This is a genomic window from Armatimonadia bacterium (assembly GCA_039679385.1).
Lineage (GTDB): Bacteria > Armatimonadota > Zipacnadia > Zipacnadales > JABUFB01 > JAJFTQ01.
Map to the genome: position 1 here is coordinate 57,672 of JBDKVB010000068.1, position 57,671 is coordinate 115,342.

Below are 57,671 nucleotides of genomic sequence, written 5' to 3' on the forward strand. Positions count from 1 at the left end.
ACGCTGGGTGAGGGCGTAGGTGGCCTCATGGTCGGCATGGATGCTGTGACACCAGTGGGTGAGAATCACCTTCGGCTGCCGGCGGCGCAAGAGCTGAGCCAGGTGCGTGGCCACCTCATCCTGGACGACCAACTCGCCGTCGCGGAAGGGCAGGAAGTGGACGGTAGCCTGGAGCACTGCCGCAGCCTCAAGGGCCTCCTGACGTTTCTGCTCGCCGTACTCGACGGCGGAGAGCCGGACGCTACCCTTCTCACCGAGGGTGAGGTGGACGAGGTGACAGTCCCAGCCGGCTCGCGCGTGCTTGAGGATGGTGGCTCCAGCGCTGAACTCGACGTCTGCGGCATGGGCACCAAAGGCGACGAGACAGGGTCGCTCGGACATAGGCGCCTCCCGTGGTGAGGATAGCCTGCGCTGAGGAGAGCCGGCTGGGTTGCAGGACGAGCAGAGCTAGGCGAGCGTCACCGTGCCTGCGCCGTGGGCGCTGTCGTAGATGGCCTCGCCGATCTGCAGAGACTTGACGCTGTCCCACAGGTCCGGTCCGCCCTCCACCAGGCCGAGACACCGCTGAGCGAAGTGCTGGATCTCGCCCAGATAGCCGAAGGTGGCGCGGCTGTTGTTCACGCCGGTCCAGGTGGGCTGGAACTCTCGAACGTAGCGCCCGGCCCTGGGGGCGACCTGCGTGAAGTCTTCGCGCTCCTGCCAGGTTAGGTAGAGCATATCGCGGCACTCGACGTAGGTCTCGAGGCCAGTGACATGGAGAACCTCTCTGATGTCGCGGAAGCCGAGCTTGTGCTCAAGGCCGTTGACGTCGAGCTGGCCGACGGCGCCCGAGGCATACTGGAGGTTCACGAGGTAGGCGAACTGGGTCGGCGTGGCCTCATGGTAGATGGCCTGCAGGGAGGCAACGTCGCCACCGAAGAAGCGGATGAGGTCGAAGATGTGGCAGAGCTGGCCGATGAGCATGGAACGCTTGGCGGAGTCGATGCCCCAGATCTGGGGATAGGGCCCCTGGGCGAACTTGCAGCTAACCTTGTGGATCGGGCCGAACTCCGGCCGGCCGAGGATGTCCTTGGCCATGCGGTAGACGTCGGCGAAGCGCTTCATGAAGCCGACCTGGCCCCAGGTACCCTTGGCCTCGGCGAGCTCGGCGAGTTCTCTTGCTTCGACGGAGGTGTTGGCCGAGGGCTTCTCCACGTAGACGGGGATGCTGCGCTCGAGGACGCGCGGCGCCAACTGGTACTGAAGCGGTCCGGGGCCGATGACGAAGACCCCGTCGAGTTCCTCCTTGTCCAGCATCGCGTCGATTTCCGTGTAGACGGCACGAGCCCCGAAGTTGCGGGCATTGCGCTCGGCCTTGGCACGGTCGAGGTCGCAGATGGCGACGAGGTCGATCTCGGGGACCTGGTGCAGGTTCGGGTACAGCGAGGCGGTGGCGAATCCGCCGGCGCCGATGAAGGCCAGCTTGGCTTGACGGGTCTGTGTCATGGCAGTTCCCTCCCGGAAGAATGGCGAAGGTTTCTCGCCATGCCGACAGATACCTTCGTCAAAGTCTGGCGGGCTCGCGAAGGAGGAGACTACCGATCGCTGAGTGCGGAGTCGAAGCGCTATTGTGAGCCGGTCGAGTCGACGTCGGGTATGGGTGGCGGCGTAACGATCCCGAGACGCTCGTAGATGGGCTGCACCGCGCGACGAACCGAACGGACCTGCGTGGCAAAGAACATCGCGCCAAGAATGGAGGCCACACCGCACAGGGTGATGGTGAGTGGCGCTCCGAGGCGCTGGGCCACACCGCCGGCAAGGAGACTACCGAAGGGCGCGGTACCTGCGAAGGCCATCATGTAGAAGCTCATGACGCGACCGCGCTTGTCGTCATCGGCGATGGTCTGGAGCATGGTGTTGCATGAGGACATGTGAGTGATCATGAAGAAGCCGGTGGCGACGAGCATGGCCATTGAGAGCCACAGGGTCTGGGACTGGCCAAAGCAGATGAGACCGACACCGAAGAGCGCCGGGGCGACAGTTATCCAGCGCCACAGACCACGCACGCTGCGGCGTGCGGCCATGCAGAGGGCTCCGAGCAGGGCGCCGGCACCCGCTGCGGCCATGAGGAACCCGAGGGTTTTTGCGTCGCCTTTGAGAATGTCCTTGGCGATGACCGGCATCAGCACCTGGTAGGGCATACCGACCAGACTGATGAGCGCGAGGAGGATGAGGATCCAGCGGATCGGTGCGAAGCCGAACACGTAGGCTGCGCCCTCGCGGAACTGGTGGCGGATCCGGCCGGCTGCGGCCCGTGGCTGGCGAAGGTTGATGCTCATGGCCAGGAGAGCCCAGATCACGGCGATGTAGCTGAGCCCGTTAATCAGGAAGCACATGCCCTCGCCGACCACTGCCACCAGAATGCCCGCTACGGAGGGACCGATCAGGCGTGCGCTGTTGAACATCGCGGAGTTGAGAGCGATGGCGTTTCCGAGGTCTTCCTTGCGCTCGACCATGTGGACGACGAGCGACTGTCGCGCGGGCATGTCAAAGGCGTTCACCGCGCCGAGGAGCATCCCGAGGGCCATCACCTCCCAGACCTGGATCCAGTGCAGGAGGACCAGGATCGCGAGGATCAGAGCCTGCACCATCGACACTGCCTGAGTTATCACGAGCAGGCGCCGCAGGTCCCATCGGTCGACGAAGACGCCGCTGACCGGTCCCAGCAGCAGAGTGGGGAGCTGGCTGACGAAGCCGATGATGCCCAGCCACAGGGCTGAGTGCGTCAGGTCATACACCAGCCAGCTCATTGCGATCCGCTGTATCCAGGTGCCCACCAGGGAGATGCCCTGGCCGAAGAAGTAGAGGCGGTAGTTGCGGTAAGCCAGCGCCCGCAGAACTAAGCGGACGCCTTTGGGTTCCTCGGTTGGTTGGTCTTGCTCAGCCATGGTCTTGCTCGGGTGACAACCTGCTTGAGTGCCCGCCGGGAAGGCGGGCACTCGGGCCTAGCGTCTCAGCGCCTCGATCTGTGCGGCAACACGGGAGCGCTCGGCCGTCAGTACCGCCGGGTCCTCCGTGAAGGTGGTCAGGTTCGTGACCACCTCTGCCGGGACCTCACCGATGGAAGCAGGTTTCCCCTTCTCCTTAAGTAGCTTGCGAAGCAGCAGGTAGTACTCGTAGTCCTCGAGCCCATCGCGGATGTTCTCGAGGCGGACTGTCGCCAGGGGCCCGGTGGGCCCTGCGCACATGATACTACCGTCGCCGTTGTTGATGAGGTAGCTCGCGGGATTCCAGTCTGTGCGCGGGCCACTCGTGATAGGACGATCATTGACCAGCCAACGGTTCACTGCATAGTAGAGGAATCCGCCCGGTCGGTACTTGGCGGTCATGGCACCCATGAGCAATCGTCCCTCAATCGCGGGGTACTCAACGAACCAGTTTGCCCAGGGATGCTGCGGGCCGATGCAGATGTACCACCAGATATCGCGGCCCTTGCTCTGGGCCTCCGCGGTTCGCGCGGCGTTGTTGTCGAACTTGGGTGTGAGAGGAACCCAGATCTGGACAGCGTCGCCGTTGGCACGGTCCAGGCCGAAGGTCTGATCGTAAGCGGTCGTCATGACCGGGATGTCCGGGAACTTCTTGCGGAGCTTTTCGGCCGCCTCGTAGAGAACTCCCAGTTGGTCGGCGGGACGCTCGTCGAAGCAGTAGATGTAGCAGAGCTTGCGGGCCCCGGCGGCGTCGATGGTGGGCAGGTAGGCCTCGACCGCCTTGGTCTGCTCCTCGAACTTCTTCCAGAAGTCCACCGCGTTGAAGGCCGAACCAACCGGCGCCCAGATGTAGCACAGGTTGATGGTGTTCAGGCCCATCGCCATGAGCTCGCGCAGTCGTGCGACGTCCCAGTCCGGCGGAGCCTGGGCGTAGATGCTGCCCGGGTTCAGACGGTACTCGCGCAGCATCCAGTCCTCGTACTTGCGGGTGATGGCCTTGACGTCGACGTTGGTGCTCTTGTAGGTGGGGCCGAGATCGCGGAAGGACAGAGCGGTCCGCAGGCTCGAAGTCTTGGGGATTGCGAAGTCGTAGACTCTAAGCTTGACCGTCATGGTCTGGGAGCGGACGCCCTGAGCCTTGACGGTGAGCTTGCCCTCGTAGGTTCCGGCAGCGGCGTCCTCAGGGACCTTGACGGTGACCCACAGCGGGAGGACCTCGCCGACCGGCACGACGTCGACCTTGTCCATGAAGTCCAGCAGCGGATCCGGCCACCAGCCAAGACTTGTGACCTTGTAGCTGGGCTGCTTGCAGTTGACGTAGCCTACGAGGCGAACCGTCGCCGCGATCTGCTTGCCCTTGTCGCTGCGCAGAGGGGACATCGACCAGGTAACGGAGGTCAGGTCGTCCTTCACTGGCACAAGGATCGTCTGGAAGCTCTCGGCCTCATTGCGCGCTGCGGCCAACTCGAAGTGGTCGGTGTAGGGAGACTCCAGGCGGCGGGACTCCAGGAAGACCTTGCGCATGGAGGTCTCGGCGGCCAGGAGGAAGTCGACGTCCTTACCCTTCATGGCGACGGCCGCCTTCAGACGCCAGAGGAGGGCGTCGGACTGGTCCAGCTCAGTCTCCAGGCGCTGCAGACGTCCGCGGGTGGAGAGGAGTTCCTCCTCGGTGGTCGGTGGGGCGGTGCTCAGGCGGCTGACGAGTTCCTGCAGTTGGTGCTTGAGCGTGGCGGAGTGGCGTGCCTGGCGTCGCAAGTCTACAGGGAGACGATCGGCACCGTCCGCCAGGAGCGCGGTCACCTGGGTGGCGTTGGTCTCTGCGCGCTTCAGGAGGGCCTTCGCAGGCGTCTCGAGGTCGGGGCTCAGGCTGACGTTGTCCAGATAGACAGTGGAGGTTTGAGCCGGTCTGGTGAGATAGAAGTGAATCTCACTGAGCTTCTTCAGCTCGATCGACTGGCCGATGGTCTGCAGGGGCGTCGCACAGGCGGTGAGCACGTGAGGTGCCAGGGCGAAGGTCGCGCTGAAGCGATGGCCCGCGGTGTCCCGCAGCTGGAGGTTCACAGAGGCCGGGACAGCCTGAGGGTTGTAGGCATCGAAGCGGAAGGTGCCATACTTGGTGAGGAAGTCAAAGGTGGCAGCACTCTCGGTGGGGAGCCAGCCGGTCTGACGTGTGGCAACGATGGCGGGCCACTCCTCCTTGCCCGGAGCGTACTTCATGAAGGTCACGGCCGCACTGGCCTGACCGTGGGATGCCCAGGCGGTGTTGAGCGCCAGCGCGGTCTCGGTCCTGACTTGCCAGGTCTTGAGGTCCTCGGGACGCTCGAAGTCAAAGAGCAGCACCGATCCCGCCTGTGGCGTTGCCGGCTGCGCTGACAGCGGCAGGCACAGTCCGAGAAGCAGTACGGTCCAGGTCATACGTCGTAGCATGTCATCTCCATCCTTAGTCCAGGGAATGAAAGACACAAAAGCGAGTGGGTGGCTCCGCGGCCGACGCCTCAGCGATGTACGAGAAGGCGACCGCGGTCACCCGAAGGATAGTTTGTGGTTCGTCCTGCGGCCTCCTGCCTCCTCCATGCAGGTGTTGCCTGGACTGCGCGAGAAGGGGCAGACACAGTTCACCCGACCACGGAGGTGGCCCGTCCCCATGCGTCACTGCTTTGTGCTCTCCGCTCTGGTTCTGGTTATGCTGCCGCTGTTCCCCGCTTGCGCCCAGGATGCCGATGGTGACGGTCTTGATGCCCAGACCGAGGAGGTTCTGGGCACGGACCCCAACTTCGCCGAGACCCTTGACGTGATCGCCACGGACAAGACGAAGGAACAGGGCGACCGAGTGGGCGTCGACAACTACGCTCCCGGTCTGGATGTCACGGCGGTGGCTCTGGGCAACGTGGCGGGGAACCGCTGGCTTTGGCGCATAGACTTCGCCCAGCCTGTGCTGACCTCGAACCTGGGCCTGATCGTGTACCTCCAGGCCGACAACGACGAGAAGACCGGCCGCAAGGACGCCCGGGGGATTGACTACATGCTTGGGTGGCGTGGCGGCAGCGCTTCGGTGCGATGCTTTGCGGCCGACGGTAAGGAGACGCCTCGCACCGCACAGGCAGCAGTCGTCGGCAACCACCTGTATCTGTGCGCCGACCTCGACCTGATGCAAAGCGAGGGCAAGACCCTCGGCTCGGCCTGGGTGCTGGTCGAGACGCTGCGGCCGTACCTGAGGGTGGACAGCGTCGATACTTTCCAATTCACCGCGCAGCGCCAATCTGATCGGCAGAAGGTGAAGAGGGTGCAGGACGCGATGGCCAACGAGAACTTCGCGGTGACTTGGGGCCTGGACCTCATGCGGGCGCTGCCGGAGGACCGGCGGAACGTCCGGCTCCCGATCGACCAGTGTCGCATGCACGGCTTCAAGTTCGACGACATGAACGAGTACCACATGCCCAGTGCTCGAGTCATGGAGGGCGGCCCCTATACGGTGGAGGCAACGGTGCCCGCTGAAGGCCGCTACTACCCAGCCTTCATCGCTTACGACTGCGGCGGGCGTCAAGTCTACACGCTCTCGGTCAACGGGAAGCGTCAGGGCGTCGCCGTGGCCTCGGCGGACAACAACCGGCAGGCCCTCTTCGTGCTGGCCCAGCCGCTCCAACTCGCGAAGGGTGACACGGTGTGCGTCGAGTTGGCCAGTGCTGAAGGCTCACCGCGCATGGAGGACCTGTGGCTACTGGGGACCATGCCGGAGATACGCAAGCTCCCGCGGGAGATCCGGTACCTCAAGGGCGAGTCGGTCGCAGGGATGCTGACCAGTGCTGTCGGGCTGTCCGGAGTGGCAGGCGCACCGACCTGGCAGGGACGGATCACCTTTGTGACCACCTGGCCAGCACAGGCGAAAGTCGAGTATGGGATGACGGAGCAGTACGGGCAGGTTCTCGAGGAGACGCAGCCCGTGAGCAACCACCGGTTCTGGCTCCGGCCACTAGCAGAGCCAAGGGCTCGGGTCTTCTACCGGGTGAGTGCGACGACCCCGGAAGGTGGAGAAGTGGTGGCGAAGGGTGTGCTGGAGCCTCAGACGCCGACGACTGAGCTTCTGGCCAAGGCTCCGGCTCGAGGGCGGGTTCCGCTCACAGTGCGGAACGAGCACCCAGTGGCTGTGAAGGCGTGGCCGGTGACTCAGGGCATCCCCTTCGCTCAGGGCCAGCTTACCGGCGCGGAGTTCTTGCGGCTGGTTGACGGGAGCGGACGCGAAGTGCCGCTGGCTGCGGAGGCCCGAGCGTGGTGGCCTGACGGCTCGGTGAAGTGGGTGCTGCTCGACTTCCAGACGGACCTGCCGGCGCAGGGAGGGGCTGACTTCTCCTTGGAGTACGGGACCTCCGTGCGGCGGAGTGCACCGGCGCGGGCGGTCGCCCTGCGGGATACCGAGGCGGCACTCATGATCGACGCGGGACTGCTGCAGGTTGAGCTGCGCAAGGACGGCGCCGGGTTCCCGGGTCGCGTCTGGCTGGACAAGAACCGTGACGGGCGCTTCACGCCAGAAGAGCTGGTGCTCGACGGCGGCAGGGGCCAGGTGACCATGGCCGACAAGACGGCCACGGTCTCGGCGAATCCGTCCATACAGGTGCTCAGCCGCAATGCCCTGCATGTCGTGGTGCGGGTGAGTAGCAACGCTGAGTTTGCCGAGGACAAGGCGACGCTGAACGGGTCCTACGACTTACATGTGTACCTGAACCAACCCTTCCTGCGGGTGCTGCACACCTGGACGAATACGAACACAGCCAGCGAGTGGACGCAGCTACAGTCCTGGGACCTGGTGAGCCCGGCTGCGGTCGGAACTGGTGCGCAGGTGGCGGCCGGTGGGATGGACGGCGCACTGGCGGTCTCCGCAGGCCCCGTCCTCCTGGATCAGCCCTTCGACAACGCCTTCGCGGTGACCCAGCAGGGACGCGCGGTCACCAGGGGTGAGAAGGCTGAGGGTTGGCTCGACCTGTCAGGGTCTGACGGGGGAGTCACGGTCGCCCTGCGGGACTTCTGGCAGCTCTATCCGAAGCGTCTGACTGCGGGCACCGACGGCGACGGACGGCCGACGATCACCGTGGGTGTGATGCCTCGCTTTGCGCCGGAAACGTACCGAATCTCGAAGGAGGGAGAGCTGGAGGACAAGCTCTTCTACTACCTCAAGGATGACGTGTACCGGCTGCGGCAGGGAGTGGGGAAGAGGGATGAGCTGCTGTACTACCTGCGCGGCGCCGGCGAGAGTCGCGATCAGGCGGTAGCCGTCGCAACGGTCTTTCAGCGGCCGCCTCTGGCAGTTGCGCCGAAGGAGTGGTACTGCGACTCGAAGGCCTTCACCGATGTGCTACCCTCCAGCCCCGAGCTGGGTGGCGTGTACCGGATGTACGAGGACCAGGTCGCCAAAGCTCTGGAGGGGTACCTCAAGAATCGGCGGGACGGCCGCGAGTACGGCATGCTCAACTTCGGCGACTGGTGGGGCGAGCGCGGGCGAAACTGGGGCAACATCGAGTACGACACCCAGCACGGGTTCTACCTGCAGTTCATCCGGAGCGGCGATCCGGACTTCTTCTACGTGGGCGAGGAAGCCTGCCGCCACAACATGGATGTGGATGTGGTGCGATCGCACTCGGACCCCGGACGCGTCGGGTGCGTGTACGCCCACTGCATCGGCCACACAGGCGGGTACTACGACCACTCGATCGGAGGCTTGGCGACGCCCTCGGGCGGGTTCAGTGTGAGCCACACCTGGGTGGAAGGCTACCTCGATGACTACTTCCTGACGGGCGACCTGCGCGGGCTCGAGACGGCGCAGATGGTCGCTGATCATTACGATTCGTACTACACGCGCGTGTATGACTACGACAACGGACGCACCTCGGGCTGGCACCTGATCCTGACGCTGGCGATGTACCGGGCCACGGGCGACCCGTACTACCTGAACGCCGCCCACATCGTGACCCAGCGTGTGAAGGAGCGCGAGATGCCCGAGGGTGGCTGGGCGCGCCAGATGATGCCCGGCCACTGCTACTGCACGCCGCGGCACCGTGGCGAGGCCGCCTTCATGGTCGGGGTCCTGCTGACCGGCCTCAAGGACTACCACAAGATCACGGGCGACCGGGCGACCGGCGACATGATCGTCAGAGGGTCTCGCAACATCATCAAGGAGACGTGGGTGCCGGAGCAGAACGCCATGCGGTACACCTCGTGTCCACAGACCAGCCCCTCGGCAGGGCTGTCGACGCTGATCACAGAGGGCATCCTGTACGGTTACGGTCTGTCGGACGATCCGCAGTTGGGCGAGGTCGCTCTCGGCGGCACGCTTCAGGGGCTGCTGTCGATGGGCGGGATGGGGAAGAGCTTCAGCCAACAGATTCGCGTGAGCCCGCATTTCCTGCATCAACTGTGGCAACTGCGACTCACGGAGACGGCCGTGGAGATTCCCGCAGCGCCGGCGAAGGTGACTGCGCTCATCAGCAACCGCGACGGGAAGGGATTCGAGCTTCTCCTGCGTCCGTGGGGTAGGGACGGACACTGCAAGGCCCGAGTTCTGGGGCCTGAGGGTGTGCCGGTGGCTGAGGCTGAGGCCGACGCAGCCAGCCCGGCGACGACGGTGAAGCTGCCGACGGCTCTGCCGGCCGGAGTGTACACCCTGGAGCTTGCAGGCAGCGGCACCTGGGGCCTTGACACGTACCTGACACCGGTGGTGCTGAAGGCGGACGGACCGCTATCACTGCCGCGACGCCCCCTTGCGGCGACCTACTTTGTGTCCCGCGCGGGTGAAGGCACAGGTCCGCTCGACGCCTCCGCGAAGCCGGCTGGGGATTTGTACGTCGCGCCGCTGGAGCATGCGCGGAACCTGCTGGCCCTGGACAGCCGCCTTACGGACGGCAAGGCGCTCTCACTGACGGCGCCCTACGCGCCGCTGGTCGCACTGTGGTCGCAGTTCTGGTTCAGTCCGGAGGAGCCGGTGGCGCGTCCCGCAGTGCAAGGACTCGTGCCGGGTGGCGGGAACAAGATGCAACTCGATGCCACTGCCAGCACCGCTGCGCGTCCTCTGAGAGCGCTGTGGTCGGTGGACGGGGAGAAGGTCGGCGAAGGGATGACCCTCTCGCTGACAACCCCGACGGAGGGTGACCACCTGGCGAAGCTGGAAGTGCGGGATGAGCGCGGGCTGTCTGCGACGGCGACGCTGCCGATTCGGGTTCCGCCCAAGTGGGTGCTCGACCTTGCGCCGGAGGACGTCGTGATCGTTGAGGCGGAGAGCTTCAGCGGCCAGACCGGCGGCCAGGTCGAGATCACCCAGCGCGTGGGCGGTGTGGGGAAGATCATCACAAAGTGGGAGGCCGTGTTGGGCCACGCCTTGACCTGGGAGGTGCAGGTGCCACAGGAGGGCACGTACGCCGTGGCCCTGAGGTACAGCTCGGGGAGCCAGAACACGGTGCGGGAGCTGAAGATCGACGGGAAGCACCCCGACCCAATCTTCGCGCGGATCGCCCTGCCCCACACTGGAGGGTACTCGACGGACCAGAGCAACTGGCGGTACCTGCGGGTTGAAGGCGCAGACGGCAAACCGGCCCCGGTCAGGCTGACACGGGGCCGGCATCAACTGTCTATGACGAACCTAACAGGCGGTTGCGCGCTGGATCAGATCCTGCTGGTGCGCCTCCAGTAGTCGCGATCACTCGGCCGCGCCGCGCTCTATGACGTACACCCGCTCGCCATGCATGAAGGCACCACTGGCCTCTGTGGGGACTTCCTCGCCGGTGATGACATCATAGGCTCGTTCGCCCTCCGCCAGTTGCACGGAGTAGTCGGAGAAGGGCCAGTAGACCTTGCGCAGTCCATCGGCGGAGGTCCAGCATACGCCGGTGCAGGTCCACGGGTCCTGCTCCGAGCGCAGCAGCGTGCGCTGCACCATGTCGGCTCGCACGCGGCGGAAGGCCTGATTCGCGTAGGCAACGCGAGTGAGCTGCTCGGGGTGATCGGCGAGGGCCGTTCCGACGTACTCGGGCTCCGCGTCGTGCAGGGCCACGATGGGCGTCGAGCCGTTTGCCAGCAGGCGGTAGTACCAGTTGGTCTCTGTGGGCCGCAGGTGGTAGTAGAAGCCTGCGGTCTTGTAGCAGGTGTAGCCTCCCTCGGCCAGTTGCCCTTCCGTCGGACTGTCGATGGCGACGGGTGATTCGCCCTCCACGTAGACACTCTCGAAGCCCACGGTGTCGAGGAGTTCCTTGACGCGGCGGAAGGCCGGGATGAGGTTGAAGCCCGGCTGACTGGGTGCTGCGCAGTTCACGACCGAGGCCACCGGCGCGAAGGAGTCCAGCCAGACACTGGCAACGCCCAAGTCGTGCAGCCGCTGGAAGGCTTCCTGAGACCGCAGGTAGTAGTCGGTGTTGAGGTCCAGCCAGGCGAGACTGCCGGCGCCGCAGGTGTAGTAGCTGCCGTCGGTGCGACGGGCAAACCACTCCGGGTTTGTGTCCCAGTAGGGCGAGGCCGTGGATAGCTGCCCGGTCGGCACCCACAGACAGAGCTTGAGGTCACGGGCATCGGCGGCGTCGCAGAGCTTGCGTATCGCCTGCTCGCCGCCACCATAGGGCGAGAAGTCGAAGCCCAGCAGGGCCAGGTCGGGCCTGGCGGACTTGCGCTGTGCCCCGGCATTGTCCCACACGCAGCCCTGCCACAAGCGCTCGAAGCCAAGCTCGGCAACCTCATCGAGCATGGCAATCACGTTGTCATAGTTGGTTGCGGCGCACTGCGATAGGAAACCATCGGCCGGTCGGACGCAGAGACGTCGGGTCGACTCTGCAGGGATACCAAAATGATCGCGGACCTTGCGGACGAAGAACTCGTAGCAGCGCGTGTACTCATCCTCGAACTGCAGCCCGGCCAGGTTGTCCTGCTTGCACAGAAGCACGTAGCGCCAGGGCGTGCGCACTGTGGTGCCGGGGACTACGTTCACCTCATCCGTGAGCTGCAGGGGCGCATTGCCCGCACGTTTGCTCAGTGAGGTGAAGATCAGCGGCGCCGCCTCATCGAAGTCATAGGCGACGACCAGGCTCCCGGCCTTGCCGCCCTGGAAGTAGAAGCAGGGCGTGCGGAGGAATTCCGGGGAACGTCGCAGGCTCAGCGGCTCTGCACTCGTCTGCTGGTGGGGTGGAACCAGGTACAGCCGGTCTGACCGGCCGCCCAACTCCCAATGCGTGCGGTCGATGAGACGCGTGACGACCTCACGGTCGCTGCGGAGGATGTACTGGTAGGCGAAGCCCACATACCACTTGCCGCCAAGGGCAAGCTCCTCGGGCCGGATCACCAGCCGGAGGTCACCGCTGGTCTGTCCGCCCTGGCCCTCAAGATGACAGACAACGGCACAACGGGCGCCCTGATCGACGCTGTCCAGCACGACCCGTGTCGCCGTGAAGCCGGTCTCTGTCTCGATCGTGGGCAACATCGGTGGCCGTGCAAGGCACACGGGCACGCCGCCGATACTGACTGCGCCGAGGCCCAGGAAGCCGCCTCGGGTGTCGCGGACCAGTTCGATGCTTGTCTCGTTGGGCAAGAGCAGCCTGTCCTGCGCCCAGCAGCCGGCGGCGAGCAGGACGAGAAGGCTCGCCACGAGACCCGGTCTGATCAAGGCCCATCACCTCCTTCATCTGGGGGTGAGACGGATCGGCTCAAGAGCTGCCACGCACTCAGACAGGTAACACCGCTCTCGCGCACACAGATGCGATGTGCCCAGTGTAGGTTGGCCGTCACAGGGCCCGCTTCCTCCTTGGAAGGGAGGAGTCGACGCTTGGATTGCGAAGATAGCAGCGCTCCGGCGTCAGGGCGCTCTGCCGCCTGGCGTGCAGTCACGCATCCAACTCGAAGCCGAACTCGCTCACAAGCTGGAGGACAGCCAGTGAACATCCTGATGACGCGTCCGAATCTGTGCGACCTGCCGCCCGTCATTATACCCGAAGGATACAAGCTTGTTACAGCCTGCGAGATAGAGAATCTTCCGGCTGTCTGGTCGCGGGCAATCAACGAGGCCTTTGGCGATCAGAACTGGACGGAAGAGTACGTCCTGCAAGAGTTCATCACCCGGGAGCAGTTCGACCCCGCAGGCGCGTTCTTTATCTTGTACGAGGGTCAGCCGGTTGCGATGGCCTTCAAGTGGCGCGATACACCTGAGGAGAGGGTCACGGGACGCGTCCACTATGTAGCGACCGTTGGAGACCATCGGGGCAAGGGTCTCGGAAGAGCAGTGGTGGTGACCGTTCTGCACTCCATGCGCGAGCATGGCCTGAGCCGGGCTGTTCTGACGACGCAGCCGTACCGCCTCCCCGCCATTCGCCTGTACATGTCCCTGGGCTTCGAGCCGACGCCGCGGAACGAAGAGGAGCAGGCGGCCTGGCAGGAAGTGGGCGAGAAACTGCAAGCGAGGTAGGCGGTGTCTCCGGGCGCAGCCGGTGTCGCCCGAGGAGGGGAATCGAATGACGCAGTCCCTCAGGAGGCGGACTCCGGGAGGAACGCTGAAGATCCCGCGGATGGTGATCGGCCTCCTGGGTGCGCTTGTGATATGTGCGCCGGGCAGGGCGGCGCTCCCGGACAAAGTGGACTATCTGGTTGTCGCCGCGGACGACCTGTACGACGGCTGTGCGGCCTTGCTGGAGTACCGGAGTGGGCAGGGCTACGCGACGGCTGCCGTGAAGGCCTCGGAAGCCTGCGGAGGTAACCCGTTGGCTGCCGGTGCTGCGACGAGGCTTGCCGGCTTCGTGAAGGAAGCTCACGAGCGCTGCGGGGTGCGATACCTGCTACTGGTCGGCGACGCACGAGGCAAGCCGGGTGCGATGGTGCCGATGGTGGTCGCTCCCTCGGGCTACTACAGTCGGCAGATACTCAGCGACCCCGACGTGGCCTCCGACTTCCCCTATGCGACACTCGGGACCGACGCCCCGCAACTGCATGTGGGGCGCTTTGCGGTTGACACCCCGGCAGAGCTGGCGACAGCTATGGACAAGACCATCGCCTACGAGACGCAGGAGCCGGGCGGGTCCTGGCAGCGCAGGATCGGCTTTGTGACCGGTGTACTCGGGTACAGCCCGATTGTCGATGCGCTCGCGGAGAGTGTGTTCGCGCGCATCGTCACGGAGGACATCGCTCCGCTCTACGACCTGGAAGTCGCGCAGTCCCTCGCGGGGTCGGTGTACTGCCCCTTCCCGCCGGACTTCTCCGCCAACTCGCTGAGGATGATGAAGACGGGGGCGCTGGCCATGGTCTATGTGGGGCATGGCCAGTGGGACAGCTTCGATGAGTTCACCTGGCGGGGGACGCGCTACCCTGTTCTGGGCGCTGCGGACATCGACCGGATCTCGTGTTCAGAGGGCCTGCCCCTGGCGGTCGTGCTGGCGTGCTCGACGGGCAGGATCGACGATGATCGGGGTGAGTGCCTGGCGGAGAGGATGTTCAAGCTCGCAAGGGGTCCCGTGGCGTATCTTGGAGCCTCGCGGATCTCCCAGCCCTACGGCATTGCGCTGTTCGGGAAGCACCTGGTCGGGACGCTTCTGGGAGAGGAACAGCAGACTCTGGGAGAGGCGATCGACGAGGCCAAGCAAGCGGTGGAAGGTGACGTCCAGAGTGGGTTCCGGCAGCAGCTCGACATGCTGTCGGCGATGGTCTACGGCCCACAGAGCCTCCCGGGCATCCGTCGCGACACGGTGCTCCAGTACAATCTTCTGGGCGACCCGGCGCTGCGGCTACGACGACCGGTGCCGCTGAGGGTGTCGGCAGTGTACCTGGGCGATGGGCAGATCGAGGTAAGGGGAGAGAGCCCGATTCGGCAGGGACAGGTCCTGGTGTCGCTGGAGTGCGGACGAGCGGAGTTCCCGCGGGAGCTCCCTGTCGTTGATGAGGCTTCGCGTGACCTGCGCAGCGAGATGAACCGGCGGTACCAGCAGGCGCAGGACAAGGCCTTCCAGCGCGTCGAGGCGACCGCTGAGGACGGGCGATTCCACGTGGTGCTGCCCGCTGCCGGCAGCGAGACCAGTCAGTGGCTGATCGTAAAGGCAGCAATCAGCGACGGCAAGCAGTGCGCTGCCGGAGCCTGCATCCTGCGGCGAGGCGTCGCCAACTAGGCTAGTGCCCGAGCGACTGCCTGCGCACGTCGCAGTCTTCCACGATCCGGACCAGCAGGTCGATGGCCGTTGCCGTGGCCACGTGCATGCATCGCCAGAGCATGGCGAAAAGCCCAAGAGAGAAGCCCACGACATAAGCGGAGAGCGCAAGCTCGTAGCGCTTGTCCGCGGCGTGAATGTACATCGCGTAGACGCCCAGGCCGATGAAGGCGATGCTGGCAACGCCGCAGAGGGCCACCAGACCCGATCCCCAGTTCATCAGTTGTTTCTTTACGTAGATCGCTTGTGTGACGGAATCGATGGGAGGCTCTTGTGGCATAGCCATGGCTGGCGGCTCCAATCTCCGACACGCGCTCGAGAGGGTGCATTGGTCACTACGACAGACGCGATGTAAAATATAGACAAAACGTATCATTGAGTCAAGCGTAGCTCAGGATTGCCGAAAGATACCTTCTGCCCCGTGGGTCAGTAGGATGCTGGCGGGGGAGACTTGCCCGGCAAGGTCCGCCGCCTTGCGGGTGACTTCGGTAACATGTTACAATCGGCCAAGTTGCAGGTGGTGGAGGCCCTGACAGCTCGGGCTGTGGGATGAGGAGGTCGGGGACGACGCCCCGTCAGGACGGTCCGGGGTTGCTGGTGCGCGGTTCGGACGGCCGCCACAAGGGCGCGGGGCTCACCTGGAGGACATGACGTATGGAAAGGCGCAGACGCAGACAATCAGGCCCGTTGCGGCAATCGCTGGCGTTCTGGGGCGTAGTGTTATTCGTCTGCGTGGTCGCCGGCCTGGTGAGCTTCAAGTTTGGCCGCGACTGGCTGGGAAAACGACTGGCTGACGTTGAGATGACGCCGGGCGCGCCGAGGATCGTGGCCCAGAGCAATTCGCAGTCGGAGGCGGCGGTCCGGGCGGATGCTGAGGCGAAGGCCCCCGAGAAGGCCGAAGTCGCCCTGGAAGATCGCGAGCCAACCGCGGCCGAGAAGCGTGACCGCGAGGAGCAGCGGGCCCTGGGCGAGCCCCAGGACGGTGCCCAGGCGAACCAACGGGCTGCGGAGGGGGCTGCCGGCAGCGACACCGGTGTCTCCTCGGAGGACACGGAGGGCCGGTTCCTCGTGACGGCAGGTGCCTATCCCGACGAGGCGAACGCAAGCAAGATCGTGGCAACACTGGCGGCGCGAGGACATACGCCGGAGATCGAGAGGATCACCCGCGGGGGACGGGAGTTCTACCGGGTGAACGTCGCGGTCATGCGGGGACGCTCGAACGCTGAGGGACTGCGCGATGAGCTGACCTCCGTGGGCATTCCCGCGCAGGTCACCCGCGCCCGGTAGTCCGATCTCTGCCAAGCACCGCGCCAGGAGTGTGAGTACTGGGCTCACCAACCGCATGTTGCCCTGCATCGAGCGAGTCATCCTGATCGTGCTGGACGGAGTGGGGGCGGGCGAGCTACCGGACGCCGACGCCTACGGCGATGCCGGGAGCAACACTTTGGCGCATGTGTGTGTGACCTGCGGGCCGCAGTTGCCGAATCTGGGCGACCTCGGGCTGGGCAATCTGCTGCCGCTCGCGGGCGTGCCGCCGACAGCGGCTCCCCGGGCATCCTACGGCAGACTGGCGGAAGGGTCCGCGGGGAAGGACTCCACGGTCGGACACTGGGAACTGATGGGTGTCGTGTCACCCAGGCCCTATCCGGTGTATCCGGAGGGCTTCCCGCAGGACATGATGGACCTGTTCGAGGCCCGGACAGGGCGGGGAGTGCTCGGGAACCGACCGGCCTCCGGCACAGAGATCATCAAGGAACTCGACGCCGAGCACCGCAGGACCGGGAAGTGGATCGTCTACACCTCGGCGGACAGCGTGTTCCAGGTGGCGGCGCACGAGGAGGTCGCGCCGACCTCCGAGTTGTACCGGGCGTGCGAAGTGGCGACGGAGCTGTTCATGGCGACCGGGCGCGTGCTGCGGGTCATCGCACGTCCCTACGCCGGTTCGGAGGGCAAGCTGCATCGCACCGCCGGCCGTCGTGACTACAACATGGCTGCGCCGGACACCACGGTCCTGGACCTCCTGATGGCCGCAAACAGACCGGTGACGACGGTGGGGAAGGTGGACCGGCTGTTTGCCGGTCGCGGCGTGACGGTGACGGTGCACACGAGTAACAACACGGATACCTTGTCGGCCCTGGCTGACCAGGTCGAGCTTGGCGGAAGCGGCCTGGTGTTCGCGAACCTCATTGACTTCGACATGCTTTACGGGCACCGGAACGATGTGGCCGGCTTCGCGAAGGGGCTGGAGGAGTTCGATGCGGCACTTCCAGGGCTCCTTCGAGGATTGCACCGGGGCGACGTGCTGATGATCACGGCGGATCACGGCTGCGATCCGACGACGCCGAGCACGGATCACTCGCGGGAGTACGTGCCGCTTCTGGTGTGTGGGCCCCACCTTCGCGCCGGAGTGGACCTGGGGATCCGCGACAGCTTCGCCGATGTTGGGGCCACGATCTGTCACGCCCTGGGCGTGCAGCGTCCGCACCGAGGAGTGAGCTTCTGGTGCGACGTGGCCGACTGTGACCAGACAGGAGACGAACGAGTTGCCCGTCAACGAGTGGATTGGTTGCGCCGTCGGGATATTGCTGGTTAGCGCCCTGCTTAGCCTGATGCTCTGGGTTTCCGGGCACGAGCGTCACATCCCGCACCAGCGGCTCAAGCGGATGGTCGCGATGGTGTGGGTGTCGGTGGTGGCCTGCATCGGAGGGCTGCTGCTGGTTCGTCATGAGCTCGGTGGCGGCGTCTTCGACTACACCTCCCAGGGCGTCTCGCCCTTCTCGATGCGACGGCTTCACGGTGCTGAATGGGGCTGGGCCGCCGGCGGCGCGGTGTGGGTCCTCGCGTGGATGGTAGTGGCTCTGAACCTGGCCCGGCGGATCACCGGACCGGGCGGGCGCAAGATAGACCAGGCACCGGATGAAGAGGACTGAGCCTGGTTGAGGCCGGCGTGCGTTGAGCGGGGTGCCGGCCGGACTGCTGAGGAGTGAGACAAGCTTGCCGTTACCTGATCTGTATGCCAGCCTGATGGGGCTCTTCCATCGACGCAAGGGCGGACAGCCAACGCTGACCCGCGAGCAATCCATGGCAGCGCGACCGGTTCGTAACCCGGGCCTGGAGTGGAGCCTCAATGAGGACGATGAGGCTGTCGTCACGATTCCACGCCGGAAGGACACTCAGGGGCGGTTCCTGGCCTGGATGTTCTTCATCCCCGAGGCACGGCCGCTGTCGCTGGATGCCGTGGGAACCTTTGTGTGGGAGCACTGTGACGGCGAGAAGTCCGTCTCCGACCTCATTGACCTGATGGCCAAGGAGTATAACGTCGCCCGCAAGGAGGTCGAGGTCTCGCTCATCGAGTACCTCAAGCGCCTCGGACAGCGCGGGATGGTCGGGTTCCTGGTGCCCAGGGAGATCGCGCGCGAGTTGGGCCAGGAGGGCAAAGAGCTCGTCGGCTTGGAGGACGTGGGGGAGAGCGCCTCTGACCTCAAGGCGGCACAGGAGGCCGCGGAGCAGAAGCGCAAGGAAGCGCAGTCGGCCGCGGGGAAGGCCCACGACGAGGACGAGCCTGCGGGGGACGAGGCTCAGCCCAAGGACGATGAGGAGCAGGCGTGACAGAAGCGGTTCACCTGAGCCTACATAGCGGCTCCTGCGTCCGCTGCGGCACCACCGAAGACCTCATTGCCGTCAGCGAGTTCGGCAAGGCCTTGTGCCCCCGTTGTTACCCCGGGTTCCTTCGGCACCGCATCGAGGCGACGATCCGGCGATTCCGCATGGTCCCGCACGGCGGCCATGTGGTGCTGGCCGTGTCTGGTGGCGCCGACAGCGGGACGCTGCTGGACGCCCTGGGCTACCTGCGCCGGCGCCTGAACTTCACGCTGACGGCACTGCACCTGGACATGGGGATGGGCGAGTACTCCGCCGGTTGCGTCGAGGTCGTGCGGGAGCAGGCCCGGAAGGCCTGTGTGTCGCTGCAGGTCAACTCGGTACGGGAGTTCGGCGTCACGGTGACCACGGTGCGCGACTGGCCGATCTGCGCGGTGTGTGGGGCTGTGCGGCGTGCGCTTCTGCCGAGGATTGCGCGAAGCCTGCGGGCGGAGGTCCTGTGTACCGGCCACACCCTCGACGACCAGCTCCAGTACATGCTCAAGAACGTGATCTCCGGCCACCCGACCTGCCCGCCGCCCGTACACAAGCCGACGCTGGGGTATCCGGCGAAGGCGAAACCGCTGATCCAGATCCCCGATGCCGCGACCAAGATCTATGCGCAACTGCTCGGGATCCCTCTGATGGAGGAACCGTGCCCCCTGTTTGTCCCGGAGACGCACCGCTTCAAGGAAGTCTTCAACCTGCTTGAGAAGGAGGCTCCGATGAGCAAGCTGCAGTACTGGCAGGTGCTGCGGAAGGTCATGGAGCCCCGTGGCGGCGACGACGGTGAGGAGCATCCCTGCCCCGTATGCGGCGAGCTTACCTGGATGCCGAAGTGCCCGCTGTGCCGTCTGAAGGAAGAGCAGGCCAGGTCAGACCCTCGCGAAACGCCTCGGTCCTAGCGCCAACACCCCTACTCGATGCTGCGCCCAACTGCCTGCGCGATCGGCCGCAGGTCGTTCATGAGCTTCGCGAAGGACGGGCAGTCGAGAGACTGTGGGCCGTCGCAGAGCGCACAGACCGGGTCTGGATGGACCTCGATCAGCAGGCCATCAGCGCCTGCAGCGACGGCTGCCCTGGCCATGGCCGGAACGTACCGCGCAACGCCTGTCGCGTGGCTGGGATCGACGATCACCGGCAGGTGCGAGATCTCCTTCGTGACGGGAATGGCCGAGACGTCGAGCGTATGTCGCGTGTAGGTGCGGTCGATGGGATGCGTACCGCGCTCGCACAGGAGCACTTGGGTTGACCCCCGGCTCAGGCAGTACTCGGCGGCGAGAAGCCACTCGTCGATGGCGGCACTCGGGCCGCGCTTGAGCAAGATTGGGCAGCGGGTCTCCCCGGCCGCGATCAGCAGCGGGAAGTTCTGCATGTTCCGCGCGCCAATCTGCAGGATGTCGGTGTACTCGACGACGAGGTCCACCTCACTAGGGTCGACGACTTCGGTAACGGTGATGAGCCCGAGGTCATCGGCGACCCTCCGCAGCATCTGGAGACCCTCGGCCCCGAGCCCCTGGAAGGAGTAGGGACTGGTGCGAGGCTTGAAGGCTCCGCCACGCAGGACCTTGGCCCCGGCCTGCTTCACACACTCGGCTGCTTTCCGAAGCTGTGCCTCGCTCTCGATGGCGCAGGGGCCGGCCATGACGACGACCTCGCTGCCCCCAAAAGTGACGGGGCCGACCGTGAAGACGGTGTCCTTGGGATAGAACTCGCGAGAGGCGAGTTTGTACGGTCGACTGATGTGCGTAACGTGGTCGACGGCGGGCATCGTCTCCAGCGCAGCGGCCAGTGCATCGCGGATCTCCACCGGGATCGCGCTGCGGATTCCGATGGCGGTGCGTTCTCCGCCGGGGAGCTCCACAGGTGTGAGACCTGCGTCTCGGATGCGCTGGGCGACAGCCTTCACTTCGTCGAGCGTTGCTTCCGCTCGCATGGCGATCATCATAGTCGGTCACGTCGCTTTCAGTTGCAGACATCGGGGAGGGTCGGGACCCTCCCGGGCGTAGGCAGGAAGACAGGAAAGGAAGTTGCGAGTGAGAAGCCGGCCTTGAGCGTGGCTTCTGCGCGCGATTCGGCCCGCAGGGAGGTAGCCGGGCTTCGCGGTCGAATTATAGCACATCACCGCGCGCCGGGCGGACCGGCGCCACTTCGCTGAAAGAGGAAGTATCCATGGGGAAGATACCGATTGCCCTGCAGTTGTACTCCATTCGCAAAGACGCCGAGGCCGATCTGCCCGGCGTGCTGAAGGCCGTCGCCCAGATGGGCTACGACGGCGTCGAATTCGCCGGCTACTATGGCTGGTCGGCAGCCGACCTCAAAAAGATGGTAGCGGACAACGGGCTCAAGGTCGCGGGCGCCCACGTGGGTCTCGATACGCTCCTTGGTGACCAGCTCAAGGACAGCATCGACTTCCACCGGGCCATTGGCAACCAGTTCCTGATTGTCCCCGGACTCGGTGAGCAGTACCGCAACAGCGCGGCGGCGTGGAAGAACACCGCCGGCATCTTCAACGACATCTCGGCCAAGCTGCGCCCCGAGGGCATGTGGACCGGCTATCACAACCACCACATCGAGTTCACGCCAATGGACGGGGAGCTCCCCTGGGATGTGTTCTTCGGCAACACCGTCAAGGACGTCGTCATGCAGCTCGACTCGGGCAATGCGCTGCACGGCGGCGCCGACATTGTGCCCTTCCTGGAGCGCTACCCGGGGCGGGCGCTCAGCGTCCACCTGAAGGAGTACTCCGCCACCAACGACAAGGCGCTCATCGGCGAAGGCGACGTTCGCTGGGACGAGGTCTTCGAGGTCTGCGAGAGGGCAGGCGGGACCCAGTGGTACGTGGTCGAGCAGGAGAGCTACGCGTACCCACCAATGGAGTGCGTCGAGCGCTGCCTCAAGACCCTTCGCGAGTGGGGCAAGTAGAGGCCTGACGAGAGAGATGTGCTACGTAGGGGCGCCTTCCGGGGCGCTCCTACGCTGTTTCCACGTCAGCCCCCAGAGAGCGAAGGGCCCTGACGAAACCGGGGAAGGAGGTGTCGACGGCCTCGGCCCCGGTGATGAGCGTTTCGCCCTCGGCGACCAGTCCGGCAACGGCGAAGCTCATGGCGATCCGGTGGTCCTGGGCGGCGTCGAGAGTCGCCCCGTGCAGCGGCGTTGGGCCGGTGATGACCAGACCGTCGGTGAGCTCGCGGACCTGCGCTCCCATGGCTCGCAGGCCGTCGGCCATCAGCGCCAGACGGTCGCTCTCCTTGACGCGCAACTCGGCGGCATCACGGATCTCGGTCGCGCCCTGGGCCTGAGTAGCGAGGACGGCCAGAATCGGCACCTCGTCGATAAGGCACGGGATCTGCGCGCCGCCGACGGTGGTTGCCTGGAGTTGCCCTGGTTGCACGTGCAGGTCCCCGACGGTTTCTCCCGCGTGATCCCTCTGATTCGTGACCGTCACCGCGGCGCCCATCTGGAGGAGTGCCTCGAGCAAGCCGGTCCGCGTCGGATTCAGAAGAACGCCTCGCAGCGTGAGGCTGCTCTCCGGGCAGAGCAGTCCGGCGGCCAGGGCAAAGGCTGCCGAGGAGAAGTCGGCCGGAACCGCTACCTGCCGGCCGTGAAGCGTGCTGCCGCCGGTCACCCAGGATACACTGCCCGCTGAGCCTGAGGGCGGGTGCGACTTCGGCGTGCAGTCGGCGCCGAAGGCCCGCAACATCCGCTCTGTGTGGTCTCGCGAGAGCGCGGGCTCGACGACGCTCGTGGTGCCGTCGGCGTAGAGCCCGGCCAGTAGGACGGCTGACTTCACCTGCGCGCTGGCGACGGGTGAGTGGTAGGTAATGGGCCGCGGAGTGCCCCCGTGGACCGTGACCGGTGGCGTGCAGCGCTCGCCCTGTCCGGAAACGCACACGCCCATTTCGCCCAGCGGCTGTGCAAGGCGGTCCATGGGTCGACGGCTCAGGGAGGCATCGCCAATCAGCGTAGCCGAGAAGGGCTGGCCGGCAAGGATGCCCATCAGGAGCCGCATGCCGGTGCCGGAGTTCCCCAGGTCGAGCGCCCCGGGCGGCTGCTGCAGACCACGTAGGCCGACACCGTGGACCACCATGTCGGCTTCACCGAGCCCCTCGACAGCGACCCCCATGCTCACGAGTGCCCGAGCGGTGTTGAGCGTATCCTCCGCGACGAGGTAGCCGCTGATGGGCGTGTCGCCCTCTGCGATCGCGCCGAGAAGCGCGGCCCGATGGGAGATCGACTTGTCTCCCGGCACTGCGATTTCGCCGCATAGTCCGTGGCTGGGGCGCACCCTTAGCATCGTCATGCTTCATCCAACCCCTTGCGGAAGGTCTGGGCCTCCCTCAGGAGGCTCTCCAAGGCTGCTCCGTCTTCCGCCTCCATGGCCACGAGATAGCGGTTGACCTCCGCCGAGAAGAGCTGGAGCGCGGCCTTCACGTTGTCGCGGTTATCCAGGAGGATATCACGCCAGACCTCGGAGGGACCCTTGGCAATCCGAGTAGCGTCGCGCAGGCCGGTGCCGGTGAAGGGCAGCACGTCGCCGGTGCGCGAGGCGAGATCAGCAAGGGCTGTGCACAGGGCCGCTGCGACGAGATGGGGCAAGTGGCTCGTCGCTGCTACCAGGCGGTCGTGCTGCTCGGCATCGGCGAGCACAACATGTGCACCAAGAGCCTGTATGAAGTCGCGTAGGCGTGCGAGGTCCTGGTAGTGGGTCGTCGGTGTAGGGGTGAGGATATAGGGCTTGTCCTCGAAGAGGTCGTCGCGCGCTGCCGCTGGACCTGCCTGATCGGAGCCGGCCATGGGATGACCGGCCACAAAGGCGCAGCGACCCTCGAGGTGCTGCGCCGCAAGGTCAACGACATGCGCCTTGGTGCTGCCGGCGTCCGTCACCAGGGCGCCCGGTTGGACGACCGGAGCAATAGCTTCCATGACCGACCCCATAGCGCCGACGGGGCAGGCCAGGTAGATGAGGTCGGCAGAGGCTGCAGCGGCAGCGGCGTCGGCGGTGACCTCGTCGGCGACCCCACACTCGAGGGCCACCTGCCGCGTCGCCTCAGATCGCGCCACGCCGATGACGTGCTTCACGAGGTGACGACTTCGTGCAGCCAAAGCGAAGGAGCCGCCGATCAGCCCCACGCCGATCACGGTCAGACGGTCGAAGCCCATGTTGGCCGCCCTCCGGGTCAGATCTCGCGACCGACGGACACGGCCACTCGACGCAGGTCCTCCATGAGGCGGGCGAACCGTTTGGGTGTGAGGGACTGCGGACCGTCGGAGAGAGCCTGGTCGGGATGTGGATGGACCTCGATCATCAGGCCGTCGGCACCGGCAGCCAGGGACGCGAGGGCCATCTGCGGCACGAGCTTGTGACTGCCCGTGGCGTGGCTGGGATCGGCGATGACCGGCAGGTGCGTCTCGAGCTTCACCCAGGCCAGGGCGCCGAGATCGAGAGTGTAACGGGTCTCCGTCTCAAAGGTGCGGATGCCCCGCTCGCAGAGGATGATGTTGAGGTTGCCGCTGGCGGCGATGTACTCGGCTGCACGCAGCCATTCCTGCGCGGTGGCGGCGAAACCACGTTTGAGCACGACGGGTGTCGTCCCGCGTCCGACCTCCTTGAGGAGGTCGAAGTTGGCCATGTTGCGGGTGCCGATCTGAAGGGCGTCGGCCTTCGCGGCCACAAGCTCGACCTGGCGGACGTCCATGACCTCGGTGACGATGGGCAGTCCGACCTCGCGGCCGGCTTCGACGAGGTAGTCGAGACCGACCTCGCCGAGGCCCTGGAAATCGTAGGGGGAAGTACGCGGTTTGAAGGCGCCACCGCGGAGGACTCCCGCACCGGCAGCCTTCACCGCACGCGCCGCTTCCAGGGTCTGCTCAAGGGACTCGATTGAGCAGGGGCCGGCTATGATCCCGAAGTGTTTGCCCCCGAAGGGAACCCCGCCGATGCTCACCGGTACAGGCTCGCGAGCAAGCTCACGACTGACCAGCTTGTAGGGCCGCAGGATGGGGACGACGCGCTCCACCATCGGCAGGCCCACTAACTGCTCGGCAACGGCTTCCTTCTCGCCCTCCGGGGCCCCTATGGCACCGATGAGGGTTCGTTCTACGCCGCGGGAGATGTGATGGCCGTAGCCGCGCTGCTCCAGGCGGCGTACGATCTCCATGATCTGATCTTCGGTGGCTCCGGGCGCCATGACGATGATCATCGATGATTGCCTCCATGAGCGTGGTCCCACTCCGGGACCGCGCCACGCTCTCCCACGCGGCGAATAGCTGATTAGAGCGCGGGTTTGCCGCGCTGTTGTCTGAGGGCTGCGTGGCCCAGGTCAGAGGACCCAGGGACCGCACAGCCGAAGCTGCTGCTGAGCTACTGCTTGAGAACCGCTTCGAGAGCCTTGATGAAGGTCTCGTTCTGCGGCTGAGTGCCGATGCTGACGCGAACGGACGTCGCGAACTTCGGGCCGAAGATGTCGCCGGTGCGCACGGTTACGCCGCGCCGCATGAGTTGGTCGAAGCACTCGCGGGAGTCCATCCCCGTGTCGACAAGGATGAAGTTCGCCTCGGTGGGCGTGTACTTGAGACCAAGGCGCTCGAACTGCGAGTACAGGTAACGCTTGCCGTCGGAGTTGACCTTCACGCTGCGCTCAACGTGCTCGCGGTCAGACAGCGCTGCGACCGCTGCGATCTGGGCGAGGGTGCTGACGTTGAAGGGCTCGCAGGTGAGTCCGATGGCCTTGGCGACCTCGGGGGTGGCGATCCCGTAGCCAACGCGCAGACCCGCCAGACCGTAGGCCTTGGAGAAGGTGCGCAAAGTCACCGTGAGCCTGCCCTCGCGCGCATAGCGGAGGCTGTCGGCATACTCCGGCTCCTCGACGAACTCGGCGTAGGCCTCGTCGAAGGCGACGATGCAGTGATCGGGCACGGCCTCCAGGAACCGATCGACCGCGTCCTGCTTGAGGATGGTGCCGGTCGGGTTGCACGGGTTCGCGAGGATGATGAGCTTGGTCTTGTCCGTGATGGCCGCGGCCATGGCGTCAAGGTCGTGGTCCATGCCCTTGGAGGGAAGGGTCACGTGCTTGCAGTCCATCAGGGTCGCCGTCATCGGATAGAGCGCGAAGGGCGGCAGCGAATAGATGACCTCTTCGCCGGGGTTCAGGAAGGACAGGCCCATCATGTGGATGACCTCATCCGAGCCGCGGCCGATGACGATTCCCGCCGGGTCGACCTGGTAGAACTCGCCAAGGGCGTTGCGCAACTCGGTCCACACGGGGTCGGGGTACACACTGACCTCTGAGAGAGCGCCGGCCATGGCCTCGACGGCCTTCGGTGAGGGACCGAGCGGGTTCTCGTTCGAGGCGAGCTTGGTGACCTCGGTCAGGCCGAGCTCCTCCATGACTTCCTGGGAGGACTTCCCGGGGGAGTACGGGACGATTGTCTTGACATTTGGGCGAACCAGCGGCCAGATATCAGGCAAGGAACTCACACTCCAAGGCAGCAATACTGTACACCCTTATTTGTAGCACAAACGAGGGCCGGTGACAAATGGCGTGCCCGACGAGGGCGGCCTTTCCGTACGACCAAGCCGAAGGCGCATACGACCATGACCCGCCGGGCTAGGGTGCCTGGCGGGCTGGACAGTGCAGACAGTGGTTGGCGAAGGGCAGGTGGGGGGCGAGAGCTAGCGGCGTCCCTGGGCACGCTTGCGCTGATCGCTTGCCATGTGGCAGGCCTTGTACTTCTTGCCGCTGCCGCAGTAGCAGGGATCGTTGCGGCTAACGTCCTTGTGGCCGTCGTCCTCTTTGGGCGGGAAGATCTTGTTGAGAATGTCGATAAACCCCATGTCGTCTCCTGTGGTTGTGGGCGCGGTGACCACCAGCACAAACGGGAAGAAGATACACAACCACCGGCCCCGCTGTCAACCTTTCTTCTGGGCCGCGGTCAGAGACGGCGGCCGCAGTGGACGCAGAAACCGACGCGAGGCGGGTTCGGGGTCTCGCAATGTGGGCACGGTATGAGATCGCCGGCGGGTTCGTCGGCCCTGGGTATGGTAGCCCAGCGTCCGTCCTGCGCAGCGAAGTCAGAGGGCTGCTCCTCTGGTCCGGGAGGTGTCTCCGGCGGGGCAGGCGGTTCCTTGGTCGGCGACGTCAGCAGCTCCACCTCGACGTCCTCCTCGCGACGACGTGCGATCCGTGTGAGGTCCTCCGTCAGACCGGGCAGGTCTGGTTGAAGCTGCTCGGCGCGTCGGTAGAGGTCTAGAGCCTCCGTCAGGAGGCCGAGTTGCTCATCCGCGCGTCCGAGGGCCTGCAGAGCTGAGGCATCCTTCGGGTCCAGTGCCAACGCAGCGCTGGCATAGGCCAGCGCGGACTCCCACTGGCCGAGGGTGACCGATAGCTGTGCCGCTGCCGTGTGGGCGAAGAGGTTCCCTGGATCGTGGCGCAGGCACTCCTGGTACGTCTGAAGCGCCTCGCGGTGCTTGCCGAGCGCCGTCAGCGACAGGCCCTCGTAGACGAGCAGTTCGGGGTTGTCGGGCCAGCGGCGCAGGGCCTCCTCGACGATCTCGAAGGCACGCCCCGGATTACCCTCCTCCAGGTGCGAACGTGCAGCGATGAGGTGGGGACGTAGGTCCGGAAGGCGAGTGGATACCCGCTCCGGGGCGGCTGGCGTGGTCCCGGAGGTGGCGAGATTCTCGGCGATCACCGCCGTCACCAGGGCTCGCGCTGCCTCTGAGAGGTTGCTGCGTGGCGCCAGTTCGACGACCGGGCGGTTGCCGCGCATCGCGACCGTCAGGTGATTCAGCGGTGCGGGCCCGAGTGCCTCCTGCAGCCTCTCGTCACCGTCGAGGGAGCGCAGCAAGTCGTAGAGGCGTGCTGCGGCCATCGGGTGCTGGTCATCGGTGGGTGGCTGGCTCATGGTCTGGCGCACTCCGTACGCGGAAGGCCTGCGACCGGTGAGCTGACCGGTCAGAGGTCCTCCGCGACGGTGATGCCGATGACCTCCTGGGCCGAGGTGATGCCCTGATGGACCTTCACGATGCCGTCGTGCCGCAGGCTCTTCATGCCACTTCGCAAGGCGATCTGACGAAGCACCGAGGCGTCCTGCCCGGCGGCGATGGCAACGCGCAGGTCGTGGTTCATGACCATGAGTTCGTAGAGTGCGATGCGTCCGCTGTAGCCGGTGTTGCGGCAGCGCGAACAGCCGCGACCCTTGTGGAACTGGATGCGCTTGGCCTGCTCCGGGGTCATGCTGAGGCGCTCCAGCTCAAGCGGCGTCGGTGTACAGGTCTCGCGGCAGTGCGGGCAGATGCGCCGGACGAGTCGCTGACCGAGTACGCCGATGAGTGAGGAGGCGAGAATGTAGGGCGCGACGCCGGTGTCGATGAGACGGGTGGCGGCACTAGGGGCGTCGTTAGTGTGAAGCGTCGAGAGAACCAGGTGTCCCGTGAGGGCAGCCCGAAAGGCCATCTCCGCCGTCTCGAGGTCGCGGATCTCGCCGACCAGAATCACGTCGGGGTCTTGGCGCAGAATGTGGCGCAGGGCCCGGGAGAAGGTGAGGTCAATGCGCGGATGGACCTGGGTCTGGTTGAGCCCCTCCACCTCGTATTCGATGGGGTCCTCGACGGTGGTGATGTTGCGGGTCTCATCGTTGATGGCGTGCAGTGAGGCATACAGGGTGGTACTCTTTCCGCTGCCGGTCGGGCCGGTGACGAGGAGCATGCCCTGGGGACTGCGTATCAGACGCTCGTAGTCGCGCAAGGTCTCGGGGGAGAACCCGAGCTGCGACAGCGACACAAGGGTGTTGCTGCGGTCGAGGAGGCGCAGGACTACCTTCTCACCCCAGAAAGTGGGCAAGGTCGAGACACGCAGGTCAATGGCGCGTCCATCGACGGCGGTGGCGAAGCGACCGTCCTGCGGGATACGAGTCTCGGAGATGTCACACTCGGCCAGGATCTTGATCCGCGAGACGACGAATCGCAGCATGTCGGAAGGAAGGGTTGTGTGCGTGACCAACCGCCCGTCGATGCGGTAGCGGATCTGCACGTGGTCGCCCCGGGGCTCGATGTGGACGTCGGAGGCCTTGAGACGGATGGCATCGCGCAGGATCGCGCGGACGATCTCGACCACATGGCCCTGGTCGAGCATATCCAGGAGCCCTCGGTCCACGCCGACACCGAGGTCCTCAAGGCCGCTGACGTTGCTGTCGAGGTCCTTGGTCGGTGCGGTAGGGCTGGCCTGCGACTGCGCATGGGCGACGTAGAATCGGTCGATGGCGTTCATCAGTTCGGTCTCATCGACCTCGATGGTCTCAACGCGGCGACGCGTGCGGGCGCGGATGGTGTCGATGGCGAAGACGTCGTTCTGGTCGGCCATCGCGACGAGGATGCGGTCCTCGCTGATCTGGAGGGGAAGCACGCGGTACTCCTCCGCGAGGACCTTGGGGACATCGCGCAGGGCCTCCGGGTCAACCTGATAGGAGGAGAGAGACGCCCGGTGCGGTCGCAAGGTCCGTGGCGCTGCACGGCCTCCGCCCTTCTCCTGGGGCTCCATCGGCACGACAGCCTCCTCGAGCGGGGAAGCCGGTTCCGCCGGTGGCGGCGTGGGCTGCAGCGTCTCCGCTGCGGCAGCGAGGTCATTCGTGGTGATGTAGCCCTGCTGGATGAGGGCCATGACCAGGTTGCCCTTCCGCTCGCCGTTGCGCTCCTGCACGGAGGCAACCTGAGAAGCAGTCAGTTTGCCCTGAGCGAGAAGGGTATTGATGATCTGCTCGTCGCGGCTCTCGGCCATGTCACGGCTCCTTCACCTGCGGTGGTCAGTGACTCGGCGTGGCTAGCTACGGAGGGCCGGCGGGACTGCGCCGCCCGTAGCGACTGGCTCCAGGTTCGGCTCCGTCCACTCGATGCGACCCAGCAGCAGGTCGCCGATATATTCGGTCTGCACCCACTCCCCGACGGTCACCCAGCTCTCCCAGGGCGTCACGTTCTCGACCATGAAGTTGCCCAGGCGAGCACGGTTCTCCGGGATCACGATCTGCTCGGTCTCACGGATCAGGCTCAGGCGGTCCGTGTCGACCTGCGCCATGAAGAGCGGCGCACGGCAGCGCATGACCCCGTGGTTGAGTTCCGACTTTCGCGTGTAGATCAGGTAGAGCTCGTCGTGGCGCTTGAGCCAGTGCTGCTGCGTCTGGTCGGTTTCGATCTCTTCGCCATCGTCCCAGCACCAGGGCTGCTGCAGGTCCCAGTTCAGGCCGTCGCGACTGGAGGAGTGCCACATTCGGAAGTTCTCGGCCCGCAGCGTCATCAGGTAGCGGTCCTGATAGTGGACGATGGAGGGCTCGGCGAAACCGCGACCGGCTGTCTCGACCAGGTCATTGCCCGCCTTGATGGCGCGCATCTGGGTGCCGTCGAACTCGCAGAGGATGGTGCCGGCGCGGGTCTTCTCCTCGGGCGCCCCCTTCCAGCGGGCTGCGACGAGAACGGTGCCGTCGGGCTGGTAGAGGTGCTGGGAGCATCCGCCGACACTGAAGTAGGCCATGCGTGGTTCGTCAGGCGGCACGAGTGCCTGCCACGGCGCCCAGGTGTCGGACTTGAGGTCCTTGACGGCATAGGCAGTGTAGCGCGGGTAGTTGCTGTGGTCCAGGAACTCGCGCTTGAGGCTCACGTCGTCGGCCTTGTTGATGTAGCGGGCGGTGTGGCCGATGCCGAGAACGGTGTCCGTCTGCGGGTGGTACTTCGGCGCGAAGTCGATGATGCCCTCGTACAGGTGCTCCTCGAGACGATGGCGGCCGAGGCTGCTGAGGTGCATCACGGGCTCGGTCCAGGTCGCGCCGAGATCATGGGTCTCGATCTCGAACAGGGGCGAGAAGGCGTCGTTGCCCGAGACGAGGTGGGCGGTGACCAGGACCGTGGGAGGTTGCCCTTCGACCTTCGGCGGGATGACGGCGGCCTTGGGATGGAACCAGTCCAGGTTGTGGTTCCGGCCCTCGAGCACGATCTGCTGAGTGATCTGTCGAACCTTCATGCGTAGACTCCCCGGTGTTGGTCTGCAGGGCCTGGGGCCCGTTGCGAGGAAGAGAGGGTAGACCAGAGATCGCAGGAGGGTAACATGGCAGACGCCGCGTATGAGGCAATCGTGCAGAGGCTCCGAGAGGCGGGCGTGGAGCACCGGACCTTCGAGCACGAGGCGGTACGAACCAGTGAGGAAGCAGCCGCCGTCCGTGGCACTCCGCTGGAGCAGGGAGCGAAGGCGCTGGTGCTGGAGTGTGGCGAAGGGCTGGTCCTCGCGGTCCTCTCGGCAGCGGGCAAGGTGGACTTCAAGGCCCTGAAGGGAGCCTTCGACACTCGGCGGGTCCAGATGGCGCCGGCGGACAAGGTGCGGGAGGTGACGGGCTGTGAGCCCGGCGGCGTGCCGCCCTTCGGCGATCTTTTCGGCCTGCCCACGGTGGTCGATCCTTCGCTGTTGGAGAACGAGTGGATAGACTTCAACGCCGGTGAGAGGACGCGCTCGGTCGAGATGCGGGCTGTGGACTACGTGCGGCTCTCGGGTGCGCAGGTGCTGAACTTCTGCAAGCGTTAGCCGCCTCCACTCTCACCAGGGTTGGGTAGGCAGGCGTGCCTCTGTCGGCACGCCTGCTGCGATTCCTGGGGCTGGCGGCTACTGGCCCGGCTCTACGATGATCTTGATCGGCTTGCCGCAGTAGGGGCAGACGATCAGACCGGGCTGAGCTGTCGGGGCCGGTGCTGCTGCCGGCGCCGTCGGTGCGGCTGCTGGAGCGGCCGCTGGAGCAGGAGTTGCTGCGGGCGTCGTCGCCGGGGCTTCGGTGGTGGCTGCAGGCTTCGGTGCGGTCGTAGCGGCCACCGGTTCTGGCGCCTTCACCTTCACGAGGTCGGCCAGCGTGAAGCCGGTCGCCTTGGCTCCCGGGAGGACGATCTCGACCTTGGTCGGCGCGGTCGCGTCCTGCCAGGCCCAGAGCGGGATCACGTCGGTCTGGATCGCGGCGTAGTCTTCGTTGGAGCCGTCGGCCTCGTTGATGGAGAGCCACAGATCGCGCACCGGCTTGGTTACGTCATCGCCCTCGAAGGCCTCGACCTTGAGCATATAGATGCCGGTGGCATCGGTCTTCGTCTTGGCCCAACCCTCGCCGAGGACCTTCTCACCGCGGCCGGCCTGCACAGGGATGTCTGCCATCCCGCGACCGGTCTGCTTGTCGGTGACGATCCCCATGACGGTTGCCCAGCGGGGCATGACCTTGATAGCGACTTCAGTCTCGGGGTCCACAGCTCCCTGCGCCTCGAGGTAGCCGCTGGTGGCAGTGGTCTTGATGATAAGCTGGGCGCCCTTGGTGTAGTTGAACTCGAGCTTGAACTTGCCGATTCGGTCAGTGATCGTCCGGGCGAGGACCTCGCGGCCGGACGCGAGAACGACGGGATGGACCGGCACGTTCAGGCCGCTGCGGACGTCTGTGACGGTGCCGAGAATGGTACCGTGCTCGGCCGCAGCAACTCCGGCAAAGACCGCGAGGGCGAAGAGGATGGCGCATACACGGCGCATGGCAGGTAGACCTCCTAAGTGTTCAAAGGCGACAGGGCACGCCCCCGGTCTCGAGCACGGAAACACCGTGCCGACCCTAGGGCCTGCCTTGCGAGCCACCATAGATTGCTCTACTTCACTTCGACAACCTGACCCGTCTGATGACTTCGTATCGCGGCCTCAATAACCTCCTGCGCGCGAACCCCGTCCTCACCTGAGGCCTCGACCTGCTCGGGGGCGATTCCGCCGGCGACGTGTTCACAGAAGCTGTCGAGACGATGCCGGTAGGTATCGGCGATGGTGCGTGCCTCGGGAAAGTCCGAAGCGTGCAGGTGGCTCACCCCGTCACTGTCCTGGGGGTAGAACCACAGGTCCTCGACCACGTTCTCCAAGACCAGACGGCCCCTGGTGCCGACGATCTCGGTTCGGTCGATCGGGTCAGAGCCTGTCACGTCCTGGCTGCCGAGAAGGCTTCCGACGACGCCACTCTCAAAGCGGAGGTTGATGGCGACGTTGGTCCAGCACGTGCGCCCCTCGGAACGCTTCAGGAAGGACTGGACGAACCTGATCTCACCCAGCACGTAGCGCAGGACGTCGACGCTCTGAGGCAGGAGGGCCCGTAGATGGAACCACTCGTCGTCCTTGTCGTGGCTGGTCCACAGCGACCTGCTCACGAGGTTGATCTCGCCCAGCTTGCCTTCGTCGATCCACTGCCTGGCCTTGCGACAGAGCGGCGTGAACCGGTAGTTGAGGTTGGTTCCCAGGCAGAGCTTGCGGTCCCTGGCTCGCGCCACCATCTCGCGGGCGTGCTCGAGGCTGTTGCTGAGTGGGGTCTCACAGAGCACATGCTTGCCGGCTTCGAGGGCTGCCATGACGGGGGCGTAGTGGTCGCCGCCGTTCTCGCGACCGCCCGTGCACACATCGACGAGGTTGATCTCCTCGTTCGCAAGCATCTCGTGCATGTTGTAGTAACCGCGCACGCCCAGGCGTTCCGCCGAGGCATCTGCGCGTTCGTGGACGAGGTCGCACACTGCCGCGACCTGTGCGTGGGGACTGGACTGGTAACAGTCGGCGTGCAGGTTGCCCGTGTCGCGCACGCCGATCACGGCCACTCTGAGCATGTAGGGCCTCCGGATGCAGGGAACAAGGTCGGGCCCTGAGAGGGCCCGGGAAGCCTCCGGCGCCTGGTGCCTGCCCAGGGGTCATCTGGCTTCGGATCGCCTCTAGAATAGCTGAAAGGGAGAGTTGCTGACAAGTTCGGCGGCAGGGCCCGGCTATCGGATGTAGCATCGAGGCAGGCGATCAAGAAGGGGACGCCGTCACGGCGCCTAACCACATGCGGCAGGCTGGGCCGTGACGGCGTCGATCTGCACTTCAGGACGCATCCTGGACGCTCTCTCCGGGGTCGGGACACCGGGCCACTTTGGCCTCGTCTCAGGACACGGGCTTGGCCTTCCCCGAGGTCATGCGTGCACGGGCACCGGGGGCGAGCATTGTGAACAGAAAGGCGGCGGCCATTGCAGACCCGCCGATCAGGTACCACACAACGGGCTGCACCCTGGCGACCAGGATTGCCGGGCCGATGAGAACACCCAGGATGCCACCCAGGAAGTACAAGGTGCAGCCGAGGGTGCCCGCGTAGCAGACCTCCTCACCACTTGTCGTGCGATGGTAGGTACAGCCGAGCGTGGCCCCGAGCCAGACGCCGATCAGGACAATGGCTGACAGGGCGATTGCCATCGGAACGGAAAGAGCGCCCGTCTCCTCGTCAGGACCTGGACCAATCACTCGTGTGACCACGAGCCAGCCGACGGCTGCGGCCAGCGGCCCCCCGATCAGGGTTCCCAGAGCCCCGTGACGGACCATCTGTGAGCAGTACGCAGTGTCGTCTTCGTTCACGGTCTTCGCCCCCCTTACGAAGTGGCAGATCGGTCGTTGACCGCGCCACCGTGCGACGAGGTGCGCAGGAAGCGCACCGATGGAAGCGAGCCTCAGGAAGACGGATGCCCTTTGTGGTCTACCTCTGCTGCAGTTTCTGAGCCGTAGCGATGGACCCGATGTGCTTGTCCAGACCGATCTTGTAGTCCAGGATCGGATCCGGCTTGCCGGTCTGCTCTACGCGGGTCTGAACCCACTGGCACATGCGCTCGTGCAGGAGCCGGCACACGTCCGGCTGTTCCTCGGCCAGATTGTGCAGCTCTCCGGGGTCGTTAACCAGATCGTACAGCTCTCGCTCTGGCTTCCCGTGGAAGTCGGGCTCGAGCGCCTCGAAATACTTCCACTGGGGCGTCCGCCAACCCCGTTTTCGCTGCCAGGTGCACTCCGTGATGTAGAACTCGCTGCGCAGGGCGTCGCCCTGTCCCTTCATCAGCGGCACGACACTCTTGCCGTCGAACTGGATCCTGCCCAAGTCACGGCTGAAGCCCAGGAGGTCCAGAACTGTCGGCATCACGTCTTCCTCCAGAGTATACCCAGTTACGCGCTTCCCTTGCGGGACGAGTCCGGGCCGCCAGAAGATCAGCGGGACATGGAGGGTCTGGTCATAGAGACCGTGGTGGTCGAAGTAGATGTCGTGGTCGTAGAGAGTCTCACCGTGGTCTGAGGTGTAGACGATGAGGGTGTCGTCCAGAACGCCGAGTTCCTCCAACCTCTGGAAGAGAATCTGCTGGCAGGCGTCCATGTAGGCGAGTTCGCCGTCGTAGGAGGAAATGGCCCACTCGGCGTCAGTGACTCCCGGCGGCATCCAGGACTTGAAGAAGTCGGCGAAGGGCTTGAAGGCGAAGACCTTGCGCATGGATCGCTTCTTCTTGTCGGTCGGGTCACCTGCATAGAAGAGGGTGTCGAAGGGGGCCGGCGGGAGGTAGGGCGAGTGCGGGTCCATGTGCCGCAGGAACAGGAAGAAGGGCTTGTCGTCCGCCGCGGCCTCTTCAAGCCAGGGAAGGGTGACGGCGTTGAGATTCTCGGCCTTGCGCAGGGGACGCTCCTCCCAGGGGCCCCAGGCGCTGAAGTTGCGGTACTCGTCGAAGCCCCGGTAGAACTCCCCAAAGCCCACACACAGGGAGCGGTAGCCGTGGCGCTTGAGCACCTCAGGCAAGGTCGGCATCTCCGGCGGCAGCGGTCCCTGCGGGCTAAGGCTTACCATGCCGGTCGAGAACACGTCGCGACCGGTGAACATCGAGGAGTAGCCCGGAGTGGTCGGGATGTAGCCGCTGAAGGCTTTCTCCACCAGAGTTCCCTCGGCGGCCAGCCGATCGGCGAAGATGCTGGTCGTGCGCCGAGGGTATCCATAGCAGCTCATATGGTCGGCCCGAAGGCTATCGACGCCAAAGAGGACGATATTGAGCTTGTCTGAGCGAGACGCCATGTGGGAATCTCCCCTGCGACCTAGCGTTTGGGATAGTCGGCCCATCAAGATTGTATGCACTTCCGTGCAGAGGTTATCTTGACCTTCTTCTCGCTGAGGATTCTGGTGCGGAATCCCATCACCGAGAGGTCAGGATTTCTGCAACGGAGGGGAAAGAAAAGAGCCCCGTCGTAGTGACGGGGCCCTCTGGGTGTAGCGCGTCAGATGGAACTGGTTCGGCTGATGGGAGCCTAGGGACGGAGGGCGTTCCAGGCGATGTCCGCCTGGGTGCCGCCGCCCTGGCCGCCGTCCTTGACGGTGGACTCGACGCGGTCCCACTTGACGTGACCGTCAACGTAGGCCAGGTTCTGACCCTCGTTGTGGCGGTTCCAGGCTGTCTGACCCTTGATGTCGTTGACCGTGTAGGCGCCGGCACCGATTGCGTACGGACTGGCACCTGCACCCTCACCAACGAGGATAACCTGCGCCGGGCTCTTGATGTCGGCCAGGGCGCGGCCGGCAGGGCCGATGCAAGCGGGAGCGGTGGTGACGCCGTAGGCATTGTAGCCGTAGCTGTAGTCAACGCCGGTCGGGCAGGTGTCGTTCCCCACGCGATAGAAGCGGTTGGGGGTGACAGCGGTGTTCATCGCCATATTCCTGTTGGCTGAGGGGCAATCGAAGACCTGGCTGTTCTTGATGTAAGGGGCGAGGACATCGGCCCAGCCAAGACCGTTGCCGTAGCTGGCAGCGCACAGCTTCTCGTCGTAGTCCTGGCAGTACATGGTCGCTGCGAGAGCAAGCTGCTTCATGTTGCTCGAGCAGGAGGACTGGCGTGCCTTCTCACGTGCACGGGCGAAAACGGGGAAGAGGATCGCTGCTAGAATAGCAATGATCGCGATGACCACCAAAAGCTCGATAAGCGTAAATCCAGTTCTCTTCATCTTATGGAACGACCTCCATTGCTGCTCCTAGGAGCACTGTTGTGGTGCGCAAGACCTAGACCGACAGTTCATCATTGCCCACTATAGCACACTTCCAAACCACAGGGCCAGAGCCTCTTTCGTACTATCGGTAGAGTCATGAGATGCTGTAGAAGGCCTGTAGAAGAGTCACGAGGGGGAGTCTCACCGTACGCGGCGCCGGCGATCGCTCAAGCGCCGGCGCCGCGTGATGTCCCTACTGGAGGCAGATCAGAGGGCCGCCAAGTCGGAGAAACCTCCTTTCTCGAGAAGGTCGAACAGTGAGCGCTCCTGCTCACAGGTGAGGTTGACGAGCGGCGAACGCACCGGGCCACAGTCGTGACCGATGAGCTTCATGGCCGCCTTGAAGGCCCCGAGGCCGCCGCCCTGGATGAGGCGGTAGATGATCCTGTTACAGCTGATCTGGAGCTCAGAGGCCCTCTGCACGTTGCCCGCGTAGAAGGCTTCCCGCAGACGGAGGAAGGCGCCCGGCAGTAGGTTGTAGGTCGTGCCAATGGCGCCATGGGCCCCGAAGCACATTGCCGGCAGATGAAGTTCGTCCGGTCCGGAGAGCATCGTCAGGCGCTGGCCGGTCAGGTCGTACATCCAGCGCAGCACGTACAGGGCCGAGTCGGTGAACTTGATCCCCTGGAGGTGCGGGATCTCCATGAGCCGCTCGGCATTGTCTGCGCTGAGGGCGGCGCCGGTGAGACTGGGAATGTGGTAGATGAAGAAGGGAAGCTCGGTCGCTGCGCCGATGGTCTTGTAGTGATTGAGCGTCCCCTCAAAGCCGACCTGGTAGTACACGGGCGCGATGCTGCTGACTGCGTCGGCTCCGACTGCCTCGGCATGCCTGGCCAGTTCGACGGCTTCGCCCGTGGTGAGGGAGCCGACGTGAACCATGACCGCCGCGCGACCGGCCACGGTCTTCACGGCGGCCTCTGCCATGGCCTTGCGCTCCTGCGTGGTGAGGTAGAGACCTTCGCCCGTGCTGCCGCAGACGAAGAACCCGGTGACGCCGACGCTGAGCTGCCACTCCAGGAGCTTCTCGAAAGCAGGTAGATTCAGCTGGCCCTCGGAGTCGAGGGGCGTGAAGATTGCGGTGTTGAGGCCGTGCAGAGGCTCGAACATGGTGCGATTGACTCCCGTTGGTGACGCCGGTCTACTGCGTCAAGGATGGCCGGGCCGTGAGGCTGTGAATTGCACCGCGGCGCGGCAGTTGAGGCAAGCTTAAGGGCGCGTTGCATACCATTGCTTCTGGAACTGCTCGCCGCGCGCGAGCGACTTGCGCAGCCAGTCCTGATTGTCGACATACCAGCGGACGGTCTCGCGCAGGCCCTGCTCCCACTCAACCTCAGGCTCCCAGCCCAGGCCCGCGATCTTGCTACCCTTGAGGGGATAGCGAGGGTCATGGCCCGGGCGGTCGGCGACGAAATGGATCAGGCTGTCGGGCTTGCCGAGCTCATCGAGGATCACGCGGATCGTCTGGAGATTCCGGCGCTCGTTGCCACCGGGGATATTGTATGCCTGGCCGGGCTGGCCCTTCTGTAGGACCGTGTCCATCGCGCGGCAGTGATCGCCGACGTGGAGCCAGTCCCGACGCTGTTGCCCGTCACCGTAGACGGGGAGCGGCTCGTCACGCAGGGCTCGCGAGACGAAGAAGGGGACCAGCTTCTCCGGGAATTGCCGCGGGCCATAGTTGTTGGAGGGTCGGGTGATGACCACCGGCAGACCGTAGGTGACGAAGAAAGCCTGCGCCATGCGATCAGCCCCGGCCTTTGCTGCGCTGTAGGGATTGCGCGGATTGAGCGGCGAGTCCTCGTCAAAGGTCCCCCGGGGTTTGGAGCCATAGACCTCGTCAGTCGACACGAAGAGGAACTTGCTGACCCCGGCACGCCGCGCCGCCTCGAGCATCACGAAGGTGCCGAGGAAGTTGGTGCGAGCAGCCTCCTCGCCGGAGAGGATACTACGGTCGACGTGGCTCTCGGCGGCCGCGTGGATGACCACGTCGGCTTTCTTGCAGGCCCTCAGAGCCTTGTCCTCGTCGCAGACATCCCCGAGCATGAAGGTGAGACGACCGCTGGCTCGCGCCTGCTTGAGGTTGTCACGGCTTCCCGCATAGGTGAGCTTGTCGAGCACCGTCACGTGAGCGTCAGGCTGTGTGGTGAGCAGGTAGTCGACCAGATTTGAGCCGATGAATCCGGCGCCGCCAGTGACCAAGTACTTCACGGACTTCACCACCTCGGGCAAGGATAGGACAAGCTCGTAGGGAGAAGACGCCCCGCCAACTATCCGCCGGACGCACTGCTGTGCAGGTAGACGACTTGGGTCTGCGGATAGGCCGAGTACCACGCGAACCAGAAGCAAGTCACCTGCCGGGGACTCTCGCCCCGTTCATCGACGGCCGTGAAGGTCCGCGAAGCGGGACGCGGATCCCAGGTGATTCGAAGGCGACTACCATCAACTTCGCGCACTACGCTCAGCGGCTGATTCCCGGCCGCAGGCGGCACAAAGGCAAGTGTCGCGCCCTGGCTGCCGGGCCTTAGTGCGAGAACCACCGTCTTCGGCGCAGGTCCGCCCTGCGGCGAAGGCTGCAGAGGCGGCGCCAGGATCAGGCCCGGGTCCTGCCAGTAGTTGACGGTGCCCTTGGCGTCGGGACGCTGAACCTGGGCATACGGATCGAGATCGTAGGGCCGCCCGATGCCGGTGTTGCGCGACAGCAGTGTTGTCTGTGGGTGCCGCTGCAGCCAGGAGGCCCAGCAGGTGCGCTCGACCGGGAAGCTCGCGATTACAGCGCGACGAGTCCAGGGCCCCGCGATGCACTCCCCCGTCAAGGGCGACCACAGATTGCGATGCTCACGGTCATATAACAGCGTCACCCCGTTGTACGCCTTCCCGGAGACGCCGAAGGACAGCATATCGCCGCCGACAGCCCGTGAGAAACCGAGAGAGGCCCCGCTGAGGGGATCGAAGACCAGGCAGACCGGCTGCCCTTCGAGGACATCGTTGACTACACAGTGCCAGCGCAGAATCGCCAGCGGGTAGCAGCGAGCGGTGTCGCCGACCGTGACGCCTATCACTTCGTCATCGGGGCGCAGAGACCTCTGCTGCTGCGGCGTGATACAGCGCGGGTTGTCGAGCGCCGGGATGTCGTCCACTGCGGGAGGCATGTCAAGGATGTCGCTGACACGGACCGAGCAACGGCGGACGTTGAAGGCATTGCGCGAACTGCGTCGCGATTCCGGGAGCCAGCCGTGAAGGGCAACGCTCGGAACAGGGCGCCACTGGGCGGGATCGTCCGGGCTCGCCTCGGCCTCCGCGCGGTCAGCCAGCCAGTCGACATCGGGGACGCTCAGGTGCCCACTCAGTCCGTAACTCACGATGACCGCACAGGCGGTCATGAGGGCCGAGAACACCCACAGCCACGAACGATTCGCACGGAGGTCTCGAAGCATCGGAGGAGTCAGTTCCAAGGGAGTGACGCAGCCGGAGGGATAGTATCACATCCTGCGGCCTCGTGTCAGCCGTTCAGGCGTCAGTGCGCAGGCGGCAGGACAGGAGGTCTGGCGGAGGGAATAGGTCTGTCGCCGCACAGTGCAGTGCCCGGTGGCGATATGGTCCGGGCAAGGACGAGCACCGACCGTCTACCTGAGAACCGGGAGGCAATCCCCGTGGGTACGCCCCTGAAACTCGTACATATCGGCGCCGGTGGGTTCAGCCGGACGCGCCACGCACCGACGCTGCAGCACCTTGCCGAGAGCGTAGACCCGCCCATCTCGCTGGAGGCGATCTGTGACCTGGACCGTCGGCGTGCCGTAGGCTTCTGCGAGGCCTTCGGCTACAAGCGGGCCTACACAGACCTGGAGGTCATGATCCAGGAGGTCCAGCCGCAGGTGATCGTCTGCACGGTCCAGCCTCCGGCGACGGCGCCGGTTCTGGAGCGCCTGCTGCCGCTGGGCCTTCCGATCTTCACCGAGAAGCCGCCAGGTGTGACCCTTGCGCAAGCCGAGCGTCTGGGTGACCTCGCCGAGGAGCATGGTGTGCTAACCTTCGTCGGCTTCAACCGTCGCCGGGCGCCGGGCATCGAACGCCTCAAGCGCTGGGCCCTGGAGAACGGTCCGGTGCGCTACCTCAGGGCCGAGATGCTGCGCAACCGGCGGCTGGAGCCCGAGTTTGGGATCGGCACGGCCATCCACGCCCTGGATTGCCTGCGCTACCTGGGCGGCGAGGTCGAAGCGGTCGAGACGCTGTGTCGTCCCTACGAAGGCACCGAGGCACGGGACTTCCTGGTGCGTCTGCACTTCGCCGACGGCTTCGTGGGCGACCTGGCAGTCCTGGTCGACTGCGGGCTCCTGCGTGAGCGCTACCTGATCCACACGACGAACGCGTGCATGGAGACGACGCTCGCGGGCGGCTACAGCAGCGACTTCTGCAAGCCGGGAGAGGTGGCCTACCGCGGAGGCGTCGTTGAGTTCGACGACCCCGCAGTGGTAGACTGGATGGTAGCCGGCGGGTTCCTCGGCGAACACCAGGCTTTCCTTGAGGCGGTGCAGAGCGGGAAGCTACCTGACTGTTGCCTGCAGGATGGGCGTCGATCGGTGCGGCTGGCGGTCGCTGTTCACGAAGAGTACAAGGGGCCGATGGAGGCTTTCACTCCCACCGGCCCTGATCCCTATGTGCGTCCTGCGGGCGGCTAGGCAACGCAGTCAGCGTCGCCCGTGCTCGACCCGGGCTGCGACACTCAGAGCTGATTCTTGCAGCGCTCGCGCAGATCCAGGACCTCCCTGAGTAGCTCGCGGATCTTGGGCGCTGCCTGCTCGACGAAGAGCTCTGCAAGGTACTTGCCGTGCTCTGCGCTGGCCTGGCGCGGGTCCTCGCCGCCGACGCCGAAGGTGTCGATGCTGATCTCGCCGTCGGAGGGCAGGCGGCTGAGCTCCACGAGGTCCGGCCGGTAGTGCATGAGCAGAGAGGTCTCGTTGCGCCCGGCGTGGTCGCCGCCCTTGACGTTCACCCAGCCCGCGGGAAGGTAGTCCTGCCAGGCAACCGCCCGGGCCTTGGAGTGACAGTCGCAGAAGCGCTGCACGGCCTCCTGCAAGGTCTCCACATGCTTGCCCCCGTAGTGCCCCATCAGGATGAGCATGACGCGGAAGCCCTCGTCGTAGAGCTGCTCGAGGTACTGCAGAGCAAGACCGAAGACGGTCTCGCGGGTAAACTCAAGGGTGTGGTGGAAGCCGCGCCACGGCTTCATGGTCTGGTATCCGCAGTACACCGGCGGCAGCACTACGCCTCCAACAGCCTTGCAGAGGTCAAGCGCCATGTGGTAACACTTGACGGTGTCCAGCCCGATGGCGTTATGTGGACCATGCCACTCGTGCGCTCCCCAGGGGAGGATCGCAAAGGGGCATTCCTGAATCACTTGGTCAATCTGTTGCGGGAAGCTCTCTTCATAGCGCATTACGGACCTCCAGTAAAATCACGGTGGGGCGCGGCCTCGGGGCGCCCGGTCGAGGAAAGGTTTGGCTCCCGTCGCAGGGAATCCTCCCTGCGAGTTGGGAGAAGCGATCATGCAGGAAGTAGACGAGGTAACCCAGGGCGCCGAAACGCCGTCGGCCCCTCAGGGACGATCGGTACGTGTGGGCCACCTGTCGGTGCTTGCCCTTGGTCACGGCGTGAATGACGGTTTGGCGAATGCCATCGCCCCGATCTGGCCGATGGTTCGGCAGCAGTTCGGGCTGACGATGTCCGGCATCGGCCTCATCACCTTTTGGTGGGGCCTCACCACGAACTTCAGCCAGCCGCTTTTCGGCTACCTGATCGACCGCTGGAATCCCCGCCGGATTCTGGGCGTCGCGACGCTCGTCGCCACCGTGTTCTTCTGCACCGTGGGCTACACGCGTAACCTCACCTGGTTCGTGGCGTTCCTGGTGTTAGGCGGCCTCGGGGTCTCCGTGTATCACCCACGCGCCGGGGCACTGGCAGTCAAGGTATCGGGCGGGCGCAAGGCCCTTGGCATGGGTGTCTTCACCGCCGGCGGCTCGGTAGGCATGGCCGCCGGGTATCTGCTCAGCCCGTACCTGTGCGAACTGGTCGGAAGCACGAAGGGTCTGCTGTATGCAGCGCCGGCAGGCATCCTCACCGCGGTGCTACTGTGGGGAACCGGGTCGCGTGACAGCCGGCAGTCGGCCGACCAGGGGTTCGACTTCCGTCAGGATGTGCTGCCGCATCTTGGGAAGCTGCTGCCCCTGGCGCTGGTGATGATCCTGCGGGCCTCGACGGTGGTGGCTTTCTGCAACTTCCTGCCGCTGCTGCTCGCGGCCCAGGGGCGTCAGTTGGTGGCCGGCGGGTATTCGGGGTTCTTCTTCACGGCCGGCGGCGCGATCGGCAGCATGATCGGTGGCCACATCTCCGACCGTCTCGGGCGGCGCGGCATCACGATCGTCTCCATGCTTCTGAGCCCCGCGTGCGTGTACTTTGCGTTGCAGTCCACACAGCGGCCTGGCCTCGCGTGCCTGTTCCTGGCCTTGTTCACACTGGGGATGGTACTGCGGGCAGCGGAGGCCGTGAACATCACCCATACGCAGGAGCTGCTGCCACGGGCTACGAGTCTTGCGAGTTCCCTCGGGATGGGGTTTGCCTGGGGCTTCGCCGGTCTCGTCGCTCCGCTGCTGGGCTTCCTCGCGGACCGGCACGGCGTGGACTACGCTCTCGGATGGGTCATCTGGCTCCCGCTGGTCGCGGGACTGGTTGCCTTCGGCATTCCGAGGACCACCGGCTCAGCGAAGTCGGCGAGTGAGACAGCCTAGCGAGCGCTGTGGAAGTGGCGCAGGTCTTGGTGGCCCTCAGGGAATTCGCTCGAGGCGCCGCACTCGCCACGGAGTGCCTGCATCGCCCAGCAATGGGACGGCACGCAGACACTTGCGCTCCAGCGCCGAGCGGAAGGCCTCCGGGCCGATGGCGGAGTTCAGCGCAAGCAGGTCGCCTGACTGGATCGGCAGGGAGGCGATGTCGTCGACCTCCTGGTAGCGCGTCTGCGGCGGTCGTCCCGCGAAGAGGGAGACAGCGAAACGCGGACCGCCGAGAAGGTACACCTTGCGCTGCGGCGTGAGGCTGTCGGCGATCACCTGACCGGCCTGGCGCTCCGCCTGAACGTCCACCGCGAAGGCGGGCGTCCCGGTCACTGCCTCCAGCGGACTGACCGGGAGTCCGGTGCCCCTTGCCAGCGTAAACCAGCCCGCAAGCACGACACCAACCACTACGAGCAGCGCCGACGCGAGCACGGGTCCGCGTCGACTGGCGGAGGCACCCCGCAGGTATGCCCCGAGTACCGGCGCGATCAGCGCCAGACCCACGCACGTTACGATGACCCCGAAGGTCTGAAGCTGCGTCCACACCGAGGAACCGATGCCCGACAGCCAGGCCGGTGTCAGGGCTGCGCCGATTCCTGCTCCGAGGACGAGCCAGGCGCCGGGCCGTCCGGAGGGAGGTCCTGGCAGGCCGTTTCCCCGCCGACGGACCTCATGGAAGACCAGCCCGACCACGGGCGGGCAGCAGAGCACGGCGACAGCCGCAATCGCACCGGCCCAGGACAGCCAGTAGACTCCCGCGGTCTCGCGAGCCACGGTCAGACGCCAGAAGTGCCACGGATCGCCCATGATCGCCCAGTTCGCGCCAACCCACACCAGGGCGCAGTAGCCCAGCGGGAGCAGGAAGGCAAGGAGCGTGCCCTCCATCCGTGCCCAGCCTTCCTTGCGAGTGCGCCAGGCCACGTAAGCGGTGGCGGTGATCACCAGCCAGATCGCGTCGTAGCGAGTGAGGACCGCGGCGGTGAGGAAGAGCGAGCAGGTGAGCAGATCCCGGAACCCTTCGGCGCGTGCCCAGCGCATCAGGGCCCAGGCAGCACCTAGCGCGGTGAAGGCCAGAAGTACCCCGGGACTGCCGAGCGCTCCGAGGCTCAAGACAATGGGATGACCGACGAAGCAGGCCACAAGCGGCCAGCGAAGCCGGCGGGGGAGCCCCTCCTGGGCTGACAAGGAGTTGAGCAGCACCGCACAGCCGCCGAGCAGAAGGCTGCCGAGAAGTGGACAAGCCAGGCCCGAGGTGGCAAGGGCGGTCGACAGCGCACCCAGAGGCAGGTACAGCAGGGCAGTCAAGGGCGGATTGCCGAAGCCGACCAGCGCGAGGTTGAAGCGCGGGTCCTTGTGCAGCACATCCAGCGCATGGGAGAGCGCTGATAGGGCGTCGAGGTCGGCAGCTCCCGCTTGGAGGGCCTCAAGGCCAGCACGGAGGCACACGGCTGCCGCCAGAGCGAAGATGCTCCAGGCCTCCAGACGCCTGACCGGATTCGTGTGGGTCGGTTCAGTTGCCATGCTGACGGGTGTGGGCTGCGAAAGAGCTGCCGGTGACGACGCAGTGCCGGTCAAGAGCTCTTCACGAGACCGTGCTGCGTCTTCTCCCAGTAGTGCGGGTTGATGATGAGCTGGCCGAAGGCCTTGTAGGCCGCCCAGCTCATCATGAGCCAGTAGATCGGCGTGAGGAGCGCGTACTTGACCAGGTCGTAGTACCCCCGGTTCATGCATCCCGCGACGTTCAGGTAGACGAAGACGAAGTTCCCCACCAGCAGGCAGAAGACGCCGGCCACGTAGATGACGCCGGGGAACATGGCGTCGATCACATTGGAGCGCGTTATGAGCCACAGAAGGGTGAGGAGCCAGTACACTGGGTTCAGCAGGAAGCAGAGCGTCGAGCCGCCGACGGTCATCTGGAAGGAGAACCAGTCGCGGAGACCCAACTGCCGGAAGAGCTCCAGGGGTCTGCGGCTGTGCACCAGGTAGGTCTGCAGGTAGCCCTTCACCCAGCGCGAGCGCTGGCGGATCCAGCCCCAGAAGTAGGAGTTGGCCTCCTCCCAGGTGGTGCTGTCGATCATCGCGGTGCGCCAGCCGTGCTTGTGAAGGCGCACGCCCAGGTCGCAGTCTTCAGTGACGTTGTAGGGGTCCCAGCCGCCGAGTTCGCGCAAGGGGGCGACGCGGAAGTGATTTGAGGTGCCGCCCAGGGGGATCGGCGCACCAGAAGCAGTGAGCCCCGGGAGGAAGAGGTCGAACCACACGGAGTACTCCGCGGTGAACCACTTGGTCAGCAGGTTCTGGCGCTGGTTGAAGTAGTTCAGCTTCGCCTGCAGGCAGGCAACCTGATCGGGCACCTTGCGGAAGGCTGCTGCCGCCTTCCGAAGCTGGTCACGCTCGGGGAGATCCTCGGCGTCGTAGATGACCAGCAGCTCGGAGGTCGCAAGGTCCAGGCCCCAGTTGCAGGCCTTCGGCTTGGTCTTCGGCTGGCTCGTGGGGACGACCACCTTGCGGAACTGCGGCGGGAGCGTCATGGCGTCCGCCGTTTGCCGGGTCTCGGTGTCGTCCTCCTCCAGCAGGAGCATGATCTCCAGCTTCTCGGGGGGGTAGTCGAGATCACTGAGGCCCTTCACGAGCTTTGCCAGCACCGCCGACTCACGAAACAGCGGGATCAGGATCGTGTAGGTGGGAAGGGCGCCATCGGGCACCGCAGTCAGGTCCCCGGGGGAGACCTGAACCTCGGCCTTCTGTCCGAGCGAGCGCCAGACCAGGAAGAACTTGTACACCGACTGCAGGATGTAGAAGGTGATGACGATAGCGTTCAGTACGATGAGCGTGGGGATGAGGGCGAGGATCAGGCCGAGGAGGAGAACCACAAGCCCGACGCCAAGCAAGACGGCCTGGCGCGGGTCCAAGGTATGAGCTGCACACTCAAGGGGCCGCTCATGCAGTACTCGCAGTGGGTCAATCTGGCGCGACCGAGCCGGGTCAGACAATACGAGTTCCCCACCCCGAGGAGACAGGGTTCAGCCGGAAAGGGAAGCCTGGGCTTGCCGCCGCTCTGCCAAGTGCAGCGATTTGTGCCCAGGTCCCCTGACACAGCGCGTGTTCACGAGTCATAAAGAACAGGGCGCGAGAGGAAAGGTTCCGCCTCGCGCCCCTTGCTTATCCTTGTGCAGGGCATCTGGAGCAACGACCCAGGCGTCCTGCCGCCAAGTCTGCCTGCTGAGCTAGGGCGCCGGCGCGGTGCGCAGCGGGAAACCGGCCTTGCTCAGCGTGTCCAGACTGACAAGGTTGAGATTGTTCAGGAAGGCCGCACCATCCAGCAGGTCCGGCTCGATCCACCGCCGGTGGCACTTGATGGCCCAGGTGATCTCGTCAGGACGGGGTCGCGGACGGAAGACGATGAGCCCCTTCCCGATCGGCCAGGCAGCGGCGACAACGTGCTCGGCCCGGAAGGCACTCACGAGAATCGGCCGGGCACCGTCGGGGACGGTCTGCATCGCCTCAAAGGTGTCGGCGGCTCGGACCGCTCTGACGCCCGCGGCGAGAGGGTGGTTCTGTGCCCCGGCGGGAACCACAGCCACGTCGGTTGTGCCGCCGGAAACATGGTTCGCCCCGAAGCGGGAGCCCAGCTCCACGTCCATCCAGCACACATGCCCGGCAGCGACCCACTTCTTGATCTGCTCCATGAAGCCGGCGGTCCAGGTATCCTCGTTATCGGTGAGCCAGAGGATGCCGACGCCGTCGAGCTTGACCTTCGACTCCTGATCTGCCACCCGCAGAGCCGCTCGTACCTGTGCGGCGATCTGGGCCGGGTCCTTCGTGGCCCGTGGGGTCTCACGGTAGGCGAGACCCGTGGCTGCCAGAATCGCAAGAGCAAGGGTGAGACAGGGGACAGCCCGAAGGCGGTAGTGCGGCGCAAGTACTCGTCTCATCATGTGAAGCCCCCTTGGTGCGTGTGTGGTGGGCCTATCAGAGCCGCCGAAACGCGTATGGCTACTTCGCGCTAACGGTACTGACCGATAGTAGGCGCGCCAGGGAGTTGTACTCGACCGTGACGCCAAGCTCCGGCAGGACAGCACGCGGCGGGATGTACAGCACGTTGTCCTTGATAGCGGCTGCGGTCTTCATATCCTTGAGCTGGCCGTTGATGTTGGCCATGCGCTCGCCGATGGAGATCTTGACGTTTGCCTGGCCGCGGGTGATCTCGAGGATCTTGGCGCCGGAGTGCCAGACCAGCGTGGCGCCGATGGCCTGAAGGACGGGTTTTGCAGGCACGAGCATCACGCCATCAGCGGCGACCATGGGCTCGGGGCTGAGGCGCAGCACCTTGCCGTCAACCGCAACGCGAAGGCCCTTCGACGCGCGGTACTCCTTCTCCAGGTAGGAAAGCGCAGGCCAGGGGATGAGGATGTCGGCCTTCGCTACCAGACTCTGCACGTAGTCGGCCTCGCTGACGCCCTTGTCCTCGCGCAGGCGGAGCTTGATGTCGCTTCTCACGGCCTCGAAGGGCTTGGTGCCGGCCTCGCGACGTTCACCGGCGAGGGCGAGGTAGGCTTTGCCGTCGAGCTCGAAGGGTGTGCTGACGTCCTTGACCTTGAGGGCCGCTGCCTGCTCCCAGAGGCCTGCAATCGGGCAGGTGGCCGCAGAGACCCAGCCGAGGTCGCCGTCCTTGCCCGGGAGCGGCTGCACACCGTAGCGCCTGGCAGCAACTTCCCAGGGCGTGCCCTCGAGCAACGCACGATAGGCGACCAGGGCGTCCTGCTGCGATTCCGTCGGAATGACCTGCAGGTGGAGTTCGGTCTGGGCGGCGAAGTCGGCCTTGTGAGCATCGTAGTAGGCCTTAGCCGCGGCGTCGCTGACGACGCTGTCCTTCTCCATCAGCGCACTGACCATGAGTTGCTGGCGCAGGTGCTCGCGATAGGCCTTAAGGGTATAGCCCATCTCCTGGAGGTGGTAGTCGAAGTCCTCCTCGGACGCATAGGACTTCTTCTGCGTGTCGAGCAGGGCGGTGACGGCTTCCTGGGAGACTGTCACACCCTGAACGCGTGCCTCATCCTCGATGACACGGGAACGGATGATGCTGTCGAGTATCTCGCGCGCGAACTGACCTTCAACGACGTGGTTGAAGTAGGGCCAGGTGACGTTGAACTTGTTGATCCGTGCCAGAACCTGGGGCGAACCGGCGGAAGGACGTGGAATCTGGGCGTAGACGATGGAGGTTAGCAGGGCAAGGGCAAGTGTGAGTGTGACGAAGAGGCGCGATCTCATGAGTGGACCCCTCCCGGCGGCCGTTTCTGGCGCAGGAACACAGCCTGGACGTCCACGTCCAGGCTGGCTAGGCACGAGCGGATTATAATGCCGCCTTTCGCGGCAAGTCAAGGAACCGACCCTCGGGTGAGACAGGCTTGGTCACCGCCCTGACACACCCGAAAGGCAGGCCGTTCTGCAACGGTGACTAGCTACCCGAGATGACCTTATCGACCCGCTGGGCGGCCTCATCCAGAGCCTGCTTGGGGCTCTTCTTGCCCATGAGCGCTTCCTGGATGCTCGTGCGGACCTCGTCCTCGACGGCGGTCCACTTCGGGTGCAGCGGAACGAACTTGCCCGTGGGCAGCAGTTCCATGAACTTGGACCACTGCGGGCTCTTCTTGATGAAGTCGCTCTCGGCGACGGCCTTCAGTTCCGGCAGCATCCCGAAGGTCTGGGCCCACTCCTGGCGCAGGGCCGGCTGGTAGAAGTACTCGACGAACTTCCAGGCAGCCTGCTTGTTCTTGCTGCCCTTCATCAGGATGATGTCGTCGGTGACGGCCATCGTGACTTGCTTCTTGGATGCGGGAATCGGCGCGAGATCGTACTTGAGGTTCGGCGTCTGCTTGTCCAGCATCCCCCAGAACCAGGGCCCCGTGATCATCATGGCGAGTTTGCCGCTCTTGAACTGCTCCTGGAGGCCCTCGCGGTCATAGGCGGTCGGGTTCGGTTCGGTGACCTTGTGCTTGCTCACGAGGTCGCACATGAACTGCAGGGCCTGCACGCCGGCCTCGCTGTTGAAGACGGCCGACTTGCCGTCCTCACTGAGAATCTCGCCGCCGTTGGCCCAGAGGAAGTAGTAGAAGTAGACGTCGGTCTCGACCTTGTTGCCCTGGATCCCGAAGGCAAACTGGCCCTTGTCGGGCGCGTTGATCTTCTTGGAGACCGAGATGATCTCGTCCCAGGTCTTGGGCGGCTGTACTCCGGCGGCGTCAAGTATGCCCTTGTTGTAGTAGAGCGCGCGGGCCGACACGGCGATGGGCAGACCGTAGAGCTTGCCCTGATACTGCGCGCCCTGGAGGGCAATCGGCAGGAACTTGTCGCGGAACTCCTGGGTGACGTAGCTATCCAGGGGCTCCACGGCATCGATGGCGACGAACTCAGGAATCCAGCGTGATCCGACGTTCACCAGGTCCGGCGGATTGCCGCTGGAGATGAGCGTGTTGAGCTTGTCCTTGCCGGAGTTCCAGTCGACGACCTCGATGGAGAGCTCACAGCCGGGGTTGTCGCGGTTGAACCCCTCTTCGAGCTTCTTCATGAACCCGCGCGTGCCCGTGTCGTACTCCATGGCCAGGAAGCGGATCTTGCCGCCCTCGCCGGAAGGCTGAGAGGTTGCGCCGCCGGCGTTCGTTGAGGGCGACGGAGTAGCGTTCTCCTGGGGTGGCGGCGGGCACCCGGCCAGCAGGCAGACAGCCAGGACGGCCGAGAGTAGTGTCAAGAGGCAGCGAGCGGGCATGACATGGCCTCCCACGATAGAGGGGTTGTTGAGAGCGGCTGCAGCGGACCGCGCGCACTTTTCGCGCTCAGAGGCCCGTATTCCTGCCGGACAAGCAAGACAAAGGGCTGCGACCGGACCTCAGTAGGCCGTGACGCGCTTGTACAGGTAGTACACCCCGGCACCCGCGGCATTCAGGAAGCATAGCATCATGTAGAAGTAGTTGAGTTGCAGCACAAAGCCCAGGATGGCACCCACGATCAGCGAGACCAGGGCCACCGTCTGGAGGTAGCGAAGGCCCTTCTTGCCGCGGAAGGCTTCGACGATCTCCCAGGGCCCGGGCAGCATGGCGCCGCAGTTAGCGCAGTACCGCGAATCTCCCGTGTTGATGAAGTGGCACTCGGTGCAGGGCGTCTGCTTCTCCTTGGCCTGCTCCATGAGCTGGAGCACACGCTTGTAACGATGCTGCACTTCGAGGTCGTCGGAGACTTCGAGGTATCTGCGGTACCAATCGGCCGACACATCGTAGTTTCCGCGCTGGAAGTAGATCTCGGCGAGGCGGCGGTACGGGTAGGGGATCTCGGGGCGCTTGGCAATGCTGTGTCGGTACTTCTCGATGTCCTCCTGCTCGAGTCTCGCCAGACCGCGCTGGTTGGCCCAGCGACGAGACAGAGGGAAAGCGATGGCGAGAAGCACAGCCGGGAGAAGACCAAGGGGTCCGAGCCCGGAGGCACCGAGGGCGCCGAAGACCACCAGACCCAGGAGGGCACCGCTGTACAGAAGGAACTCGAGGCCGCTGATCTCCTTCATCAAGAGCAGCCCGAGCAGGCCCCAGATGCAGCCCCCGAGAACCAGCAGGCCCCCCAGGATCCCGACGGCCAGGAAGATGGCGCCCCCTGCCGCACCAGCCAAAACGGTTCCCCCCAGTCGTGTGTAGAGGTCGATACGCCCGCACGAGCCGAACTGCCACGAGCTGACCTGAGCCCGGCTGAAGACAGGACTAACTCAAGCCGTAGATGCTTGCACCCCGGTCGGCCAGCGTCTGACGCAGCGCTGCAACATCAATGCCGCGGATGTCGGTGGAGCCTTTCACGCTCATGGCCGCCGCGAGACCGGCTGCCTCACCATTGCAGGCAGCGATGGGCATGACACGATGGGAAGAGTGGGCGGCGTGGTCGGAGGAAATCGGGCGGCCGCCGATCAGCAGGTTATCGAAGCCCAACGGACACAGGCAGCGATAGGGGATATCGTAGGCCTCGCCCGCGGGCAGGCGCTTGATGACCGTGCCGCCGCCGGTGGGACTGTGGATGTCTACGGGATAGGACCCGCGTGCGATGCCGTCCTCGAACTTCCGGGCAGCAAGGACATCCTCGGCGGTGAGCACGTAGTCGCCGAGGACGCGACGCGACTCGCGGATGCCGATCTGCGCCGGGACGGCCGTGAGGTAGGCGTTCTCGAAGCCCGGGACCTTGGCGACCAGGAACCGGATCATCTGGCTGATCTGGCGCCTCGATTCGAGTTCCGCCGCGGTGAGGTCAAGGGCGTTCGTGGCATCAAGCCGCACGACGCGCGTGGTGTTGAAGTGAATCTCGCCGGGTCGCGTGGTGTAGAACCACAGGACGTTCTCGCGCGGGTTCTCCACCTCACCGGCCTCGCGAGCAGCGTCGTACAGGGCGTTGATCTCGTCTCGCATGGGCATTCGCTTCTCGTCGACGCCGGCCATGCGGAAGTTGGCGGTCATGGGCTGGCAGAGGCCATCCTCGGGACGCCCCTTCTCAATCTTCGCGCCGGCGTAGAAGGCCAAGTCTGCATCGCCGGTGCAGTCCACGAAGACCCTGGCGGTCACTGCCTCGAAGCCTGACTTGCTCTGGAGCAAGATGCGCTCGACGCGCCGGTTGGAGACCTGCGCTGCACAGACGGTGCCGTGGAAACGAAGCTGCACACCGGCATCCAGGGCCAGACGGTCGAGCACCAGCTTGGCAACCTCAGGATCGAAGGCGGTCTTCGCGTCCGGGCGCGTACCGTAGGCGTTCGCCTTCCGCATATAGTCGATCATGCGCTGGAAGACGCCCTTGTTGATCTGTTCCTTGCCCGCCCAGTAGCTCATGAAGGGGTTGACGAGGCCGGCGGTCATCATCCCGCCGAGGAAGCCGTAATGCTCAACCAGCAGCGTGCTGGCTCCTGACTCGGCGGCAGCAACGGCGGCGCACAGTCCAGCAGGGCCGCCACCGCAGACAGCCACGTCAACGTCATGAGCAACGGGGAACTGGTCGATCGCAAAGGTACTCACCAGCACACCTCCGAGTCAGTCAGATGGACGAGCCGTCCAGCGGCGGTCTGCAGACAGCACGGGACCTACTCTTCCAGGGCCTTGTCCAGCAGTTCGTTGACGAGCTGCGGGTTCGCCTGGCCCTTCGTGGCCTTCATGACGAAGCCGACGATGGCCCCGGCGGCCCTCTTCTTGCCCGCCTTGAGGTCCTCGACGGCCTTCGGGTTGGCGGCGATTGCCTCCTGGAGGATCCGCTCGAGCTCTCCGGTGTCGCTGATCTGGGTCAGCCCTTCCTGCTCGATGATCTCCTGCGCCGTCTTGCCGGACTCCACCATCTTGGCGTAGACCTGCTTGGCGATGCTGTTGGAGATCGCACCGGTCTGCACCGAGTTTATGAGGTCGGCAATCTGGCCGGCGGGAAGGCTGAAGCTCTCGACGGCGATGCCCTTCTCATTGAGCGTGGCCATGACGCTGCCCATCACCCAGTTGCTGGCGACCTTGGCGTCACCGCAGGCCTGGGCAAGATCCTCGAAGTAGTCGGCGAGCGCCCGGTCTTCGGTGAGGACCCCGGCGTCGTACTCCGGCAGTTCGTACTCCGCCACGAAGCGCTTCTGGCGAGCCATCGGCAGCTCCGGCATGGAGGCTCGGATCTGCTCGACCCACTCGGGCTCCGGCGCCATGGGGATCAGGTCGGGCTCCGGGAAGTACATGTAGTCGTCCGCAGATTCCTTGCGGCGCATGGGCGAGGTGGCGCCCCGGGTGTCATCCCAGCGTCGGGTCTCGCGGTAGGAGGGCAGCGTTCCGTCCTCCAGTTCGCGTCGCTGGCGCTGGAGTTCGTACTTGATGGCGTTGTAGCAGGCGGTGATGGAGGCGATGTTCTTGACCTCGATGACCGGGGTCTTCTCGCCGGTCTCGAAGTCGATGTAGTTGACGTTTGCCTCGGCCCGCATTGCGCCTTCTTCCATGTTGGCGGTCGAGACGCCAAGGTAGCGAAGCAGGCGCCGCAACTGCAGCAGGTACTCGCGAACCTGCTCAGCGTTGCGGAAGTCGGGCTCGGTGACGACCTCCATCAGGGGCACGCCACAGCGGTTGTAGTCGACCAGGCTGCGACCGTCCGGAAGGTGCGTGCTCTTGCCGGTGTCTTCCTCGAGGTGCGCGCGGGCAATCGCGACGGTGAAGGGTTCACCGTCGACCACGAGATCGAGGTGCCCCTCGCTGGTCAGCGGCTCGTCGTACTGGCTGATCTGGTAGTTCTTCGCCAGGTCGGGGTAGAAGTAGTTCTTCCGGTAGAAGCGAGCACGCTCCCAGATCCTGCAGCCCAGGGCCAGGCCGGCACGGATCGTGAGCTCAACGGCCTGCTTGTTGGCCACCGGCAAGGAGCCGGGAAGGCCAACGCATACCGGGCAGCAGCGGCTGTTGGCGTCGCCGCCGAATTCGTTCTTGCAGGCGCAGAACATCTTGGATTCGGTGAGGAGCTCGACGTGGACCTCCACGCCGATTACAGGTGTGAGAGCCATGCGATCACTTCCGGAGACGGAATCAGGAGGTAGTAAAAGGCGCCACAAACGACCAATTGCTCTCGCCCTGGGGATAGCAGCGAGATGCACTGCAGCACGTGATCGGTCCCGAAGGACCATCGCTGCGCCGGAGAGCTTGCTAACGTCGGGTGAATTGTAGCAGCCAAGCCAAGAGCGTGCAAGGCAGACACCGCAAGGGCCAGGCCGCCGGCTGTGTCTGATGGCCCGCGCGGTCGCTCACAGGGACAGGAGGTCGTCTCGCTACCGCGACGAACCAAGGCCTACGATCAAGGATGTCTACAACGGTGCCCCGGGAGACCTTGCCGTGAACAGCGATCCCATCCCCGAACTGATCGGTCTCGTACAACCTGAGGAAATGCGGGCCAACCTGTTCTACCTCGCTAAAGACCCGCTGCCCATGCGCAAACTGTGCCTGACCTTGCCCGGCCACGAGAAGTGCACCCTCTACGAGGCCGACGACTATATCCAGGGCAAGCTCGAAGGCTGGGGGTATGAGGTTGAAAAGGAAGGCGTGCAGGTGCAGTCCTATCGCAGGGACATCACCAAGAACCCGCACCACCAGTACTCCAAACCCGAACCTGACGACCCTTGGTACACCGCCTACAACCTCTATGCGAAGAAGGTCGGGACCACGAAGCCCGAGGAGATCATCGTGGTGATCTCGCACAAGGATTCGCAGAGCTGGATCGACTGCCCCGGTGCGAACGACAACGCGGTCGGCACGGTCAGTAACCTGGAACTCGCGCGGATCCTGAGCGGCTACGAGTCCGAGCGCAGCCTCTGGTTCATCTGGTGCAACGAAGAGCATACCCCCTGGACCAGCGTAACGGCCGCCAACAACGCCAAGGCCCGCGGCGACAAGGTGATTGCGGTCTTCAACATGGACAGCGTCGGCCGCAAGTCGGAGGAGGACACCGCAGCCGGCAAGAAGATCAACGTCAGCGCCTTCGCTGCGCCCGAGGGCGAAGCCCTGGCCGACCTCCTGGCCGAGGTGAACGACGCCTATGGCATTGGCCTCGATCAGCGGAAGGCCCAGCGGCCTCAACCCGGCGACGATGACGGGTCCTATGTGAAGGCCGGCTACCCGGCGGCGCTGATCAACCTGGGGTCCTTCCCCTATGCCGACCCGAACTATCACCTCGAGACCGACACGGCGGAGACCGTGGATATCCCGAACGCTGCCATGACCACGCAGATGGTGCTGGCAGCGATCGTCAAGCTGGACCGTGGAGCGTAGCGCTTCACCCACCGGCAGGGCGGTTGCGGAGTCGTGGCCTGCGTCGCCCGCCAAACCCAATCCCGATCTTGGCAACAGATGATGGAGGCCCACTGATGGATCGGCTGAACCGGTTTCCGCAGATGATGCAGCAGTACCTGATGCGGCGAGTGCGGGAGGCAGAGACGGAAGCGGACGAGCGCAAGTTCTCCATGCGCACGCGCAAGGATGCCCTGGCCTACCAGGAGGCGCTTCGCAAGAAGATGCGCAAGGTCTTCGGGCCGCTGCCGCGCAAGACACCTCTGAAGCCCGTGCTGACCGGGTCCTTTGAGCGTGACGCCTACACGGTGGAGAAGGTCATGTTCGAGAGCCGTCCCGATTTCCCGGTGACGGCCTCGCTCTACGTGCCGAAGGGCTACGATGCCCCGATGCCCGGAGTCATCGCGCCCTGCGGTCACAGCGGCAATGGGAAGGCCGCAGACGCGTACCAGTCCTTCGCCCAGGGCCTCGCGAGCAAGGGCTACGTGGTGCTCTCCTACGACCCGGTGAGCCAGGGCGAGCGGACGCAGTATCCGGACGGCAAGGGCGGCTCGAAGGTCGGGATCTGCTGCCCGGAGCATAACCACATGGGCTCGCAGCAGGGCCTCGTCGGTGAGTTCTTCGGAACCTGGCGAGTCTGGGACGGCATCCGTGCCCTGGACTACCTGCTGACCCGCCCGGAGGTCGACCCTACCCGTCTGGGAGTCACCGGGAACTCCGGCGGCGGCACACTGACCAGCCTGATCGTGGCGAACGACGACCGCTACCTGGTGGCGGGTCCCGGCTGCTACGTGACCACCTGGCGACGCAATGCGGAGAACGAGCTCCCGGCCGACTCGGAGCAGCAGCCTCCGCTGGCGCTCTCCCTTGGGATGGACATGGACGACCTCTTCGGCCTGCATGCGCCCAAGCCCCTTATCCTGCTGACCCAGGAGAAGGACTTCTTCGACCAGCGAGGCGCTCTGGAGTCCTTCGCACGCCTCAAGCACCTGTACAAGCTCCTGGGCGCCGAGGACAACGTGGCGATGGTGACGGGACCGGCGCACCACGGCTTCGCCCAGCCCCTTCGGGAGGCCATGTACTCCTTCTTCAACAAGGCCTGCGGCAAGAAGGAGAGTGGCAAGGAGCCGCCCGTTGTCGTCGAGACCGACGAGCAGATGCAGGTGACTCCGACCGGGCAGGTCTCAGACCTCGACCGCGCGCCGAGGACGGTCTTCAGCTTCACGGCGGAGAAGGCCCAGCAACTCGCCGACAAGCGAAAGCCCCTGCGCGGCGACGACCTGCGCAAGGCCATCACGAAACTGCTTGCCCTCAAGAAGCGCAGTGGCGTGCCCGACTACCGGATCCTGCGGCCGGTCGGACGACGCACGGACTACCCGCGGCCCTTCGCCACGCACTTCGCAGTCCAGACGGAGCCGGACATCGAGGCCCTCGTGTACAAGCTGGAGGACGAGGGACTGTGCTCGCGACCCGCGCCGGGCAAGCAGGCAGTACTGTACGTCCCGCACCAGTCCTCCGACGAGGACCTCGCAACCGATGCGCTGGTGAAGGAACTCGCCGAGCAGGAGCAGTCCTTCTTCACCGTAGACTGCCGCGGAACGGGCGAGTCGCAGCCGAACACCTGCGGCAGGAACCAATACCTGAACATCTACGGCAGCGACTACTTCTATGCTTCCTTCGGGATCATGTTCGGGGAGCCCTACGTCGGCTGGCGAGTGCACGACATCCTGTCGGTTCTCGACTGGATGGAGAGCTACGGGTACAAGAAGGTGCATCTCGTCGGGCGCGGCTGGGGGAGTGTCCCGGCTGTGTTTGCAGCGGTCCTCGACCCACGCGTGAAGCAGGTCACGCTGAAGAACGCCCCGGTGTCCTTCACGGAGTGGGCAACGACGGAGATGCTGCGCTGGCCGCTGTCCACGTGCCCGCGAAACGTGCTGCAAGTGCTGGACCTGCCGGACTGCTACGCGGCGCTGAAGTCAAAGAAGCTGCGACTGGTGGAGCCCTGGAACGCCGAGATGCAGCCCTGCGGGGAGTAGGAAGCCAGAGGGAGCCTGCGGATTCCGGACGCGACCAAGTGTCCGGAATCCGCTTGTCTTTGGGGGATGGGGAAGAGGCAAGTGCCGGCGTGTCTCGTCAGGCAGCGCCCTCAGAGCGCCGAGCCTTCCGCTGCCTGTCGATAGGTCAGGGCGACGACTTCGCCTTCGTGACGACCGGCGGCGTGGTTCAGCATGGTGAGCAGTGTCTCACCCTCGGGATCGTTCTGGGCAAGCACCGTTAGCTCAAGCCACGGCGCGTACATGAGCCCGCCCATGTCGTGGGCGAAGTCGACGCACCCACGGACGTGAGCCAGCCACTCGTCGACGGGTCGCCCCTGCACCTCGAAGAAGTTGCGATCGCAGTACCCCGGGCAAGGGATCTCCAGAAGGCCTGAGGGGTACAGTCG

At 65.1% G+C, this 57,671-nt stretch carries 47 protein-coding genes (2 of these 47 cut by a window edge); 14 read left to right on the forward strand and 33 right to left on the reverse strand.

Going from position 1 to position 57,671, the window contains the following annotated elements:
- From ABFE16_07250 to ABFE16_07265, 4 genes are all read right to left on the reverse strand, one after another.
- Nucleotides 1-381, reverse strand: partial view of a PIG-L family deacetylase gene (locus ABFE16_07250; protein ID MEN6345089.1) — the 5' portion only. Its footprint begins 318 nt before the window's first position; the window shows 381 of its 699 coding nt (coding positions 1-381); the start codon lies at nt 379-381; its stop codon lies beyond the left edge, outside the window.
- Nucleotides 382-447: 66 nt separating this feature from the next.
- Nucleotides 448-1,485, reverse strand: a complete 1,038-nt coding sequence (locus ABFE16_07255; GenBank protein MEN6345090.1) for a Gfo/Idh/MocA family oxidoreductase — start codon at nt 1,483-1,485, stop codon at nt 448-450.
- 119 nt (nt 1,486-1,604) lie between these two features.
- Nucleotides 1,605-2,927 carry an MFS transporter gene (locus tag ABFE16_07260; GenBank protein ID MEN6345091.1) on the reverse strand — a complete coding sequence of 441 codons (1,323 nt, stop codon included), beginning with the start codon at nt 2,925-2,927 and terminating at the stop codon, nt 1,605-1,607.
- Nucleotides 2,928-2,984: 57 nt separating this feature from the next.
- Entirely contained in the window at nt 2,985-5,393 is a 2,409-nt protein-coding gene (locus ABFE16_07265) for a glycoside hydrolase domain-containing protein (protein ID MEN6345092.1), read from the reverse strand.
- A gap of 217 nt (nt 5,394-5,610) precedes the next feature.
- Here ABFE16_07265 and ABFE16_07270 point away from each other — a divergent pair, with 217 nt between their 5' ends.
- Nucleotides 5,611-10,641, forward strand: a complete 5,031-nt coding sequence (locus ABFE16_07270; GenBank protein ID MEN6345093.1) for a hypothetical protein — start codon at nt 5,611-5,613, stop codon at nt 10,639-10,641.
- Between the two features lie 6 nt (nt 10,642-10,647).
- On the opposite strand, the gene ABFE16_07275 is transcribed toward ABFE16_07270, so the two are convergent.
- The gene (locus ABFE16_07275) at nt 10,648-12,597 is read right to left on the reverse strand and encodes a hypothetical protein (protein ID MEN6345094.1); all 1,950 of its coding nucleotides are present in this window, start codon (nt 12,595-12,597) and stop codon (nt 10,648-10,650) included.
- Between the two features lie 267 nt (nt 12,598-12,864).
- Here ABFE16_07275 and ABFE16_07280 point away from each other — a divergent pair, with 267 nt between their 5' ends.
- Together ABFE16_07280 and ABFE16_07285 are read left to right on the forward strand one after the other, a co-directional pair.
- A complete protein-coding gene (locus ABFE16_07280; GenBank protein MEN6345095.1) occupies nt 12,865-13,392 on the forward strand; it encodes a GNAT family N-acetyltransferase in 528 nt (175 codons plus the stop codon).
- Nucleotides 13,393-13,438: 46 nt separating this feature from the next.
- Nucleotides 13,439-15,079, forward strand: a complete 1,641-nt coding sequence (locus tag ABFE16_07285) for a C25 family cysteine peptidase (protein MEN6345096.1) — start codon at nt 13,439-13,441, stop codon at nt 15,077-15,079.
- 1 nt (nt 15,080) lies between these two features.
- On the opposite strand, the gene ABFE16_07290 is transcribed toward ABFE16_07285, so the two are convergent.
- On the reverse strand, nt 15,081-15,404 hold the full coding sequence (locus ABFE16_07290; protein MEN6345097.1) for a hypothetical protein: 324 nt from the start codon (nt 15,402-15,404) through the stop codon (nt 15,081-15,083).
- 368 nt (nt 15,405-15,772) lie between these two features.
- Here ABFE16_07290 and ABFE16_07295 point away from each other — a divergent pair, with 368 nt between their 5' ends.
- The 5 genes from ABFE16_07295 to ABFE16_07315 all read left to right on the forward strand — a co-directional run bounded on the left by ABFE16_07295 (nt 15,773) and on the right by ABFE16_07315 (nt 19,662).
- Entirely contained in the window at nt 15,773-16,405 is a 633-nt protein-coding gene (locus ABFE16_07295; GenBank protein ID MEN6345098.1) for an SPOR domain-containing protein, read from the forward strand.
- Between the two features lie 31 nt (nt 16,406-16,436).
- Nucleotides 16,437-17,711, forward strand: a complete 1,275-nt coding sequence (locus tag ABFE16_07300) for a phosphopentomutase (GenBank protein MEN6345099.1) — start codon at nt 16,437-16,439, stop codon at nt 17,709-17,711.
- Entirely contained in the window at nt 17,662-18,048 is a 387-nt protein-coding gene (locus ABFE16_07305) for a hypothetical protein (GenBank protein ID MEN6345100.1), read from the forward strand. The genes ABFE16_07300 and ABFE16_07305 overlap by 50 nt, the downstream gene beginning before the upstream one ends.
- A gap of 64 nt (nt 18,049-18,112) precedes the next feature.
- Nucleotides 18,113-18,727 carry a PqqD family protein gene (locus ABFE16_07310; GenBank protein MEN6345101.1) on the forward strand — a complete coding sequence of 205 codons (615 nt, stop codon included), beginning with the start codon at nt 18,113-18,115 and terminating at the stop codon, nt 18,725-18,727.
- On the forward strand, nt 18,724-19,662 hold the full coding sequence (locus ABFE16_07315; protein ID MEN6345102.1) for an ATP-binding protein: 939 nt from the start codon (nt 18,724-18,726) through the stop codon (nt 19,660-19,662). The genes ABFE16_07310 and ABFE16_07315 overlap by 4 nt, the downstream gene beginning before the upstream one ends.
- An 11-nt stretch (nt 19,663-19,673) precedes the next feature.
- Here ABFE16_07315 and aroF (ABFE16_07320) read toward each other — a convergent pair whose 3' ends face one another.
- Nucleotides 19,674-20,705, reverse strand: a complete 1,032-nt coding sequence (gene aroF, locus ABFE16_07320; GenBank protein ID MEN6345103.1) for a 3-deoxy-7-phosphoheptulonate synthase — start codon at nt 20,703-20,705, stop codon at nt 19,674-19,676.
- Between the two features lie 224 nt (nt 20,706-20,929).
- On the opposite strand from aroF (ABFE16_07320), the gene ABFE16_07325 reads away from it, so the two are divergent.
- Nucleotides 20,930-21,682: a sugar phosphate isomerase/epimerase gene (locus ABFE16_07325; GenBank protein ID MEN6345104.1), complete on the forward strand. Its 753-nt coding sequence runs from the start codon at nt 20,930-20,932 to the stop codon at nt 21,680-21,682.
- A 49-nt stretch (nt 21,683-21,731) separates the two neighbouring features.
- On the opposite strand, the gene aroA is transcribed toward ABFE16_07325, so the two are convergent.
- The 8 genes from aroA to ABFE16_07365 form a co-directional block, all read right to left on the reverse strand.
- Nucleotides 21,732-23,060: a 3-phosphoshikimate 1-carboxyvinyltransferase gene (aroA, locus tag ABFE16_07330; GenBank protein ID MEN6345105.1), complete on the reverse strand. Its 1,329-nt coding sequence runs from the start codon at nt 23,058-23,060 to the stop codon at nt 21,732-21,734.
- Nucleotides 23,057-23,920: a prephenate dehydrogenase gene (locus tag ABFE16_07335; GenBank protein MEN6345106.1), complete on the reverse strand. Its 864-nt coding sequence runs from the start codon at nt 23,918-23,920 to the stop codon at nt 23,057-23,059. Before ABFE16_07335 ends, aroA begins: the two co-directional genes overlap by 4 nt.
- Before the next feature lie 17 nt (nt 23,921-23,937).
- Nucleotides 23,938-24,960: a 3-deoxy-7-phosphoheptulonate synthase gene (gene aroF, locus ABFE16_07340; GenBank protein ID MEN6345107.1), complete on the reverse strand. Its 1,023-nt coding sequence runs from the start codon at nt 24,958-24,960 to the stop codon at nt 23,938-23,940.
- 161 nt (nt 24,961-25,121) lie between these two features.
- On the reverse strand, nt 25,122-26,228 hold the full coding sequence (gene hisC / locus ABFE16_07345) for a histidinol-phosphate transaminase (protein MEN6345108.1): 1,107 nt from the start codon (nt 26,226-26,228) through the stop codon (nt 25,122-25,124).
- Between the two features lie 204 nt (nt 26,229-26,432).
- Complete coding sequence (locus ABFE16_07350) at nt 26,433-26,594, reverse strand: SEC-C metal-binding domain-containing protein (protein MEN6345109.1); 162 nt, start codon at nt 26,592-26,594, stop codon at nt 26,433-26,435.
- A 98-nt stretch (nt 26,595-26,692) separates the two neighbouring features.
- On the reverse strand, nt 26,693-27,664 hold the full coding sequence (locus ABFE16_07355; protein ID MEN6345110.1) for a tetratricopeptide repeat protein: 972 nt from the start codon (nt 27,662-27,664) through the stop codon (nt 26,693-26,695).
- 50 nt (nt 27,665-27,714) lie between these two features.
- Nucleotides 27,715-29,535, reverse strand: coding sequence for a GspE/PulE family protein (locus ABFE16_07360; protein MEN6345111.1), 1,821 nt, complete (start codon nt 29,533-29,535; stop codon nt 27,715-27,717).
- Between the two features lie 42 nt (nt 29,536-29,577).
- A complete protein-coding gene (locus ABFE16_07365; protein MEN6345112.1) occupies nt 29,578-30,768 on the reverse strand; it encodes a hypothetical protein in 1,191 nt (396 codons plus the stop codon).
- A gap of 84 nt (nt 30,769-30,852) precedes the next feature.
- Between ABFE16_07365 and ABFE16_07370 the strand changes: the two genes are divergently transcribed.
- Nucleotides 30,853-31,323, forward strand: coding sequence for a YbaK/EbsC family protein (locus tag ABFE16_07370; GenBank protein ID MEN6345113.1), 471 nt, complete (start codon nt 30,853-30,855; stop codon nt 31,321-31,323).
- Between the two features lie 78 nt (nt 31,324-31,401).
- Here the strand turns inward: ABFE16_07370 and ABFE16_07375 are convergent, their stop codons facing one another.
- The 8 genes from ABFE16_07375 to ABFE16_07410 all read right to left on the reverse strand — a co-directional run bounded on the left by ABFE16_07375 (nt 31,402) and on the right by ABFE16_07410 (nt 40,034).
- On the reverse strand, nt 31,402-32,298 hold the full coding sequence (locus tag ABFE16_07375; GenBank protein MEN6345114.1) for a hypothetical protein: 897 nt from the start codon (nt 32,296-32,298) through the stop codon (nt 31,402-31,404).
- A 110-nt stretch (nt 32,299-32,408) separates the two neighbouring features.
- Nucleotides 32,409-33,398, reverse strand: a complete 990-nt coding sequence (locus ABFE16_07380) for a Gfo/Idh/MocA family oxidoreductase (GenBank protein ID MEN6345115.1) — start codon at nt 33,396-33,398, stop codon at nt 32,409-32,411.
- A 313-nt stretch (nt 33,399-33,711) separates the two neighbouring features.
- Complete coding sequence (locus tag ABFE16_07385) at nt 33,712-34,176, reverse strand: hypothetical protein (protein MEN6345116.1); 465 nt, start codon at nt 34,174-34,176, stop codon at nt 33,712-33,714.
- Between the two features lie 118 nt (nt 34,177-34,294).
- On the reverse strand, nt 34,295-35,641 hold the full coding sequence (locus ABFE16_07390) for a sulfatase (protein MEN6345117.1): 1,347 nt from the start codon (nt 35,639-35,641) through the stop codon (nt 34,295-34,297).
- 230 nt (nt 35,642-35,871) lie between these two features.
- Nucleotides 35,872-36,561 carry a DUF1559 domain-containing protein gene (locus tag ABFE16_07395; protein ID MEN6345118.1) on the reverse strand — a complete coding sequence of 230 codons (690 nt, stop codon included), beginning with the start codon at nt 36,559-36,561 and terminating at the stop codon, nt 35,872-35,874.
- Nucleotides 36,562-36,810: 249 nt separating this feature from the next.
- Complete coding sequence (locus tag ABFE16_07400) at nt 36,811-37,710, reverse strand: dihydrodipicolinate synthase family protein (protein ID MEN6345119.1); 900 nt, start codon at nt 37,708-37,710, stop codon at nt 36,811-36,813.
- A gap of 99 nt (nt 37,711-37,809) precedes the next feature.
- A complete protein-coding gene (gene rfbB / locus ABFE16_07405) occupies nt 37,810-38,808 on the reverse strand; it encodes a dTDP-glucose 4,6-dehydratase (protein ID MEN6345120.1) in 999 nt (332 codons plus the stop codon).
- A 59-nt stretch (nt 38,809-38,867) separates the two neighbouring features.
- Entirely contained in the window at nt 38,868-40,034 is a 1,167-nt protein-coding gene (locus ABFE16_07410; GenBank protein ID MEN6345121.1) for a DUF3179 domain-containing (seleno)protein, read from the reverse strand.
- Between the two features lie 216 nt (nt 40,035-40,250).
- Here ABFE16_07410 and ABFE16_07415 point away from each other — a divergent pair, with 216 nt between their 5' ends.
- A complete protein-coding gene (locus ABFE16_07415; GenBank protein MEN6345122.1) occupies nt 40,251-41,276 on the forward strand; it encodes a Gfo/Idh/MocA family oxidoreductase in 1,026 nt (341 codons plus the stop codon).
- A gap of 44 nt (nt 41,277-41,320) precedes the next feature.
- On the opposite strand, the gene ABFE16_07420 is transcribed toward ABFE16_07415, so the two are convergent.
- Entirely contained in the window at nt 41,321-42,034 is a 714-nt protein-coding gene (locus tag ABFE16_07420) for a creatininase family protein (GenBank protein ID MEN6345123.1), read from the reverse strand.
- Nucleotides 42,035-42,143: 109 nt separating this feature from the next.
- Here ABFE16_07420 and ABFE16_07425 point away from each other — a divergent pair, with 109 nt between their 5' ends.
- Complete coding sequence (locus ABFE16_07425; protein ID MEN6345124.1) at nt 42,144-43,382, forward strand: MFS transporter; 1,239 nt, start codon at nt 42,144-42,146, stop codon at nt 43,380-43,382.
- 36 nt (nt 43,383-43,418) lie between these two features.
- On the opposite strand, the gene ABFE16_07430 is transcribed toward ABFE16_07425, so the two are convergent.
- The 8 genes from ABFE16_07430 to gatB form a co-directional block, all read right to left on the reverse strand.
- Nucleotides 43,419-44,945 carry a glycosyltransferase family 39 protein gene (locus ABFE16_07430; protein MEN6345125.1) on the reverse strand — a complete coding sequence of 509 codons (1,527 nt, stop codon included), beginning with the start codon at nt 44,943-44,945 and terminating at the stop codon, nt 43,419-43,421.
- A gap of 50 nt (nt 44,946-44,995) precedes the next feature.
- Nucleotides 44,996-46,333, reverse strand: coding sequence for a glycosyltransferase (locus ABFE16_07435; protein MEN6345126.1), 1,338 nt, complete (start codon nt 46,331-46,333; stop codon nt 44,996-44,998).
- A 315-nt stretch (nt 46,334-46,648) separates the two neighbouring features.
- Entirely contained in the window at nt 46,649-47,359 is a 711-nt protein-coding gene (locus ABFE16_07440; protein MEN6345127.1) for a hypothetical protein, read from the reverse strand.
- Between the two features lie 58 nt (nt 47,360-47,417).
- Complete coding sequence (locus ABFE16_07445) at nt 47,418-48,692, reverse strand: stalk domain-containing protein (GenBank protein MEN6345128.1); 1,275 nt, start codon at nt 48,690-48,692, stop codon at nt 47,418-47,420.
- Between the two features lie 187 nt (nt 48,693-48,879).
- A complete protein-coding gene (locus tag ABFE16_07450; GenBank protein MEN6345129.1) occupies nt 48,880-50,187 on the reverse strand; it encodes a sugar ABC transporter substrate-binding protein in 1,308 nt (435 codons plus the stop codon).
- Between the two features lie 120 nt (nt 50,188-50,307).
- The gene (locus tag ABFE16_07455) at nt 50,308-51,078 is read right to left on the reverse strand and encodes a zinc ribbon domain-containing protein (GenBank protein ID MEN6345130.1); all 771 of its coding nucleotides are present in this window, start codon (nt 51,076-51,078) and stop codon (nt 50,308-50,310) included.
- Nucleotides 51,079-51,166: 88 nt separating this feature from the next.
- The gene (locus tag ABFE16_07460; GenBank protein ID MEN6345131.1) at nt 51,167-52,456 is read right to left on the reverse strand and encodes an FAD-dependent oxidoreductase; all 1,290 of its coding nucleotides are present in this window, start codon (nt 52,454-52,456) and stop codon (nt 51,167-51,169) included.
- Nucleotides 52,457-52,521: 65 nt separating this feature from the next.
- Nucleotides 52,522-53,952, reverse strand: a complete 1,431-nt coding sequence (gene gatB, locus ABFE16_07465) for an Asp-tRNA(Asn)/Glu-tRNA(Gln) amidotransferase subunit GatB (GenBank protein MEN6345132.1) — start codon at nt 53,950-53,952, stop codon at nt 52,522-52,524.
- Nucleotides 53,953-54,277: 325 nt separating this feature from the next.
- On the opposite strand from gatB, the gene ABFE16_07470 reads away from it, so the two are divergent.
- Complete coding sequence (locus ABFE16_07470; protein ID MEN6345133.1) at nt 54,278-55,210, forward strand: M28 family peptidase; 933 nt, start codon at nt 54,278-54,280, stop codon at nt 55,208-55,210.
- A 95-nt stretch (nt 55,211-55,305) separates the two neighbouring features.
- A complete protein-coding gene (locus ABFE16_07475; GenBank protein MEN6345134.1) occupies nt 55,306-57,264 on the forward strand; it encodes a prolyl oligopeptidase family serine peptidase in 1,959 nt (652 codons plus the stop codon).
- 110 nt (nt 57,265-57,374) lie between these two features.
- Here ABFE16_07475 and ABFE16_07480 read toward each other — a convergent pair whose 3' ends face one another.
- Nucleotides 57,375-57,671, reverse strand: the end of a protein-coding gene (locus ABFE16_07480; GenBank protein MEN6345135.1) for a hypothetical protein. 516 nt of this gene lie beyond the right edge of the window; 297 of the gene's 813 nt are visible here — the last part of the coding sequence; its start codon lies beyond the right edge, outside the window; its stop codon occupies nt 57,375-57,377.

What these genes read in the sequence shown, in the direction of transcription:
- ABFE16_07255 (MEN6345090.1), bottom strand. Translation starts at nt 1,485, where the DNA reads ATGACACAGACCCGTCAAGCCAAGCTGGCCTTCATCGGCGCCGGCGGA.
- ABFE16_07260 (MEN6345091.1), bottom strand. Translation starts at nt 2,927, where the DNA reads ATGGCTGAGCAAGACCAACCAACCGAGGAACCCAAAGGCGTCCGCTTA.
- ABFE16_07265 (MEN6345092.1), bottom strand. Translation starts at nt 5,393, where the DNA reads ATGCTACGACGTATGACCTGGACCGTACTGCTTCTCGGACTGTGCCTG.
- ABFE16_07270 (MEN6345093.1), top strand. Translation starts at nt 5,611, where the DNA reads ATGCGTCACTGCTTTGTGCTCTCCGCTCTGGTTCTGGTTATGCTGCCG.
- ABFE16_07285 (MEN6345096.1), top strand. Translation starts at nt 13,439, where the DNA reads ATGACGCAGTCCCTCAGGAGGCGGACTCCGGGAGGAACGCTGAAGATC.
- ABFE16_07290 (MEN6345097.1), bottom strand. Translation starts at nt 15,404, where the DNA reads ATGGCTATGCCACAAGAGCCTCCCATCGATTCCGTCACACAAGCGATC.
- ABFE16_07295 (MEN6345098.1), top strand. Translation starts at nt 15,773, where the DNA reads ATGGAAAGGCGCAGACGCAGACAATCAGGCCCGTTGCGGCAATCGCTG.
- aroF (MEN6345103.1), bottom strand. Translation starts at nt 20,705, where the DNA reads ATGATGATCGCCATGCGAGCGGAAGCAACGCTCGACGAAGTGAAGGCT.
- ABFE16_07325 (MEN6345104.1), top strand. Translation starts at nt 20,930, where the DNA reads ATGGGGAAGATACCGATTGCCCTGCAGTTGTACTCCATTCGCAAAGAC.
- aroA (MEN6345105.1), bottom strand. Translation starts at nt 23,060, where the DNA reads ATGACGATGCTAAGGGTGCGCCCCAGCCACGGACTATGCGGCGAAATC.
- ABFE16_07335 (MEN6345106.1), bottom strand. Translation starts at nt 23,920, where the DNA reads ATGGGCTTCGACCGTCTGACCGTGATCGGCGTGGGGCTGATCGGCGGC.
- aroF (MEN6345107.1), bottom strand. Translation starts at nt 24,960, where the DNA reads ATGATCATCGTCATGGCGCCCGGAGCCACCGAAGATCAGATCATGGAG.
- ABFE16_07350 (MEN6345109.1), bottom strand. Translation starts at nt 26,594, where the DNA reads ATGGGGTTTATCGACATTCTCAACAAGATCTTCCCGCCCAAAGAGGAC.
- ABFE16_07355 (MEN6345110.1), bottom strand. Translation starts at nt 27,664, where the DNA reads ATGAGCCAGCCACCCACCGATGACCAGCACCCGATGGCCGCAGCACGC.
- ABFE16_07360 (MEN6345111.1), bottom strand. Translation starts at nt 29,535, where the DNA reads ATGGCCGAGAGCCGCGACGAGCAGATCATCAATACCCTTCTCGCTCAG.
- ABFE16_07365 (MEN6345112.1), bottom strand. Translation starts at nt 30,768, where the DNA reads ATGAAGGTTCGACAGATCACTCAGCAGATCGTGCTCGAGGGCCGGAAC.
- ABFE16_07370 (MEN6345113.1), top strand. Translation starts at nt 30,853, where the DNA reads ATGGCAGACGCCGCGTATGAGGCAATCGTGCAGAGGCTCCGAGAGGCG.
- ABFE16_07375 (MEN6345114.1), bottom strand. Translation starts at nt 32,298, where the DNA reads ATGCGCCGTGTATGCGCCATCCTCTTCGCCCTCGCGGTCTTTGCCGGA.
- ABFE16_07380 (MEN6345115.1), bottom strand. Translation starts at nt 33,398, where the DNA reads ATGCTCAGAGTGGCCGTGATCGGCGTGCGCGACACGGGCAACCTGCAC.
- ABFE16_07390 (MEN6345117.1), bottom strand. Translation starts at nt 35,641, where the DNA reads ATGGCGTCTCGCTCAGACAAGCTCAATATCGTCCTCTTTGGCGTCGAT.
- ABFE16_07395 (MEN6345118.1), bottom strand. Translation starts at nt 36,561, where the DNA reads ATGAAGAGAACTGGATTTACGCTTATCGAGCTTTTGGTGGTCATCGCG.
- ABFE16_07400 (MEN6345119.1), bottom strand. Translation starts at nt 37,710, where the DNA reads ATGTTCGAGCCTCTGCACGGCCTCAACACCGCAATCTTCACGCCCCTC.
- ABFE16_07410 (MEN6345121.1), bottom strand. Translation starts at nt 40,034, where the DNA reads ATGCTTCGAGACCTCCGTGCGAATCGTTCGTGGCTGTGGGTGTTCTCG.
- ABFE16_07420 (MEN6345123.1), bottom strand. Translation starts at nt 42,034, where the DNA reads ATGCGCTATGAAGAGAGCTTCCCGCAACAGATTGACCAAGTGATTCAG.
- ABFE16_07425 (MEN6345124.1), top strand. Translation starts at nt 42,144, where the DNA reads ATGCAGGAAGTAGACGAGGTAACCCAGGGCGCCGAAACGCCGTCGGCC.
- ABFE16_07430 (MEN6345125.1), bottom strand. Translation starts at nt 44,945, where the DNA reads ATGGCAACTGAACCGACCCACACGAATCCGGTCAGGCGTCTGGAGGCC.
- ABFE16_07440 (MEN6345127.1), bottom strand. Translation starts at nt 47,359, where the DNA reads ATGATGAGACGAGTACTTGCGCCGCACTACCGCCTTCGGGCTGTCCCC.
- ABFE16_07445 (MEN6345128.1), bottom strand. Translation starts at nt 48,692, where the DNA reads ATGAGATCGCGCCTCTTCGTCACACTCACACTTGCCCTTGCCCTGCTA.
- ABFE16_07450 (MEN6345129.1), bottom strand. Translation starts at nt 50,187, where the DNA reads ATGCCCGCTCGCTGCCTCTTGACACTACTCTCGGCCGTCCTGGCTGTC.
- gatB (MEN6345132.1), bottom strand. Translation starts at nt 53,952, where the DNA reads ATGGCTCTCACACCTGTAATCGGCGTGGAGGTCCACGTCGAGCTCCTC.
- ABFE16_07475 (MEN6345134.1), top strand. Translation starts at nt 55,306, where the DNA reads ATGGATCGGCTGAACCGGTTTCCGCAGATGATGCAGCAGTACCTGATG.